A 56,460-nucleotide genomic window follows, 5' to 3' on the forward strand; every position below is an offset into this window, starting at 1 on the left:
GCTTTTCTTTACCAATAGCAAGAGGCTTTTTGCATGGCACTCATTACCCTGAGACAATTACTCGATCACGCCGCCGAAAACGGTTACGGCGTGCCGGCGTTCAACGTCAACAACATGGAACAGGTTCACGCCATCATGGAGGCGGCCGCCGAGGTGGACAGCCCCGTGATCATGCAGGCGTCCGCCGGGGCCCGCAAGTACGCCGGCGAGCCGTTCCTGCGTCACCTGATCCTGGCGGCGGTGGAGCAGTGGCCGGACATTCCCATCGTGCTGCACCAGGACCACGGGGCCGATCCGGGCGTGTGCGCCCGTTCGATCCAGTCCGGCTTCACCTCGGTGATGATGGACGGCTCCCTGATGCCGGATGCCAAGACGCCGGCCAGCTACGAGTACAACGTCGAGGTCACCTCCAAGGTGACCGAGATGGCCCATGCCTGCGGCGTGTCGGTGGAAGGCGAGCTGGGCTGCCTGGGCTCTCTGGAAACCATGGAAGCCGGTAAGGAAGACGGTGTCGGCGCCGAAGGCAAACTGACCAAGGAAATGCTGCTGACCGACCCGGACCAGGCGGCCGACTTCGTCAAGAAGACCAAGGTGGACGCCCTGGCCATCGCCATCGGTACCAGCCACGGCGCCTACAAATTCTCCAAGCCGCCCACAGGCGACATTCTCGCCATCGATCGGATCAAGGAGATCCACGCCCGCATTCCCGACACCCACTTGGTGATGCACGGTTCCTCCTCGGTGCCTCAGGAGTGGCTCGAGATCATCAACCAGTACGGCGGTGACATGGGCCAGACCTACGGGGTGCCGGTGGAAGAGATCGTTGAGGGCATCAAGTACGGGGTGCGCAAGGTCAACATCGACACCGACCTGCGTATGGCTTCCACCGGGGCGATGCGCAAGTTCCTGGCGGAAAATCCCAAGGAATTCGACCCGCGCAAGATCTTCAAGGTCGCCACCGCGGCCATGAAGGACATCTGCAAGGCCCGTTACGAGGCATTCGGTTGCGCCGGCCAGGCTTCCAAGATCAAGCCGATTTCCCTGGAAACGATGTACAAGCGCTACGAATCCGGCGAGCTGGACCCCAAGGTCGGCTGAATGGTTTCAAACCGGGATCGGGAAGGGGCGCCATCGGCGCCCCTTCTTTTTTAACCCGGTCTGCCGTCGATCCGGGGTTGCCATAGGATTGGGGCGTAAATCCACACGAAGCCGCCGTAGGCCAGGGCCCACAGCCCTCCGGCTAGATGGAACCAGAGCCAGGTCGCCTGCGGCCACAGCAACGGTCCGAGACCGCGCAGGACCGCTGCGGCCGACAGCGCGACGAAAAGGATGGTGATGCCGGCAGGCGGCAGATGGATGCTCCGGCCGGTATGTCCCAGGCTTACCCGGCAGATCATCCCCAGAATCATACCGCCCATGCCGCCGACGGTGAAAGCGTGCGATGCCAGGCGCACGTCCCAGGCGGACAGCAGAAATCCCACTACCAGCCAGGCATAGGCCAGATGCAGAATCCATAGCAGCGGCCGGCGCCAGATTCCGGGGGTGTACCAGCCACCCAGACGGATGGCATGGAGAATCGCGAGGGTCGCTGCCAGCAGCCGCTGGGGCCAGGCGCCCGGCCAGAGCAGGGTGGCGATGGCGAAGGCGGTGAACAGGGGCATGGCACTGCGGTCGATCCAGTCGAACTGGCGCAGGGTCACCGGATACCCGACCCCCCGTTCGGTGAAGAAGGGGATCACCCGCCGGCCGATGATGAGAATCAGCCCAAGAATCGCGTATAACCCGCTCCAGATACCGAGTTGAGCGATGGCCGGATCGCTTGTGAGGATGCCGGCAAGATGCCCGGTCTGTCCCGCAGCCAGAACGGCCACGCAGGTCATTACCCCCCACTGGCGCCATTGACGCACCTGCCAGATGGGGCGTGCGATCGAGGCCAGCAGGCCGAGCAGGAACAGCAGATCCAGGATCGCTGCGGTAAGAGCTATCTTCCCGCCGAGGCTCAGCAGCCGTGCGCCCAGCCACAGGGCGAACAGGACGGCCAGCGGCCCGCCTTCCACCGTGGCGCGCCCGGTCCAGTTACGCACCGCGGTCAGCAGGAAGCCGGCGACGATGGCGGCGGCGAAACCATAGACCATTTCGTGGGCATGCCAGGCCAGCCTTGCTGGAAAGTGGGGTCCGAGCCACAACGCCAGGGCCAGCAGGGAGAAGCCGGCGCCGAACAGGAAGAAGGGGCGAAAGCCGAGATTGAAGAGAGCGGTTTGCATGGTCAGGTTTTTTCCGGTTCAGGTGGAGAAATGTGACCGGCCGCGCACTCCGGCGATGACGGGTGCGATGGCGGTCACAGAAGCGATTTTACCCCCTCAAGGAGCGTTACGGGTGGCCGTTGCAGCAGGTGAACGAAAAACAACGATTCAGGGAGATCACCATGCCGCGATTCAATCTGCAACATACCAAATTGGTTCTGTCCCAGTGTTTTCTGCGCAGGCTGCCTTCCCACTGGTCGGTGACCATGGACGACTTCAAGCGTAACGCGGTGTTCTACTTCGGAGTTTTCTGGCTCATCCAGATTCTACTGATCGGCGATCCGGCGGAAGCCTTCGTCGCCGCCGTCAGTGAACTGGCGCTGAGTCTGGCCTTCGTGTTCGCGGTTCTGGGGCTCAACGGTCGCCGGGAGGCGTTTCTGCCCACCGCCACCCTGATCATGGGAGCGATGGGCTGGATCGGGCTGGCGGCGCTCCCGGTGCTCGTGTGGCTGCGGGTGGCCGAGGATCTTCAGCTGATCGTCGCCTTCTATGTCAGTTGGGGGTTCGTCGCCTGGGGTATCGTGGTGCTGGGCCACATCTTCCGCCAGGCGCTGGCACGGGCGCCTTCGTTCGGATTCGGCCTGGCCTGTGCCTATGCGGTGGAGACCTACCTGGGCACCCTCGTGCTGCTGGTGCTATGAACCGGCGACGGTCATTTGCTTCAGCCAGATGGAGCCGGTGCGGATGTTTCCGCGTCGGTCCACATCGCAGCCGATGGCCTCGATCTGGCGGAACATGTCCCGGAGGTTGCCGGCGATGGTGATTTCCTCCACCGGGTATTGGATTTCCCCGTTTTCCACCCAGAAACCGGCCGCTCCCCGGGAATAGTCGCCGGTGACCAGATTGATCCCGTGGCCCATCAGCTCGGTGACCAGCAGGCCGGTGCCCATCTCGCGCAGCAACGTGGTGCGGTCCAGGGAGCCTGAATCGACGATGACGTTGTGCACCCCGCCGGCGTTGCCGGTGCTTTTGAGGCCCAGTTTGCGGGCCGAATAACTGTCGAGGATATAGGAAGCCACAACACCCTCGCGGATCAGATCGTGGGCGTAGGTCGCCACGCCTTCATTGTCGTAGGGCGCGCTGCCGATGCCCTTGGGGATGTGGGGTTCCTCGTGGATGTGGACGAAGTCCGGAAACACCGGTTTTCCCAGACTGTCCACCAGGAACGAGGCTTTGCGGTAGAGATTGCCGCCGCGGATGGCGGCCAGGAAGTGGCCGATCAGGCCGGTGGCCACCTCGGCGGCATAGACGACCGGGCACTGGCGGGTGGACAGGGGGCGGGCGCCGAGGCGGGTGACGGTGCGCTCGGCGGCCTTGTGGCCCACCGCCTCGGCGCCTTCCAGATCGGCCGGATCGCGGGCGACCGTGTACCAGTAATCGCGCTGCATCTGCTCACCGCGTTTGCCCACCACGGCGCAGCTGAGGCTGTGGCGGGAGGCCGGATAGCCGTGCAGGAACCCCAGGGTGTTGCCGAGCACGCGGATACCCCGATGGGTGTGCAGGCTGGCGCCCTCGGAATTGACGATCTCCGCATGGCTTTCCAGCGCCGCCCGTTCGCAGGCGACGGTCAGTTCGATGGCCTCGTCGGCGGTGATAGGCCAGGGATGGTCCAGGTCCAGGTCGGGAATGTCGCGGGCGAGCCATTCCGGGTCGGGCAGGCCGGCGTAAGGGTCCTCGCTGGCGTGGCGGGCGATGGCGCAGGCGGCCTCGACGGTTTCCTGCAACGAGGCCGGGCTGAGATCCGAGGTGGCGGCCGAGCCCTTGCGCCGGCCGAAGTAGACCGTCACCCCCAGGCTTTGGTCGCGGTGGTGTTCCACCGTTTCCACCTCGCCCATGCGGGCGCTGACCGCCAGCCCCTGGCTCAGGCCCGCCCCGGCTTCGGCGCCGCTGGCGCCCAGACGGCGGGCCAGCTCCAGAACCTGGGCGACGGTGTCCTGCAGGGGCGTCAGCTGTGCTTCCAATGTTTCCATGATCTTTCAGGCTCCTGGATTCGGTTGGGTGCCGCCGACGGTGAGACCGTCCACCCGCAGGGTCGGTTGTCCCACACCCACCGGCACGCTCTGGCCGTCCTTGCCGCAGGTGCCGACGCCGGGATCCAATTCGAGATCGTCGCCCACCATCGTGACCCGAGTGAGGACGTCGGGACCGTTGCCGATCAGGGTCGCCCCCTTGACCGGGCGGGTCAGTTTGCCGTTTTCGATCAGATAGGCTTCGGAGGCGGAAAACACGAACTTGCCCGAGGTGATGTCCACCTGACCGCCGCCGAAGTTCTTGGCGTAGAGGCCGTGTTTCACCGAGGCGATGATCTCCTCGGGAGAATGTTCTCCTGCCAGCATGTAGGTGTTGGTCATGCGCGGCAGCGGGGTGTAGGCATAGGATTCGCGGCGGCCGTTGCCGGTGGGCGCCGTTCCCATCAGGCGGGCGTTGAGGCGGTCCTGGAGATAGCCTTTGAGAATGCCCTGTTCGATCAGGACGGTGTGCCGGGTCGGGGTGCCCTCGTCGTCGAGGTTGAGGGAACCGCGCCGTCCCGGTAGGGTACCGTCGTCCACCACGGTGCACAGAGAAGAAGCCACCCGCTCCCCCACGCGGCCGCTGAAGGCCGAGGTGCCTTTGCGGTTGAAGTCCCCTTCGAGACCGTGACCGACCGCCTCGTGCAGCAGGACGCCGGGCCAGCCGTGGCCGAGGACCACCGTCATGGTGCCCGCCGGGGCATCGATGGCCTCCAGGTTGACCTGGGCCTGGCGGATTGCTTCGGCCACGTAGCCTTCGGCCCGTTCCTCCTCGAGGAAATAGCGGTAATCGGTGCGGCCGCCGCCGCCGGCCGAACCTTGTTCCCGGCGGCCGTTCTGTTCCAGGATCACGTTGACTCCCAGGCGGACCAGCGGGCGCACGTCGGCGTGGAAGGCGCCTTCCTGAGTGGCGATGAGGACCACCTCGTAGGTGCCGGCCAGGCTGACGATGACCTGGTCCACCCGCGGGTCGCTGCGCCGCGCCAGGTCGTCGAGACGCTGGAGCAGGGCGATCTTGTCCTCGGCGGTGAGGGAATGGAGGGGATCGACCGCCGGATACAGGTTCTGCGGCCCGCCGCCGGCGGTGATCGCCTGGCGGGCGTCGGCCGGAAAGCGGGCGACGGCGCGGGCGTTGCGGGCGGCTTCCTCCAGGGCGTCGAGGGCGATGACGTCGCTGTAGGCGAAGCCGGTCTTGTCGCCGCAGACGGCGCGGATGCCGAAGCCCTGGTCGATGCTGTGATGCCCTTCCTTGACGATACCGTCCTCCAGCACCCAGGATTCGGAGCGGGCGAACTGCAGATAGATGTCGGCCAGATCCACCGGCGAAGACAGCAGGATCCCCATCACCTTTTCCAGGTGTGGCAGGTCCAGACCGGCCGGCTCGAGCAGCGTCTGGCGGGCGAGGGTGAAGTGAACGTCGGTCATGGGCTTCCTTCAGAAACGGCGGTGATGCAGGACGGGGAAGGCGCGGCGGACCCGTTCCAGATGGTCGGGATCGAGGCGGGCGCAACAGACGCCCGGTTCTTCCCCCAGGCGGTCGAGTACCTTTCCCCAGGGATCGATGATCATGCTGTGGCCGTAGGTGTGGCGGTCGCCGGGGTGGTGGCCGGTCTGATCGGCGGCCACCACGTAACACTGGTTCTCGATGGCCCGGGCGCGCAGCAGGATCTCCCAGTGGGCGGTGCCGGTGGTGGCGGTGAAGGCCGCCGGGACCAGCAGGATTTCCATCCCCTGTTCACTGAGGCGGCGGAGGTATTCCGGGAAGCGGATGTCGTAACAGATGGCGATGCCCACCTTGCCGAAGGGCGTGTTGACCAGCCCCAGCGGTTGGCCGGAGGCGATGGTGTCCGACTCGCGGTAGCTTTCGTGGCTGTCGGGCAGATCGACGTCGAACAGGTGGATCTTGTCGTAGCGGTAATAGCGTTGGCCCGAGGGGCTGTAGATCAGGCATGCGGCCCGTACCTTGCCCGGATCCTCGCAGCTTAGGGGGACGCTGCCGCCCACCAGCCACAGATTGTGACGGTAGGCGGTTTCGGCCAGGAAGTCCTGAATCGGACCGACGCCCTCGTCCTCCATGATCGCCAGTTTGTCGGTATCCGTCCGCCCCATGAAGGCGAAATTCTCCGGCAGCAATACCAGCCGCGCTCCCCGGGCGGCCGCCTCGGCGACCCAGCGGCCGGCCTGGCATAGATTGGCGCGAAGGTCGTCGTTACTGTTCATCTGGACGGCGGCGGCGGTGATTTCCTGCATAAGCGTTCTTACTTGCGTGGTTTCTTCCAGAGGGATTCGGGCAGATTGCGCCGGATACGTACGATGGTGGGATCGTCCCAGGGACCGGTTATAGCGTATTGGCTTTGGGTCAGGCTGTCCAGTGGCGCATTGAAAAGCCGCTGCAGGCGGGCGGCCAGGCCGGAGGCTTGGGGGAACACGCCTAAGGTGAACGGTGTATTCGGCCGCACGGTGACGATTTCGTCGACGGTTCGGTGGTGCAGATCGGCGCTGCCGCTCAAAGTGATGCGCGCCGGGACGGCGTCGACGAGGAAATCGTCGGTCACGGCCTTGCCCTGGCGCAGGTGAATGTGCCCCTCGATGCGCTCGTAGGCCAGCCCCTTGGCGAACAGATCGCTAAAATCCAGCCGCAGCCGCCGTTGCAGGGTGCCCAGATAGAGGAGCCCGAGCAATCTGCCGGCGCCAGGCTCGATGGCGGGTAGGCGGCCGGGCCCGGTACGCAGGTGCAGTTCGCCATCGAGCCGGGCGGGCGTGAAGGCGTAAGGGGCGCCGGGCCAGTGCAGGTGGAAATCGAGCCGGGTCGGGGTGTCGGCCAGAAGGGTCGGGTGTTCGATGCGCCGCAGGAATCGCCCCAGGTCCGGACTGTAGAAACGGCCTTCCAGATCCATGTACCCCGGAAAGGCCGGAATCCAGTGGCCGCGGGCCTTGAGCCGGTGCGTCGCCGCCCGCAGCTTCAGTTGGAAGCCGAAGGGGGACGGGTCCGGCGTCAGGCTCAGCTGCAAATGGCCCAGGTCGATCCGGTCCCAAAGCAGACGACGGCAGTGCAGTCGTATTCCGGCCAGCCCGGAAAGGGTGTCGGTGTCGGTTGGAACCGGGGCGGCGTTCAGCAGGCGGTGCAGCCGGGCCAGATCGAGGAATTCGAGATCGATGTCGATGTGCCCGGCGTCGAAGCGGGCCCGCCCCTGGGTGTAGTCGCTGTCGATGCGGGTGGACCAGCCGGTTTCGTTCTTCGTCAGCTGCAGCCGGTGCCGGCCCAGGTCCTGCCCGCGCCACTGCAGGTGGCGAACTTTCAGATCGAGCCCCTGCAGCAGGGAACAGGCGGGCAGGGCGGTGGCGTGCGCTTCGTCCAGCCAGGGGGCGAGGGGGAGGTGCGCCAGGTGGCCCTGGACGACGATGCCGGCGGGATTGACGCCGGGAGGCGGCGGGGGCTGGTTGACGCCGATGCGGCCGCTGAGCCGGCCCTGCTTCGGGTGCCAGATCAGGGCGGCATCGAGCGGTGGATACTCGACATCGAGGGGAATGGCGGCGTTTTCCCGCAGCCAGGCCCTGAGGGTGAAGGGACGCCGCTGCCGGGCGGGTTTCCCCAGCGGCGGGGGGCGGTCGATCGCCAGCCCCTGAAGGTCGGATGCCAGCTGCAGGACGGCGGCCTTGTCCTCCCGGTGGGGAATGCGCAGCTCGCCATCGAGGGCGGCCGAACCGTGGATGCCATCCACGGCGCTCAGTTCTGGGAAGGCGTCCGTGTCGATCCGGGTATGGAAAAGAATGCGGGTGTCCTGGGAGCCGCTGCTGATCTCGAAGGTGGCGGGCTGGTTCCGGCAGCGGCCTTCGATGTTGGCCTGGAAGCTGGCTTGGTCGAAATCGAAACGGGCTTGGTAGGGGTGCAGCGTCAGCGGATAGGGTTTCAGCGCCAGTTCGGTGCCGTGTATCTGGGCGTGGCCCTGCAGCTGGAACGTCTCAGGATGTTGCAAGGGGACCTGGATATCGAGCGCGACTCTGCCCCGGCCGCGGGCTTGGAGCCAGGGGTCGATGTGGTGGATCGCCGCCTGCAACGGAGAACGGAGCAATAACCGTCTGGCCTGGGCGAGGGTCGCGCGGGTTTCGCCGTGCAGCTGCAGGGGAAGCGTCGGGTCGGACAGGTCCAGCTGCGCCGTCAGTCTGCGGATGGAGGTGGCGGCGATGCGGCCGGCGCGCAGGCGCCCGTCCAGACGGGCATCGTTCAGCCGGATGTCGACAGCGGCATCGGTGATGGCGGGCCAGTGCTTATGGAAGCGGATCTGAATCTCAGAGCCGGTCAATCGGGCTTCCATATGGCCCCGGTGGTTGGGGAAGGGCCAGCCGTCGAGCGGGCCGTGCCAGAGCAGATCCCCTTCGAGCCGCCCCTTGAGGTTCCGCCGCAGCCAGGCGGCCGCCTGCATCGCGGCTTGGGGCAGATAGGCGTGGAGGCGTGCCAGATTCAGGTAGCCGAGGTGGCCGCGCAGGTCGAGATAGGGCGTGGCGTTCCGGCCGCCGCGCAGGGTGAAGCGGGTCTGGAGCAGGGCATCGGCGTTGGCGAGCGCCAGATGGTCGCTGTGCAACCGCCACCGGTCCTTTCCCCAGTCGAAACGGAGCGTACCGTCGGCGCGGGCGATGGCGAGCGGTTGTTCCAGCGATGGGAGCCGGCCGCGCATTCCGTGGAGCGCGAGGCGGGCCTGCAGCTGTCCCTCCCGGCCCTGCCAGTGGCCCCAGAGGGCGAGATCCCCCCGGATCTGAAGCGGTCGGGGCAGCACCGCCGAGGCCAGGTCGTCCAATTGCAGGTTTTGCCCCTCGGCGATGAAGCGGCCTTGCCACGGCAGCGTGCCTGCAGGGCGCTGGAAATCGACCGTCGCCCGCAGGATTCCTGACGCCGTGGGATACACCCCTTGCAGCCGGTGACGATCGTCACGGTTTTGCAGGCGCAGGCTGACGTCTCGCAGAACCAGGGGAGGGCGGTCGGCATGGTGATGCCAGATCAGGGTGGTCCGGATCAGCTCGAAGCGGCCGTCGCTGAGGAGCCAGGCCGGCACGCCTGCTTCGCCCGTGGGCAGGCCGACGATCTTCCAGCCGCCGCCGGGGGTGCGTTGGATTTCCAGCCGGGCGCCGACGAGGCGGAAATGCTGCAGGCGCAGCCGCCGCTCCAGCAGGCTGGCGGCGAGATCGGGAACCAGCTGCAGTTCCGCGATCCTAAGGGGGTGGCGGTGGCCGACGCGCACCTCCAGCAGCCGCAGTTTGGGGGTCAGGTGGTGGATGTCGGCGCGCAGCCCGGCGATGCTGACCGGCTGGTTGAGGCGGTGGCTGATCTCTACTTCCAGGCGGTGGCGCAGGGTGTCGATTTGGGGCAGCAGCCAGAAACGCAGCAGGGAAAGTCCCAGGGCGAGAAGGGCCAGGGCCGTCAGCAGCAGCCTTCGGGTTAGCCGCAGGGTGTGGTGGAACAGCCGCACTCAGAGCAGGACGACGTCGTATTGTTCTTGGTTGTAGTGGGGTTCGGCGCGGAAACGGATGCGGACCTTGAGAAACTTCTCCAGTTCCGCCAGCATGTCGGCCTCCTCGTCCAGGAGGCGTTCGACCACTTCGTTGGAGGCCAGCACCAGCAGCGAGCGGGCGTCGTACTGGCGCACCTCGCGGATGATCTCGCGGAAAATTTCCAGGCAGGTGGTTTCGGCGGTTTTGAGCATGCCGCGGCCGCCGCAGGCCGGGCACGGTTCGCACAGCACGTGTTCCAGGCTCTCGCGGGTGCGTTTGCGGGTCATCTGCACCAGTCCCAGGGCGGAGACCTCGCTGATGGTGTTCTTGGCGTGATCCTTTTCCAGGCTTTTCTCCAGCGCCCGCAGCACCTGCCGGCGGTGCTCCTCGTCCTGCATGTCGATGAAGTCGATGATGATGATGCCGCCGATGTTGCGCAGGCGCAGCTGGCGGGCGATGGTCTGGGCCGCCTCCAGGTTGGTCTTGAAGATAGTTTCTTCCAAGTTGCGGCTGCCGACGAAGCCGCCGGTGTTGACGTCGATGGTGGTCATCGCTTCGGTCTGGTCGAACACCAGGTGGCCGCCGGACTTGAGCTGCACCTTGCGTTGCAGGGCCTTCTGGATCTCGTCCTCGACGCTGTAGATGTCGAACAAGGGGCGCTCGCCCTGGTATAGCTCGATCAGGGGGGCAACCTCGGGGATGAATTCGTCGGCGAACTGCACCAGGCGCTGATAGACCTCGTGGGAATCGACCCGGATTTTCTCCACCTTGCCGCGGTACAGATCGCGCAGGGCCCGTACCGCCAGGGGCAGGTCCTCGTGCACCAGGCTACGCAGCGGCGCCTGGGCGTAGCGCTCTTGGATCGCCTTCCACAGCTTGAGCAAAAACAGCATGTCGGCGCGGAGGACGAATTCGTCCACCCCTTCGGCGGCGGTGCGGGCGATGTAGCCGCCGCTGTCGTATTCCTGCCGGAAACCGTCGATACAGGCCCTGAGGCGCTCGCGCTCGGCATCACACTCGATTCGCTGCGACACCCCGGAAAATTTCGAGAACGGCATGTACACCTGATAGCGGGAAGGAATGGTGATTTCGGTGGTCAGCCGCGCGCCCTTGGTGCCGATGGGATCCTTACTGACCTGGACCATCAGTTCCTGGCCTTCGTGCAGCAGGCTCTCGATGGTGCCGTTGTCGCTGGCTTCCTGATGATGGGCGGTGAGGTCGGAAAAGTGCAGGAAGGCGGCCCGTTCCAGGCCGATGTCTACGAAAGCCGCCTGCATTCCGGGCAGCACCCGGCAGACCTGACCTTTGTAAATGTTGCCCACCAGCCCACGGCGGCGGGTGCGTTCGATGAAGATTTCCTGGAGGATGCCGTTTTCGACCACGGCCACTCGGGTTTCCGGCGGGGTGACGTTGATCAGGATTTCGTCGCTCATAGAACCTCGATGCCGGCCTGTCGCAGCAGTTCGGCGGTTTCGTACAGCGGCAAGCCCATGACTCCGGAGAAGCTGCCCTCAAGGTGTTCGACGAAGATGGCGCCCCGTCCCTGGATGGCGTAGGCCCCGGCCTTGTCGCAGGGCTCACCGGTTTCCCAGTAGGCGATTATTTCACGTTCCCTCAAGGGGCGAAAGCGGACGCGGCTGACGCTGACCGCCTCCAGAACCCGGCCGTCGGCCAGCGCCAGGCACACCGCGCTCAGAACCTGATGGCTTTTGCCCGAAAGGCGCCGCAGCATCTCCAGGCCGTGGACGCGGTCGCGGGGTTTTCCCAGGATGTCCCCTTCCAGCACCACGATGGTGTCCGCCCCCAGCACCGGGATTGCGGGCCGCAGCCGTGTGTGGACCGCCTGCGCCTTCTCCCGTGCCAGCCGCTGGACATGGGCCAGCGGGGATTCGGCCGTCAGGCCCGTCTCGTCGATGTCGGCCACCGCCACCTCATAATCGACTCCGATCTGATCGAGGAGTTCGCGGCGGCGGGGGGAGGCGGAGGCGAGAATCAGAGCAGGCATGGTCAGCGGTGGTAGGGATGGCCCCGGAGCAGGCTCCAGGCGCGGTACAGTTGTTCGACCACGATGATGCGGACCAGGGGATGGGGAAACGTCAGCTTCGACAGGCTCCAGCAGGTTTCGGCCTGCTGCCTGCAGGCGGGCGCCAGACCTTCGGGGCCGCCGATCAGGAAAGCCAGGTCCCGGCCTGCCTGTTGCCAGTCCGCGAGGCGCTGGGCCAAGGCTTCGGTGCTCCACTGCTGTCCGCGGTTGTCGAGGGCGACAAGGTGCGCGCCCTGCGGACAGGCCGAGAGCATCTGCGCCCCTTCGGTCTCGATCAGGCGCGTCGTCTCACCCGCCTTGCCGCGGCGCCGCAGCGGGATTTCGTGAAGCTGCAAGCGCCATTCCCGGGGCAGGCGCTTGCGGTAATCGTCGAAACCGGCTTCGACCCATGCCGGCATCCGGGTACCGACGGCGATGAGGTGGACGTGCATCAGTTGGGTGGGAACAGGCGGAAGCAGGCGTTCTGGATCGAATGGCGCGCCAGGGGTTCCTTCGTGGTTTTCAGGTATCTTGCCAGACAGCCCGAAAAGTTTTTGGGGCCAAGCAGCCCCTTCCCCAGTCGGTAACGGGTCGGATCGGGAAAGCGCTTTTTGCACTGGGTGATCTTCTCCATTGCTCCACCGTAGGTGAGGGTGTCGGGCATCTCGTCCAGCAGGCATTCCCAGTAGTTGTCCGGCCCGAACAGCCGGTCCCAGAGGCCGGCCTGGGCGACGTTCAGGCTCAGGGCCGCCGTCAGGGCGAGGATCGATCGCAGTGTGGTCATGGCAGGATGCGGTAATGGGCTCCTTTTGAGTATGGTGGCAAAGCAGGGCAGCGTCAAACCAGGGTCGCCAGCGCCAGGGCCAGGGCGAGCCCGATCAGCCAGGGCCGCAGCGGTAGGGCGGTGGGCCGGATCTCGGCGGTTTCGGGACGGTTCAGGGCTTCGGTCAGCGCTTGCGGGGTGGTGAGGCGGTGATAGCGGAGTCCGGTCAATCCGGCCAGTTGCCGCAGCTCGTCCTCGTGCAGGCGGGACAGCAACAGCCCTTCGCGTTCCCGGCGGATCTGGCGCACGAAACGGGGCGATTGCACCGAACGGGGCAGATCGGCGCGGCGCCAGTAGCCGGTCAGGCGTCCTTCCAGGTCCAGCTTGGGGATGGGCGCCGGTACCAGGCCGCCGACGCCCACGATCCAGCCCTTCACCTGGCCGGGCTTGCCCCGGAACGGCGGTTGCCGGGCGGTGGCGGGGACGGGATCGCCGTCGGTGAAGAAGATCACCCCGCTTTTCAAGGCCCTGGCGGTGCGTACCGCATCGAACAGGCCGTAGGCGATGTAGCTGTCGGCGGCCCAGGCGCTGCGCCAGTCGATGGCGCGCAGGGCATCCCGCAGGGCGGCGCCGTGGGCGCAGATCTCCAGCGGCGTCAGCAATACGTGGGCGTTCTTGTGGGTGAAGATCGCCAGTCCCAGTTCCGTGCCGCAGGGCAGCGCCATCAGGGCCTGCTCCAGGGACACCTTGACGAAACCGATGCGGTCGTTGGGCAGACCGGGCCGGTGATAGTCGCGGGTGTTCATGCTCTGGGTGATGTCGACCACGGCGAGGTAGCGGTGCACCGGCCGCGGCAGGGTCCAGCGGGGGTCGAAAGCGGCGGTCGCCAGCGATGCCAGGGCGGCCAGCCACAGCCAGAAGCGCCAGCCCGGCCGCCTCATGGTCCCCCCTTGGGCATCCCCGGCAGGGTGGCGAACACGCTCTGTTTGTGGCCGCGCCATTTGGATGGCTGGCGTTCCCGCGGCGGCGGCTGGATGCGCAGCGCGTATTCCAGATTGTAGGCGGCGTCGAGATCGTCCGGCGCGAGGCGGACCGCGGCCCGCAGGTGTTCCCGCGCCAATCCCAGCAGAGTGACGACATGGGAATAGTCCCACACCCCGGCGCGGTGCCAGCGTGCCGCCGCCTGCTGCAGGTACAGGGTGCCGAGATTGTAGTGGAGCCGGGCTTGCAACGGGGGCTCTGCCGCCGGTAGCAGGCGGGTGTAGATCCGTACCGCCTGCTGCCACTTTCCCTGTGCCGCCAGACGGTTGGCTTTGGCGGCGAGCAGGCGGGGATCGCTGAGCCGCCCGGTATCGAGTTGTTCCAGCCGGGGCAACAGGTGGTCGTATCGCCAGTCCCGGTACAGCCGCCAGCCCTCCCAGCCGATGGCCGTCACGGTCGCGGTCAGGGCCAGTCCCAGCAGGACGGTCAGGATCTCGGTTCGAGCCATCGGTCGATCTCCAGTGCGTGCCACAGCAGCAGCGGCAGTCCCAGTATCAATGCCAGGACGATGGCCCAGGGGGTCAGGTCGCGCCGGGGCAGGATCTCAAAATAACGCAGCGGGCGGTTCTCCAGCCGTCCTACGGTTTCGATGGCCTGGGCCAGGGCGGCCGGGTTGTCGGCCTCGAACACCTGATAGGGAACGCCGAGAGTCTGGAAGAACTGGTGGATGAAATATTCCGGGGTCGAGGTCTCCGACAGATTGCGTTTGGGGGGATGCAGGACGCTGATGCTGCGGGGATTGCGCAGATAGATCCAGTACAGGCGGACGCCCAGATCCTGAAACGCCCGCCGCAGTCGTTCCTGGGTGTCGGCCTCGATGTGGGTGCCGCCGTCGGACACCAGCAGAATCACCCGGGCTCCCGTGGCCGGCTGGCGGCCGAATTCCAAAAGCGCCATCATCAGCCCGGGGGCGATGTTGGTGACCCCCCGCCCCCGGGTTCCCAGCGCCTCGATCGCCGCTTCGACGGCGCGCCGGTCCTGGGTCAGGGACAGGACGTGGACCGGGGCGGTGCTGAAGGCGACCAGGGCGAACAGGTCCTGGGGACGATGGCGGACGAATTCCCGCAGCAGCCGGCGGGCGGCGGCGCTCTTGCTGCCCTGGGCGTCACCGCTCAGGTAATGGCCGGAGAAATCCTCGTTCATGCTGCTGCTGCGGTCGATGGTGAGGACGATGTGCGCCCCCCGGCCCAGACGCGGCACCTTTTGGGCCTTGAGATAAGGTCCGGCCAGGGCGATGGCCAGGGTGGCCACAAAGGCTGCCGTCAGCAGGCGGCGCACACCGGCCAGGTACGAGAAGCGTTCTTCCCGGGGCATCCAGGCCAGGGCCGGATAGGGGATGGGATGGCGACCGCCATAAACCGAAGGAATCAACGCCAGTGCCAGGGCGGCCAGCCACAGGGGATGGGAGAAGCCTAGGAGCGACATCGTTTCTCCGCTTGCAAGCAGGCCAGGTAAAGGGCCTCGATCCGGGCCGGATCGGGCCTGTGGGACGTGGCGGCGAAGAAGATCCGCCGGGACAGGCGGAAGAAGTCCTGCAACGCCTGTCGCTGTGCCGCGAATGCCGGTTGCCTGCGGCAGAAGTCGTCCAACTGGTGGGCGAACAGGGCGTGGCCGGCGCTTTCATCCAGCGCCCGGTGGAACAGCTGCAAAGCGGTGACGGTGTCCCCCGCGCCGAGGGCGCGACGGAATTTGCGCCAGCGGCGTGCGAACGGCGGTCGTTGCCATGGCAGCCAACGCCGGTGCCAGGCCAGGATCAGAAGCAGCGTCGTCAGCAGCAGGCCCAGCCCGGCCAGCCGCCAGTGGTGGGGGGAAAGCGGTGCGGGCGGCGGTTGCCACGGCGGGCGCAGGGCGACCTGGTTTTCCGGCTGGGTGATATCGGTGAGGGCGGCCACCGTGAACGGCCACACGGGTGCGGTGACGGTCTGGATCGTTCGATCTTCGGGGCCCTGGAAGCGCAGCGTCAGCGGCGGCAGCGCCCAGTGTAGGGATTCTTTGGGGTTGGGAAAGATCTGGTAGGTGATGTCGATCTGGTAGCGGCGGCCGCCATCGACCTTGCGGGTCTGCCAAGCGATGTGGCGGATTTCGAGCCAGTCGCCGAGGAGGGTGGTGGGCGGCAGCGAGGCCGGGTCCAGATGCCAGGGAGCCGGGGCGAAGAGGTCGAGGTGTTGCGTCAGCAGCGAGCCGACCCGGTGACCGAACGGCGGCGGCGTCCGGCGTTCCAGCAGGATCTGGGGGACAGCGGCGGCCAGAACGCCGGGCACGAGCAGGAGGAAGAACAGGATCAGGCGCATGTTTCCAGAAAGTAGCGACTGAAGGATTGGGGACAAAAGGCATCCGTAACGAAAAAAGGTGGTCTTCCGTGGCGGCGGCAGACGCCGGTCAGCTGGCGGCGGCGGTGCTCGAAAGCCTGCTGCAGCCGGATACCGCTGCGGGGATGAAGCAGCCGGCCCTGGCGCTGGCCGCTTTCCGGCTCCCGCAGCTTGGCCCAGCCCCAGCGGACAGGCGGCGTCCATTCCTGACTGAGCCACAACACGACCGGTACGACATCGTGGGGCCGGAGGTGTTCCAGCAGGGATTCGAGGGTTTTCAGCGGGAAATGGAAATCGCTCAGAAGAAAGACCAGCGCCTTGTGGCTGCCGGCCAATGCAGTCAGCCTTGGGGCGGCCGCCAGGCCGGGCCCCTCGAAGCGGGTCTGTCGTAGTTGCCGGGGCAGGTCCAGCGCCAGGCCACGGTGGCGCCGCGGCGGATGATGGATGGCGGGACGGCCGGCGCCGCTCAGGCCGATGAAGCCGAACGGATCGCCGGTGCGGTAGGCGGAATAGGCAATGGCGGCACCGATCCGAGTCAGCAGTCGCGGTTTGTGTCCCACGCGCATCGAGGCCGACAGGTCGGCGATGGCGACTACCGGAATCAGGCTGGTTTGCAGGAACTGACGCACCTTGAACTCCCCGAAGGGATCGCACAGGCTGGCGCGGATGTCCAGATGGCGCGGGTCGGCGCCGCTGTGCAGAGGGGTGTGGCCGTGGAATTCGTAACCGCCACCGGGAGCGCGGCTGTGGTGGTGGCCCGGATGGGCGCTGCCGGCACGCCAGGGAATGCGGTAGTGGAACTCGTCCATCAGGGAGCGGCGATCTGGGCGAGAATGGCCTGGGTCAGCCGGGGAACGAGCTGCTCCCGCTGGAGTTCGTACACCGGCGTCAGGAAGATGCGGTGGCCGATGACTTCGTGAAACAGCGCCTGGATGTCCTCCGGGATGAGGTAATCGCGGTCGTCGAGCCAGGCGTGGACCCGGGCCGCCCGCAGCAGCATGCTCATGCCCCGGGCGCTGGCGCCGGCCAGAACCAGCTCGTCCATGTCCACGCCGTCCAGCCGGACGCCGTAATCCTGCGGGCGCCGGGTCGCCTGCCACAGTTCCAGGGCATAGGTCTGGAGTGCCGGGCTGGCCTGGATGGAAGTCTGGATCTGCGGCGCCAGTGTGGCGATTTCCCGATAAGGCACCACCGCCTCGGGCAGCTGCGCGATCAGCGCGTCCACCTGGTGGAAGCGGGGGTCGAACATCAGCGCCATACGCAGTTCGGGATCTTCAGGCAGTTCGATGCGCAGCTCCATCAGAAAGCGGTCGCGGGCGGCGGAGGGCATTTCGAAGGTTTCCTCCTTTTCCACCCGGTTGCGGTCGGCGAACACCTGCAAATAGGGAAAGGCATAGGTGCGATTGAAGGCGGAAACGCTGCGCTCGGCCATCACCCGCAATAATAGGGAATGGACCTGGGGGCGGGCGCGATTGACCTCGTTGAAGAAGAAGATCGACAGTGCCTCGCCATGCTTGAGCAGCGGGCCGGGATCGACCCGGGGCTTGCCGTCCTCCCCGATGTAGGTATGGTAGATGAGGTCGTTGGGCATCAGGTCGATGGTTCCCTCGATGCGCTCGTAGGCCCCGCCCAGCGTCCGGGCGACGGCGCGCAACAGCGTGGTCTTGCCCACACCCACGTCGCCCTCGAGCATCACATGGCCGCGGGCGAACAGGGCGACGGTGATCTTTGCGACAGGATCTTCCTGGCCGATGACCGCCTGGTTGATCGCATTCTGAAGCTGCAAGGCCCGCTGACGCCAATCGGCAAGCAATTCGGCTGAGGTCATGATGTCCATCCAGGTGGCTCGAACGCGCGCCATTAAGCGGCATCCGGCAGGCCTCTGTCAACCTGAAAGAAATTGCGGGCAGGTGTTGACTGCCGGAGCATTTGTTTTTAGAATGGCCAGCTCGTTCGGGACAGGGAGTTCCGCAAGGATTAAAAACCGCTTGACGTTTTGTTCACAGGGATGTAAGATGCTTGGCTCTTCTGGCGGGATGGCTGGGAGGTATTTTCAGGGAAGGGAACTTGTTGGCTGAGTGGGAGTCTCAGCCGTTGCGCCTCGGGAGGAGGTGGCTTGGAGAAGGGATTTGGGTCCGGGTGTTGACACAGGGAGTGGGTGTGATAGAATTGTCTTTCTCGCTTCGGCGGGCAGTTCTTTAAAAAACAGATCGAATCATCCGTGTGGGTCCTTGATCGAGTCGTCCGGGCGGAAGAGAAAATTTCTGCTTTGGATGAAGAGTTTGATCATGGCTCAGATTGAACGCTGGCGGCAGGCCTAACACATGCAAGTCGAGCGGTAACAGGCCCTTCGGGGTGCTGACGAGCGGCGAACGGGTGAGTAACGCGTGGGAACCTACCCCTCGGTGGGGGATAACCCGGGGAAACCCGGGCTAATACCGCATACGCTCTACGGAGGAAAGCGGGGGACCTCTTCGGAGGCCTCGCGCCGAGGGATGGGCCCGCGTCCTATCAGCTAGTTGGTGAGGTAACGGCTCACCAAGGCGACGACGGGTAGCTGGCCTGAGAGGGTGGCCAGCCACACTGGGACTGAGACACGGCCCAGACTCCTACGGGAGGCAGCAGTGGGGAATCTTGGACAATGGGCGCAAGCCTGATCCAGCCATGCCGCGTGAGGGAAGAAGGCCTGCGGGTTGTAAACCTCTTTCGGCAGGGACGAAGGGCCCTGGGGTTAATACCCTCGGGGTTTGACGTTACCTGCAGAAGAAGCACCGGCTAACTCCGTGCCAGCAGCCGCGGTAATACGGAGGGTGCTAGCGTTAATCGGAATTACTGGGCGTAAAGCGTCCGTAGGCGGTCTGCTCAGTCTGATGTGAAAGCCCCGGGCTTAACCTGGGAATTGCATTGGATACTGGCAGACTAGAGTCTGGTAGAGGGTGGTGGAATTCCCGGTGTAGCGGTGAAATGCGTAGATATCGGGAGGAACACCAGTGGCGAAGGCGGCCACCTGGACCAAGACTGACGCTGAGGGACGAAAGCGTGGGGAGCAAACAGGATTAGATACCCTGGTAGTCCACGCCCTAAACGATGTCGACTAGCCGTTGGGTCCGATTGGGGCTTAGTGGCGCAGCTAACGCGATAAGTCGACCGCCTGGGGAGTACGGCCGCAAGGTTAAAACTCAAATGAATTGACGGGGGCCCGCACAAGCGGTGGAGCATGTGGTTTAATTCGATGCAACGCGAAGAACCTTACCTGCCCTTGACATCCCCGGAACCCTGCCGAGAGGCGGGGGTGCCTTCGGGAACCGGGTGACAGGTGCTGCATGGCTGTCGTCAGCTCGTGTCGTGAGATGTTGGGTTAAGTCCCGTAACGAGCGCAACCCCTGTCCTTAGTTGCCAGCGGTTCGGCCGGGCACTCTAAGGAGACTGCCGGCGATAAGCCGGAGGAAGGCGGGGATGACGTCAAGTCATCATGGCCCTTATGGGCAGGGCTACACACGTGCTACAATGGCCGGTACAGAGGGCAGCGAAGGGGCGACCCGGAGCGAATCCCAGAAAGCCGGTCGTAGTCCGGATTGCAGTCTGCAACTCGACTGCATGAAGCTGGAATCGCTAGTAATCGCGGATCAGCAATGCCGCGGTGAATACGTTCCCGGGCCTTGTACACACCGCCCGTCACACCATGGGAGTCGGCTGCACCAGAAGCCGGTAGCCTAACCCTTCGGGGAGGGCGCCGTCCACGGTGTGGTCGATGACTGGGGTGAAGTCGTAACAAGGTAGCCGTACCGGAAGGTGCGGCTGGATCACCTCCTTACTATTTTGCCCGGGCGGCTCGGTCTAGGGCCCACACGGATGATTCGACAAAGTCTGTCGGTGGTGCCAGGAGGCAGGAAATTCCAGGACGGAAAGGGCGACAGACCGAAGTTTATGGGTCTGTAGCTCAGTTGGTTAGAGCGCACCCCTGATAAGGGTGAGGTCGGTGGTTCAAATCCACCCAGACCCACCAGGATTGGGGCCATAGCTCAGCTGGGAGAGCGCCTGCCTTGCACGCAGGAGGTCGGGAGTTCGATCCTCCCTGGCTCCACCAAGGATAGATCTTTAACAATTTGGGTAAAACTGTACACTGTATCGATGTTCCTAGACCCTTTTGGGTTATAGGGTCAAGCGACTAAGCGCATACGGTGGATGCCTAGGCGGTAGGAGGCGATGAAGGACGTGGTAGCCTGCGATAAGCCTCGGGGAGCTGGCAAACAAGCTTCGATCCGGGGATTTCCGAATGGGGAAACCCGGCCCTCTATAGAGGGTCATCCCGGCTTCGGCCGGGAGGCGAACCCAGGGAACTGAAACATCTAAGTACCTGGAGGAAAAGAAATCAACCGAGATTCCCTCAGTAGCGGCGAGCGAACGGGGAACAGCCTGGCACGATTTAGCCAACGCCCTAGTGGAACGGTCTGGAAAGTCCGACCTAAGAGGGTGATAGTCCCGTACACGAAAGGGCGTTGGTGGAACTAAGCGTGCGAACAAGTAGGGCGGGACACGTGTTATCCTGTCCGAAGATGGGGGGCCCACCCTCCAAGGCTAAATACTCCCTACCGACCGATAGTGAACCAGTACCGTGAGGGAAAGGCGAAAAGAACCCCGGAGAGGGGAGTGAAATAGAACCTGAAACCGTATGCGTACAAGCAGTCGGAGCCCGCTTCGGCGGGTGACGGCGTACCTTTTGTATAATGGGTCAGCGAGTTACTCTCAGTGGCAAGGTTAACCGTCGTAGGGGAGCCGTAGGGAAACCGAGTCTGATAAGGGCGCCAAGTCGCTGGGAGTAGACCCGAAACCGGGCGATCTACCCATGGCCAGGGTGAAGGTGGGGTAAAACCCACTGGAGGCCCGAACCGGTTGGTGTTGCAAAACCATCGGATGAGCTGTGGGTAGGAGTGAAAGGCTAAACAAGCTCGGAGATAGCTGGTTCTCCCCGAAAACTATTGAGGTAGTGCCTCGTGTGGACACTTCCGGGGGTAGAGCACTGTTTCGGTTGGGGGCCCCATCTAGGGGTACCCCGCCGAGGCAAACTCCGAATACCGGAAAGTGATGCACGGGAGACAGACGGCGGGTGATAAGGTCCGTCGTCGAGAGGGAAACAGCCCAGACCGCCAGCTAAGGTCCCTAAATCACCGCTAAGTGGGAAACGATGTGGGAAGGCCCAGACAGCCAGGAGGTTGGCTTAGAAGCAGCCACCCTTTAAAGAAAGCGTAATAGCTCACTGGTCGAGTCGGCCCGCGCGGAAGATGTAACGGGGCTCAAGCGGTGTACCGAAGCTGCGGATCTGCCCTTCGGGGCAGGTGGTAGGGGAGCGTTCCGTAAGCCTGCGAAGGTGTGTCGAAAGGCATGCTGGAGGTATCGGAAGTGCGAATGCTGACATGAGTAACGTTAAAGGGGGTGAAAAACCCCCTCGCCGAAAGCCCAAGGTTTCCTGCGCAACGCTAATCGGCGCAGGGTTAGTCGGCACCTAAGGCGAGGCCGAAAGGCGTAGTCGATGGAAAACCGGTTAATATTCCGGTACCTGCCGTGACTGCGATGGGGTGACGGAGAAGGCTAGGCGCAGCCGGGTGACGGACGTCCCGGTCCAAGCGTGTAGGGGGTGGCTCCAGGCAAATCCGGAGCCACGTCAACCCCGAGACGTGATGGGGAGCCCCTTTAGGGGCGAACTGGCCGATGCCATGCTTCCAAGAAAACCCTCTAAGCTTCAGGTCACGGGAGGCCGTACCGCAAACCGACACTGGTGGGCGGGGCGAGAAGCCCAAGGCGCTTGAGAGAACCCGGGTGAAGGAACTAGGCAAAATGGCACCGTAACTTCGGGAGAAGGTGTGCCCGCGTCAGGTGTAGGCCCTCGCGGCCGAAGCCGAGGCGGGTTGCAGTGACCAGGGGGCTGCGACTGTTTACCAAAAACACAGCACTCTGCAAACGCGCAAGCGGACGTATAGGGTGTGACGCCTGCCCGGTGCCGGAAGGTTAAGGGATCCGGTCATCCTTCGGGAGAAGCCGGTGAACGAAGCCCCGGTAAACGGCGGCCGTAACTATAACGGTCCTAAGGTAGCGAAATTCCTTGTCGGGTAAGTTCCGACCTGCACGAATGGCGTAACGATGGCCCCACTGTCTCCACCCGGGACTCAGTGAAGTTGAAATCGCTGTGAAGATGCAGTGTACCCGCAGCAAGACGGAAAGACCCCGTGAACCTTTACTACAGCTTTACGCTGGATGCTGGGCTTGCCTGTGTAGGATAGGTGGGAGGCTGTGAAGCCAGGGCGCCAGCCCTGGTGGAGCCGCCCTTGAAATACCACCCTGGCAAGTCTGGTGTTCTAACCCAGGGAAGTCATCCTTCCCGGGGACAGCGTATGGCGGGTAGTTTGACTGGGGCGGTCTCCTCCTAAAGGGTAACGGAGGAGCACGAAGGTACCCTCAGCGCGGTCGGAAATCGCGCGGTGAGTGCAAGGGCACAAGGGTGCTTGACTGCGAGACCGACGGGTCGAGCAGGTGCGAAAGCAGGTCCTAGTGATCCGGTGGTTCTTCGTGGAAGGGCCATCGCTCAACGGATAAAAGGTACTCCGGGGATAACAGGCTGATACCACCCAAGAGTTCATATCGACGGTGGTGTTTGGCACCTCGATGTCGGCTCATCTCATCCTGGGGCTGAAGCCGGTCCCAAGGGTATGGCTGTTCGCCATTTAAAGAGGTACGCGAGCTGGGTTCAGAACGTCGTGAGACAGTTCGGTCCCTATCTGCTGTGGGCGTTGGAGACTTGAGGGGAGCTGCTCCTAGTACGAGAGGACCGGAGTGGACGGACCTCTGGTGGTCCGGTTGTCACGCCAGTGGCACAGCCGGGTAGCTAAGTCCGGACGGGATAACCGCTGAAAGCATCTAAGCGGGAAGCCTCCCCCAAGATGAGGTCTCCCAGGACCCTTTGAGGTCCCTGAAGGGCCGTTCAAGACCAGGACGTTGATAGGCCGGGTGTGGAAGCCCAGCAATGGGTGAAGCTGACCGGTACTAATTGCCCGTGAGGCTTGACCCTATAACACCAAAGGGGTCTGGGACGTCGATCCAAAACACGTGTACAGTTTTGCCAACCCGTTTTGCCTGGCGGCCATAGAGCGCTGGAACCACCCGATCCCATCCCGAACTCGGCAGTGAAACAGCGCTTCGCCGATGATAGTGGAGCAACCGCTCCGTGAAAGTAGGACACCGCCAGGCCCCAAACACCAAAAACCCCCATCCAATACCCTGGATGGGGGTTTTGTTTACTGTGAAAGCCGACGGTAAGAAAAAAGCCCGCTACAGCGGGCTGTTGTTATTCTTATTGTTGATGTCTTCGATCGCCTGACGCGATAGCATGACAGTTGTTATTGTTATTATCGGCTCAGGGCTCCTCCTCTTTGACGCATCGGGTGCGCTCGTTCCCTGAAGCACGGGAAAAGTCTACCGGAAACACAGGGCCAAGTCTAAGCGAACCCTGGTTTTTTTTCCGGGACATTTAGATAAAAAATAAATAACAATATAATCCTGGAGACGAATGGGATGGTGGAACTTTTTCAAGTTGTCAGACGATGGTGGGAACGCGACCCCCAAAAGGCGTTTTACGCCCGATTTTGTCCGGATACGCTTGCTGAAGTGGAAATCCGTCCCATGAAAAAGCGGGACCTGAAGGCTGTAGCCGCGATAGAGGCATCGGCTTATCAGTTCCCCTGGTCGTCGAACATCTTCAAGAACTGCTTGAAGACGGGCTATTCCTGCTGGGTCGCCGAGGCTTACGGAGAGATCGTCGGCTATGGCATCCTTTCCCTGGGTGTCGGCGAGGCGCACGTCATGAACTTGTGTGTCGCCCCTGACAAGCAGGGACAGGGGTATGGGCGGAAACTGCTGGAACATTTGATCGTGGTGGCCGAGAAGGAGGCGGAGATGATATTTTTGGAAGTGCGCCCGAGCAACGAGCCCGCGATCCGTTTGTATCATCGCCTGGGTTTCAACGAGGTCGGCCGGCGCAAAGACTACTATCCCGCTGGGGATGGCAAGCGGGAAGATGCGCTCATATTGGCACGCTCGTTGATTCCTTCCCAATCCAAAAATGCCCCTGAAGGAGGGAGGTAAGGCTCAAGCCCCTGATTTTGTCCCTGGAGAGGCCGGTGATCTTCATCAGGTAAGCGGCCCTTGTTGGGTGGCATACCGGAAACGGTACAGCCTGTCGGAGATCCAGCCATGGATCAGGTATCTTCTTCAGGCTCATGTGTCATTGGAAGAGGCCGGCGTTTAACCTTCCTGGGGGATGATGCTACAATCCACCGACATTCTACCGTCGCCGCTTCCGCGCACCTATGACCACAGATACCCATGCCCATCAGCCCGCCGTGGAGATCAAGGGGACGGCGGTCACGCTTCCCGTACTGTCCCTGCGCAGTGGCGACATGGCAGCCGTGATGGCCCAGTTGCAACAGCATCTGGCCAAAGCGCCGGAGTTTTTCTGCAGGGCCCCGGTGGTCGTCGACGTCAGCCGGCTGCCGGCAGGCGAGTCTCTCGATCTGGCCCAGCTTGTCACCCAGCTGCGGGCGTTGGCGCTGATCCCCGTGGTGCTGCGTGGTGGGGAAGCATCACTGCAAGCGCAGGCAATTTCCTGCCAGATGGCGGTGCTGCCTTCCGGCCCGATTCCGGAAACCAGCACTGAGCCTGCTCCCAGGGCCAAACCGGCGCCTGCCGAACCCCCTTCCCTGCACCGGGCCATGTGGGTGGAGCAACCGGTCCGTTCCGGCCAGCGTATCTACGCCCGGGGCACCGATCTGATCGTGACCGCTTCGGTGGGGTATGGGGCGGAAATCATGGCCGACGGCCATATCCATGTCTACGGGACGCTGCGGGGTCGGGCGCTGGCCGGAGTGCAGGGGGATACCGAGTGCGCCATCTTCTGTCGGGATCTGCAGGCGGAGTTGGTGTCCATTGCCGGCCATTACCAAGTCAGTGAACAGCTGGATGAGGTGCGTGGCAAATCGGTGCGAATCCGACTCCAGGGGACATCCCTGATCGTCGAACCTTTTTGAGTTTTGAACCAGACGGGCAGATCGCTTCAGGAGGATACCTAACGTGGCAAGAATCATCGTGGTCACTTCGGGCAAGGGTGGGGTCGGCAAGACCACCACGTCCGCTTCTCTGGCCATGGGGCTGGCCTTGCGCGGACATCGCACGGCGGTGATCGACTTCGATGTCGGCCTGCGCAACCTGGACCTGATCATGGGTTGCGAGCGCCGGGTCGTCTATGACTTCGTCAACGTCATCAACGGCGAGGCTAGCCTGCGCCAGGCGCTGATCCGCGACAAACGCTGCGACAATCTTTACATCCTGCCGGCCTCCCAGACCCGGGACAAGGAGGCGCTGACCAAGGAGGGTGTCGGCCAGGTGCTGGAGGAGATGGCGGAAGAATTCGACTATGTGATCTGCGATTCCCCCGCCGGGATCGAGAAGGGCGCCTATCTGGCGATGTATTACGCCGACGACGCCATCGTGGTGAGCAATCCGGAGGTTTCCTCGGTCCGCGACGCCGACCGCATGGTCGGCATTCTGGCGAGCAAATCGCGCCGTGCCGAACTGGGCGAGGAACCGATCAAGGAGCATCTGCTCCTGACCCGCTACGATCCCCGCCGGGTCGAGAAGGGGGAAATGCTCAGCGTCGACGATGTCCTGGAGATTCTGGCGCTGCCGCTGCTGGGCGTCGTCCCCGACTCCAAGGCGGTGCTCAATGCCTCTAACGAAGGAGTGCCGGTGATTCTCCATGAGGACAGCGACGCCGGTCAGGCCTACCGTGATGCGGTGGCCCGCTATCTGGGGGAGGAAGTGCCACACCGCTTCATCCGTCCGGAGAAGAAGGGGCTGTTGGGCCGCCTGTTTAGGGGAGGGTAAGATCATGGGCTTGTTGAATTATTTCCGCTCGTCGCGCCCCAAGAGCGCTCAGGTGGCCAAGGAGCGTCTGCAGATTCTGGTCGCCCATGAGCGCAAACTGCGCGATGCCCCCAGTTACCTGCCGCAGATGCAGCAGGAGATCCTGGCGGTCATCCGCAAATACGTCGCCGTGGACGACGATGCCATCTCCATTCAGATGGAGCAGGACGCCGAACACGAAATTCTCGAAGTCAACATCGTCCTGCCGGAAGACGGGACCGGTGGCAAGGTTCATTCACAGCCGTTGAGGTGAGCAGTATGGCGAAGCTGAAACAGTCCCGGGGGGAGGAAATCGGTCTGGCGGCCGGCGAGATCTGGCGTTACCTGAACCAGTATGGTGAGGCCAGTCCGTCCAAACTGGCATCGGCCACCGGCCTGAGCGCCAAGGAAGTGCAGCGGGCCATCGGCTGGCTGGCGCGGGAAGGGAAGCTTATCATAGAGACGGACGGCCGGACGGAGATTTTCCGCCTGGCCTGAGTCCCGACAAAAACAGAGAGGAGGAGTGTTATGCGCAAGACATTGTTAAGCTTGGTCATCGCCGCGTCGATGACGGGAACGGCCGCCTGGGCCGCGGAAGACAGCGTGGACGCCGGTGGCGTGCGCCTGAAGATCCGCCCCCAGACCCAGGGGCAGCAGGCTCCCGTGCAGGGTGGTATGAACATGCAGCAGGGAGGTGGCATGGGTATGCAGGGCGGCGGTATGATGGGCGGCAACATGATGGGGATGATGCGGCAGTTCCATCAGAAAGTGCTGGCTCGCCTGGAGGCGATCGAGAAGAAAATCGACCACCTGGGTGAGGAAATGGATCACACCCAGGAGGAAATCGATCATATCTTCAAGGAGCGGGAGAAGGAATCCCATCAGCAGCTCAAGGAGATTGAGGAAAAACTCAAGCATATGAGCAAAGAGATCGACCACATCCTTGCTGAGCGGGAAAAGGAATCCCACAAACAGCTTGCGGCCATCGCCGAAAAACTGGACCACATGGGCAAGGAGATCGACCACATTCTCAAGGAGCGGGAGAAGGAATCCCATCAGCGTCTCGAAGCCATCGAGAACAAGTTGGAGCACATCTTGCGGGAGGAGGAACGGGAAGTGCACCCCGGCCGCTGAATTTTCCCAGTATCGAATTCGCACCCGGCGCCCCGCTTTTGCGGGGCGTTTTTGTTACCATCGAATTGGAGATCGTCTATTGGTAAGGAGGATTTGCCATCGGCCGTGCCTTCTTGCGTCAGCTGCTTGCCAGCGCCTTCGATTTGGCGCCGGTACTGCTCGTCATCCTCCTGTTCCAAGTGGGGGTGGTGCGTCAGCCCCTGCCGGATCTGGCCGGTTTGCTCGCCGGCATCGGCCTGACCGTGACGGGACTGACCTGTTTCGTGCTCGGTCTGGAACAGGCCCTGTTTCCCCTGGGGGAATCGATGGCCTATGCCTTCGCCCGCAAGGGTAGCCTGTTCTGGCTCTGCGTCTTCGCCTTTTGTCTCGGTTTTGCCACCACGGTTGCGGAACCGGCGCTGATCGCCGTGGCCGGGCAGGCGGCGGAAATTGCCACCGCCGGCGGGTTGATCGCTGCTTCCCCGGCGGCGCAGGCCGGTTACGCCCTCGGTTTGCGGCTGGCGGTGGCGCTGGCGGTGGGTGTGGCGCTGGTGATCGGGGTGTTGCGCATCGTTTACGGCTGGTCGCTGGCGCGGCTGATGATCCTGGGATATCTGGCGGTGATGGCGGTGACCGGCCTGGCCCCGGCGGAGATCATCGGCATCGCCTACGATTCCGGCGGTGTGACCACCTCCACCATTACCGTGCCGCTGGTGACGGCTCTGGGCGTGGGGCTGGCCCATTCGATCCGGGGGCGCAATCCCCTGGTGGACGGTTTCGGTCTGATCGCCTTCGCCTCCCTGACGCCGATGATCTTCGTCATGCTTTACGGGATCGGAATGCGATGGCTTGGTTGAAGGATCTGCTGGGGGCGATGACCGACCTCATGCCGATTGCGGTCACCATCGGGGTGTTCCAGCTTGGGGTCATTCACCGCCCGCTGCCCCAGTGGCGCCGGCTGCTGGGCGGTTTGGCGCTGGTGGTGGTCGGCATGGCCTTGTTTCTACGCGGGCTGGAGTCGGCCCTGTTTCCGCTGGGTGAATTGATGGCCCGCCAGCTCACCGGTTCTGGCTTCATTGAACCGGCGAGGGGGGCGCTGGCCTACGATTGGGTGTATGCGTTTGCCTTTTGCCTGGGTTTCGCCACCACCCTGGCGGAACCGGCCCTCATCGCCGTGGCCCTCAAAGCCCAGGAAATCTCCGGTGGCGCCATCCATGCCTGGGGGTTGCGCCTGGCGGTGTCGCTGGGGGTGGCCATCGGGCTGGTGCTGGGGGCTTACCGCATCGTCAGCGGCGCCAGCCTGTTCGTCTTCATCGTCGGCGGTTATGCGGTGGTGGTGCTGCAGACCGTATTCGCGCCCCGGTCGATCGTCGGTCTGGCCTACGATTCCGGGGGCGTGACCACCTCGACGGTGACCGTGCCGCTGGTCACGGCCCTGGGGCTGGGGTTGGCCCGGGCGGTGCCGGGGCGGGACGTGCTGGTGGACGGTTTCGGCCTGATCGCCTTCGCCAGCCTGTTTCCGATCATGACCGTGCTGGGGTATGCTCAACTGGCCGAATGGTCGGCACGACGAGGACATTGATCCATGCGTTTCAAACTGATCGTAGTGTTCGTGGAGGACGACAAGACCGAGCTGGTGCTCGAAACCGCACGGGAGTATGGCGCCACCGGGGCTACCGTCATTACCAACGCCCGCGGCGAGGGAACGGTGCGTCCGCGCACCTTCCTGGGATTGAGTCTGGAAAGCCAGCGCGACGTGGTGCTGATGCTGGTGGAGCAGCACCTGAGCCGCACCATCCTGGAGGCGGTCGCACGGGCGGCGGAGTTCGACGACACGCCGGGAACCGGCATCGCTTTTCAGATCGACGTGGAAGATGCCGTGGGTGTGCGCCATCAGGTGGAGAAGCTGGTGCCCCTGATCGAAGGAGAGATCTGAATGAACGAGATCCGAACCATCATCCGGGTGCGCGACATCATGCGCACCGACTTCGGCACAATCGACGGCATCGCCACCGTGGACGAGGCTCTGCGGACCATGAAACGGCTCAAGACCTCAGTGTTGCTGGTGAACAGGCGCCATGAGGACGACGAGTACGGCCTCATCACCTCCGCCGACATCGCCCGTCACGTGCTCGCCCGGGATCGCTCTCCCGAACGGGTCAACGTCTACGAGGTGATGGAGAAGCCGGTGATCACAATCCACCCGGACATGGACATCCGCTACTGTTCGCGCTTGTTCGCCCGCTACAGTCTGGTGCGCGCCCCGGTGATCGAGAACCGGGTGGCGATCGGCATGGTGAGCCCCAATTCCCTGGTGCTCGACGGCCTGTATCAGCTGCTGAAATAGACTCAGTCCTCCTTCAGCCGCACTGCCAGCACGTCGCACTTGGCGTGGTGGATGACGCTGGAGGCGGTCGAACCCAGCAGGATTCCCAGCCCCCGGCGGCTGTGGGAGCCGACCACGATCAGATCGACACCTTCCTCTTCGGCGACGCGGACGATTTCCACCCTGGGACTGCCGACTTCGACCCAGCGCCGCTTCGGCGGTACCCCCAGGGTTTCGCCCATCTTGTCGAGCTTTTCCTTGGAGGCGGCGATCAGTTGTTCGGTGATGTCGGTGTCGAAAGGAATGATGGGGCCGTAGATGGAGTCGGTTACCGGTAGATTGTCCACCACGTGGAGGAGACTGAGCTTTGCCTGGTAGCGCTCGGCCAGGTCCCGGGCGCGTTCGGCGACCAGTTCCCCATGTTCGGAAAAGTCGGCGGCGATGAGAATGTGCTGATACGGCTGCATGGAGCTTCCTCCTCGAGGGTTTCGGGATGGGGAAATCATAACAGAGCGGTCGTCCCGGCGTCAGGCCAGGGTCCGGCGGGCCTGTTCCAGCTTTTCCTCCGCTGCCAACCAGGCCGCTTCGGCCTCGGTCAGCCGCCTGTCGATCTCCCCCTTGCGCTTGAGCAGGGTTTGCAGCCGTTCCCGGGCGTCTTCCTGGTATAGACCCGGATCGGCCAGCTGCGCTTCCAGCTCGGCCTGTTCGGCGCTGAGGCGTTCATAATCGGCCTCGGCCTTTTCCAGGGCCTGTTTGAGGGGCTGAAGCTGTTGGCGGCGGCGGGCTTCCTCACGGCGCAGGTCCCTACGGGAGGGTGCGGTGCGCTGGGGTTTGGGGGCGTCGCTCAGGCTGCGCTGCTGCAGCAGCCAGCGGCGGTAGTCTTCCAGATCACCGTCGTAGGGGCGTACCCGGCCGTCGGCCACCAGCCAGAAGCGGTCGGTGGTGGTGCGCAGCAGATGGCGGTCGTGGGATACCAGCACCAAAGCCCCTTCGTAGTCCTGCAAACTTAAGGTGAGGGCGTGACGCATCTCCAGGTCGAGGTGATTGGTGGGTTCGTCCAGCAGCAACAGGTTGGGGCGTTGATAGACGATCAGTCCCAGGGCGAGTCGGGCCTTCTCGCCACCGGAGAAAGTCGCCACTGGGGTGGTGGCGCGCTCGCCGCTGAAGCCGAAGCCGCCCAGAAAGGCGCGCAGCCGCTGTTCCTCGGCACTGCGGTCGAGGCGCTGCAGGTGTTCCAGGGCGGTACGATCCGGGTCGAGTTGCTCCAGCTGGTGCTGGGCGAAGTAGCCGATCTTCAGGTGCTCGGCGGTTTCCAGTTCGCCCGCTAGGGGCGCCAGTCGGCCCGCCAGGGTCTTGATCAGGGTGGACTTGCCGGCGCCGTTGGGACCGAGCAGGCCGATGCGATCGCCGGGGTCGAGATGGAAGTCCACCTCGCGCAGGATGGTACGCTCGGGATAACCGGCGCGCACCCGCTCCAGCCGCAGCAGGGGGAAGGGCAGGTATTCGGGACGCCGGAGGCGGAACCGGAAAGGGGAGTCCACGTGGGCCGGGGCGATTTCTTCCAGGCGTTCGAGCATCTTGATCCGGCTCTGGGCCTGGCGGGCCTTGGTGGCCTTGGCGCGGAAACGGTTGACGAACTGCTGCAGGCGCTGGCGTTCCTGTTGCTGGCGTCGCCAGGCGGCCTGCTGCTGGGCCAGGGTCTGGGCACGCAGTTTTTCGAAGGCGGAATAGTTGCCGCTGTAGTGGCGTACCTGACCGTGGTCGATGTGGAGGATGTGGTCGCAAGTCTCGTCGAGGAAGTCACGGTCGTGGGAAATCAGCAGCAGGGTGCCGGGATAACGGTTGAGCCATTCCTGCAGCCAGATCACCGCATCCAGGTCCAGGTGGTTGGTGGGTTCGTCCAGCAGCAACAGGTCGGAACGGCACATCAGGGTCTGGGCCAGGTTCAGGCGCATGCGCCAGCCGCCGGAAAATTCCGCCACCGGCCGCGACAAATCGTTCTGGGAGAAGCCGAAGCCGGCGAGCAGGCGGGCGGCCCGGGCTTTGGCCTGATAGCCGCCGATGGCTTCGAGGCGGGCGTGAAGCTCGGCCTGGCGCAGCCCGTCGCCGTCCGCCTCCGCTCGGCGCAGGTCGGTTTCCAGGCGGCGCAGCTCGCGGTCGCCGTCGAGGACGAATTCCAGCGCCGGACGCTCGAGGGCGGTGATTTCCTGGGACACGGCGGCGATCACCAGGTCGGGCGGCATCCGGATGTGGCCTCTGTCAGGCGTCAGTTCGCCGCAGATCAGGCCCAGCAGGCTGGACTTGCCGGCGCCGTTGGTCCCCACCAGGCCGGTCTTGTCGCCGCGCTGGACGGTGAAATCGGCGTGCTCGAACAGCAGCCGGGGGCCGCGGCGTAGGGAGACGTCATGGAAGCTGAGCATTTAGCTGGTCAGATAGCGGTTTTTCAGTTCCACGTAGTGGTCGGCGGAATAGCGCAGGAATTGCCGTTCCTGGTCGGTCAGGGGCCGCTGCGGGCGGGCCGGGCTGCCGACATAGACCTGGCCGGAAGTCAAGCGTTTCCCCGGCGGCACCAGGGCGCCGGCGCCGAGAATGACCTCTTCCTCCAGCACCGCCCCGTCCATGACGATGGCGCCGATGCCGATCAGGCAGCGGTCGCCGACGGTACAGCCGTGCAGCACGGCCCGGTGGCCGACGGTCACCTGCTGGCCGATCCGCAGCGCAAAGCCGCCGGGGCTGTAGGGGCTGTCGTGGGTGACGTGGAGGACGCAGGCGTCCTGGATGTTGCTGGCCCGGCCCACGTGGATGTGGTGGATGTCGCCGCGCAGCACCGCCTGGGGCCAGACGGAGACGTCATCGTCGAGATGGACGTCGCCGATGACCAGGGCGGTGTCGGCCACGTACACCCGCTGTCCGAAGTGGGGAACCTTGTCTTCGAAAGTCTGACGCTTCAAGGCGATCTCCTTGGGGCTATACTCGATATGAAGATCAACGATCATCGGGGAGCGTGCCATGCTCGTGTTTCTCGCCGTCCTGGCGGCGGCCATCATTATCGTGCTTGTTTACGGGATTGTCATTTACAACCGCCTGGTCGATCTCAAACACGCCGTCTCCCAGGCCTGGTCGAACATTCAGGTGCTGCTCAAACAGCGCCACGACGAACTGCCGAAACTGGTCGAGGTCTGCAAACGTTACATGAAGTTCGAGCAGGCCACCCTGGAAAAGGTGATGCAGGCACGCAACCGCGTGTTCCAGGCCCAGCGGCAGGGGGACCTGGAGCGGCTGGGGGCGGCCGAGGGCCAGCTGCGTCAGGGGCTGATGAACCTGTTCGCGGTGGCGGAGAACTACCCCGAGCTCAAGGCCGACCGCGCCTTCCGGCACCTGGAGAGCCGCATCACCGAGCTGGAGAACGCCATCGCCGACCGGCGGGAATTCTACAATGCCGCCGTCAACGCCAACAACGTTCGCATCGAGCAGTTTCCCGACGTGATTTTGGCTCGCTGGTTCAACTTCAAGCCCTTCGAACTGCTGCGTTTCGAGGCCGGCGAGATCCGCGACGTCGAGTTGAGCTCCCTGTTCGGCTGATGGCCGCCTTCGCCGCCTGGCTGCGGACTCTGCCGGCCTGGCAATTCTGGATTCTGATCATAGCCGCGGCCGTGGTGACGCTGGTCGCATTGTGGCTGGGCATTCGGAAGCTGCGTCTGGCGCGCCTGATCGAGGACACGCCGACCGCCCGCATTCGTTCCGCTCCCCAGGGATTCGTAGAACTGGTGGGGCGGGCGGTGATGCTCGAGGGGGAACCGGTCATCGCCCCGCTCAGCGGCAGATACTGCGTCTGGTACCGCTACCGGGTGGAGGCATGGCGTCAGGGATTCGGGCAGCGGGGCCGCTGGCGCGTAGTCGAAGAAGGCGAGAGCGAAGCGCTGTTCGCCCTGGAGGACGGCAGCGGCCGCTGCATCGTCGATCCGGCCGGGGCGCAGGTGGTAACGCACCACGAGAACACTTGGCGCAGCGACGAGCGGCTGCCGCCGGGTCACCACGATCCCTTCGGGGCCTATCGCTATCAGGAATGCCGGCTCGAAGCGGACGACCCGCTGTACGCTCTGGGCTGGTTTCAGACCCTCCGTGGGTCGGGGGAGGACAGCCTGAAGGCGGAAACCGCTAGCCTGCTGCGACGCTGGAAGGCCGACCGGGCGGCGCTGTTGCAGCGTTTCGACATCAACCGCGACGGCGAGATCGATCCGAAGGAATGGCGGCTGGTGCGCAAACAGGCGGAACGGACGGTGCTGCGCCAGCGCCTGCAGCGGCAGGCCCCGGCCGCGGTGAACCTCCTGCAGCGGCCCCCGCGGCGCGGTCAGCCTTATGTGCTTTCAAGTTATCCCCAGGCGTATTTGAGCCGGCGTTACCGCTGGCAGGGGTGGGGCGGGCTGCTGGTGTTCGTCCTGTTCGTCGCCTTCATTGCTTGGTGCCTGCCGCAGCGTCCAGTTTGACGCCCTCCAGGGTGAACAGATCGTAGGCCGTCGAGCCCTCAAGCCGCTGGCGCAGGTTGAAGGTAGCCTTGCGGTGGCGGGTGTAATAGATGTCCACCCACTGGCCGCGGCGCCAGGTCTGGGCTGGCGCCAACAGGCAGGTGTCGCGTTCGATGGCCGGTTGGGCCGGCGTCAGGACCGCCCAGCGGTATTGGGGTTCGGTTCCGTCCTCACCGATATCGGGAACGAAGCGGCTTGCAACCACCAGCTGGGCGTTGAAGCTCAGCAGCTCCACGCCCAGGGTGAGCGGGTGCTCGGGCTGTTGGTGGAGCCAGCGAATGGTGGCGATTTCCGGTTCCCTGTCCTCACGCAGGAGACTGAGAATTTCCCCTGGGCGCAGGTGGGGACAGGCCGAACCGTGCCAATACAGCCGGTAACCGCGAGCCGAGACGTCCACCACTTGGGCGGAAAATTCCGTGACGTCTTTCTGGGGGGTTATCACGGAATTTCCCCAGATGTCTTCCGGGCGGATCTGGGGTTTGTCTGCGTTCAGGCTGTGGAGTGCAGCCACTTCGGAATAACGCCTCTCATCGTCTTTTTCTCCGATGTCTAGAGGGGATTCCAGGGAGAAACCGGGTTCCGGTTCCAGCGTGACCGGCGTCCTCCGCATCAGTGCCTCGAGATCGGTGTCATGGTGTTTGCGGAGAAAGGCCACGAGATCATCCAGCCCGACGATGGTCTGACAGTTGCGCTGCTGGCGGCGCCGGAGCCAGCGGCGTTGTTTCGGGGCGCCTAGGGAATGGGCCAGTTGCAGGGCGAGCCGGCGGGACTGACCGAACGGCAGGGTTTCGACCCCACTGGGCTTCTCCGTTTTTACGTAATCCAACAGCTGCCGCGTCACCGGCTGGGTGAAAAGGAAACGGCGGTCTGCCCGGGGACGCTTGAGATCCGGCAGACGCTTGCAGGGGCGTGGCGGGGCTGGGTCGAGACAATCGAAGGCGAAACCGGCGCTCTGGTCCCGGTGGAGAGGGTCTGGGCGAATGATCAGGGAACGCCCGAACCGGCGCAGCAGGCGGTCGATCTGGCGCAGTTCCCGGGGGCGGAAGCGCGGTGGGTTGCAGATGGCGAAAAGGAACAGGACGTGCAGCGGTTCGCGGACCGGCTCGGCAGCAGGATGGAGCAGGAGTTCGTGGCGCTCGATCAGTTGAAAGAGATGATAGACCTTCTTCCAGAAGGCGGCGCCGGGCGGCGCATAGCTCTGGGCTCGGTGAAGACCGAGGCGGGCCAGCCAGTCTAGGGCGTGGTGCAGGATGGGCAGAACCGCCTCCGCCGAAGTGGGTGCGAGGGCCCAGGTATCGGCGAGCAGGGCGTAATTGCGGGCCATCAGTTCGCACAGATCCAACAGCAGTTGCGCTTTTTCCGCCTGGGTCGGGGGCAGGGGCAGGGGGGCATCGAACAGCTTTTCTTCAAGCGTGGCAGCGAGCGTCAGTAGATGCGGTTGATAGCATTGCAGCAGAAGCGCCCGTTGGTGCGGTACGAGAGGCTGTTCCACCAATTGGCATAGCTGTTCCCGCAGGCAGCGGGCCACCCGTGATGGATCCACCCAGGGTAAATCCTGAAGCCAGGTTTGCAGGGTTTGCGGTTCGAGCAGGGAAGACTCCGCCGGTATGGGCACGATGCGTTCCTCGGTGAAAGTTGTCACGTCTCAAGGAACAAGTGTAGTTCAGGCGGAGGAAGGGGAGAGCCGGCCTGTAAGCCGGGTTCTGTCGGGGGCAATCATTCGTCTAGGACGCCTGTCGCCAGGCGCCTCCAGCGATCTACCCGGGAGCGGCGTGCGGGCCACACGCATGGTGCTCCCCTATTTGATCTTGCTCCGGGTGGGGTTTGCCGTGCCGCGGTCGGTTGCCCGCCGCGCGGTGCGCTCTTACCGCACCGTTTCACCCTTGCCTGTGCCCGAAACGGGCCATCGGCGGTCTGTTCTCTGTGGCACTTTCCGTCGCCTCGCGGCGCCCAGGCGTTACCTGGCACCCTGCCCTGTGGAGCCCGGACTTTCCTCTCCCGCTCGAAGGCGGCAGCGATTGCCCGGCCGGCTCTCCAAGTATCATTAGACCAGAAAACGCCGTTAGGTTTCCGGCTTTTGCCGTTCCAGCGCCGTCTGGTAGAGCAATTTTTTCCGCGCGCCGGTGATTTTCTCCGCCAGGGAGACGGCAATTTTGAGGGAGCATTCTTCCAGCAGCAGATCCAGCACGCGGCGCTGCTCCGCCGACAGGCTGGCCTTGTCCCGGGGGGCGCCCTCCAGAACCAGGACGAATTCCCCTTTCCGCCAGTCGGGGTGATCCCGGAAGTGCAGTGCCGCCTCGGCGATCTCGGTGATGATGAGGCGCTCGTGCACCTTGGTCAGTTCCTTGGCGATGACCAGGCGGCGCTGCGGCGGAAAGGTGGCGGCCAGGTCTTCCAGGCAGGGCAGGATGCGGTGGCAGGATTCGTAGAACACCAGCGTACGCGGCTCGTCGCGCAGAGCCTCGAAGAAGCGGCGGCGGGCGCTCGAAGTCCGGGGCGGAAAGCCCTCGAAAGCGAAGCGGTCGGTGGGCAGCCCGGCGGCGGAGAGGGCGGCGATGGCGGCACAGGGGCCCGGAACGGGACTGACCCGGATGCCGGCTTCGTGAGCGGCCCGGACCAGCAGAAAGCCTGGATCGTTGATGAGCGGCGTGCCGGCGTCGGAAACCAGCGCCACATCGCTGCCGGCCCGGAGACGGTCTAGAATGTCGTCGATCCGGGTGCGTTCGTTATGGTCGTGCAGAGCCGTGACCGGCGTGGAAATCCCGTAGCGGCTCAGCAGCTGTTGGCTGTGGCGGGTATCCTCGGAGGCGATCAGGTCGGCCTGGCGCAGCGTCGCCAGCGCCCGCTCGCTGATGTCGCCAAGATTGCCGATGGGCGTGGCGACCACATACAGCGTGCCGCTCATTCAATCGCGGAAACCGGCTTGCGGCTGCCCAGGCGGGCCAGCCGGCGGTAGGCGAGATAACCCCATTGGCGCAGAACCAGCCAGTAGATACCCAGCAGCAGTCTGGCGATGGTGAAATAACCGGAAATGCGTTTCATGGCAGCTTTCCTGTAGAGCAAAGGATTCAGAAACATAAAAGCAAACCTTGAGCCAGTTGATGAAAAACAAGGAATTGGAACTGCCAGGCACAGGCGCTGTTCAATTTTTCGACACAGGATTGTCTGGCAGCCCATCAGGGCTGTCAATGTAACCGCGCCAGGTGACCGTTTGATGAAGCGGAACTTCCTCCTGTGACCGGGCATGGTTTACCATGGTTCCGGTATGTGCGATTGCAAAGGGGGAGTTTGATCGTGACCACGCCGACCGCCTTGCCTGCCTGGAATGCGTTGCAGGCGCACCGGCAGGAAATTGCCGGCCAGCATCTGCGCGACTGGTTCGCCGCCGACCCGCAGCGTTTCCAACGTTTCTCCCTGCGCTGGGGAGACATCCTGTTCGACTATTCCAAGCACCGGATCACTGACAAGACCCTCGGGCTACTGCTGCAACTGGCCGAGCAGAGCGGCCTGGCAGCCAGGATCGAGGCGATGTTCAGCGGCGAGAAGATCAACGTCACCGAAGACCGGGCCGTGCTGCATGTGGCCCTGCGCAACTGCAGCGATCGCCCCATCTACGTCGATGGCGAGGATGTGATGCCGGCGGTGTGGCGGGTGCTGACTCAGATGCGCCGTTTCAGCGAGCAGGTGCGCGGCGGTCAGTGGCGGGGCTTTACCGGGCGGCCGATCACCGACGTGGTCAATATCGGCATCGGCGGTTCGGATCTGGGGCCGCGCATGGTCACCACCGCGCTGACGCCCTATCACAAGGAAGACCTGCGGGTGCATTACGTCGCCAACGTGGATGAGGCGGACCTGATCGAAACCCTCAAGGGGCTGGATCAGGAAACCACCTTGTTCCTGGTGGTCTCCAAAACCTTCACCACCCAGGAAACCATGACCAACGCCCGCTCGGCGCGGGACTGGCTCCTGACCGCCGCGGGGGGTGACGAGACCGCCATCGCCCGCCATTTCGTCGCCGTCTCCACCAACCGTCATGCGGTGCAGGCCTTCGGCATCGACCCTGAGAACATGTTCGAGTTCTGGGACTGGGTCGGGGGGCGTTATTCGCTGTGGTCGGCGGTGGGCCTTTCCATCGCTCTGGCAGTGGGCATGGACCGCTTCGAGGAACTGCTGCAGGGCGCCTTCGAGATGGACGAGCATTTCCGCACCACGCCGTTCTCCCGCAACCTTCCCGTGCTCATGGGGCTGCTGGGCATCTGGTACGCCGATTTCTTCGGCGCCGAATCCCACGCGGTGCTGCCTTACGATCAGTATCTGCGCCATTTCCCCGACCACCTCCAGCAGCTCGACATGGAGAGCAACGGCAAGCGCGTCGATCTGGAGGGCCGGGCGGTCGATTACGCCACCGGCCCGATCGTCTGGGGGCAGCCCGGCACCAACGGCCAGCATTCCTTTTTCCAACTGCTGCACCAGGGCACCCACCTGGTACCGTGCGATTTCCTGGTGGCGGCCCGCAGCCATCACGAACTCGGCGACCATCACCGTATCCTGGTGGCCAACTGCCTGGCCCAGGCCGAGGCCCTGATGCGGGGGCGTACCTTCGAGGAGGCCCGGGCCGAGCTGGAAGCCGAAGGGGTGCCGGAAGACCGTCTGGATCTGCTCGCGGCGGCCAAGATCTTCCCCGGCAACCGCCCCTCGAGCCTGTTCCTGTATCCCAAGCTGACGCCCAGGATTCTGGGGAGCCTGATCGCCTGCTACGAACACAAGGTCTTCGTCCAAGGAGCGATCTGGAACGTCAATTCCTTCGACCAGATGGGGGTGGAACTGGGCAAGCAGCTCGCCAGGCGAATCCTGCCCGAGCTGGAGGGTGGCCAGATCGGCGAGCACGACGCCTCGACCCGGGCCCTGATCGAGGTCTATCGCCACTGGCAGACCCGGCCGTGAACCGGGAACGCCGGATTTTCCCCGATCCCGAAGCGGCCTGCGAGGCGCTGGCGCAGGATTTCATCACCACGGTGGAGCGCGCCCTGGAAAAGGCGGGGCGTTTCACCGTGGCGCTGGCTGGCGGTTCGACCCCGGCCCGTTTCTATCGGCTGCTGGCCCGGTCCCCTTACCGGGAGCGGCTCGCCTGGGAAAAGCTGCACGTGTTTTTCGGCGACGAGCGCTTCGTGCCCCCGGATCATCCTGACAGCAATTACCGCATGGCCCGCGAAGCCCTGCTCGACCACGTACCGATCCCGGCGGCCAACGTGCATCCCATGCCGACCCTGGGACTGACATTGCCGGCTGCCGCCCGGCGGTACGAAACCCATCTGCTCGAATGCTTCGCCGGCTCGCCGCAACTGGACTGGGTGCTGCTGGGGCTGGGGGAGGACGGCCACACCGCTTCGCTGTTTCCCGGTTTCGAGCCCCCACCGGAGGCCTGGGTGGCCGCAGTCGCATCCGCTCCCAAACCGCCTCCCCGGCGTCTGACCCTGACCTACCGGACCTTCAATCACGCCCGCCAGGCCGTCTTTCTGGCGACCGGGGCCGGCAAGGCCGGGATCGTCGCCCGGGTCTTCACCCGGCCGGAGCTGAATCTGCCGGCCCAGCGGATCGCCCCCCGGGAGCGGCTGTCATGGTATCTGGACGAGGCGGCCTCGGCGGGTCTGGTCACTTGATCTGCCGCAAAAGAATGGGGCACGGTCTCTTGCGCATTCGAGCCAGGACTGGTAAGTTGCCAATAAGCATATTCTAAATTAGAACGGCGAGTTGGAGAGGTGCGATCATGAGCGAAAAAATCGATCTGAAACGGCGGCGGTTGTTGCAGGCGGCAAGCGCAGGGATGGCGCTGGCGGCGGCAGGGCCGGCATTCCCCATCATCCTGAAACGGCAGTCCTTCGGCCGTCCGAAGCGGGAGGCGACGGCGACGTTCTTCCCGGACGTGGAAATCGAGCTGGTCGCCGCGCCCGGTAAAGTTCAGATCCTGCCGGGGCCGGCCACCCGGGTATGGCGCTATACAGCCCGGGTGGTGAAGGGCGATCCGGATGCGGTGATTCCCATTCCCGATACCTATCTGGGTCCGATCCTCAAATTCCGCAAGGGGCAACGGGTCCGCATCACCCTGCACAACCGTCTGCCGGCGAAATTCATCACCCACTGGCACGGCATGCACGTCCCCTTCGAGGCCGATGGGCATCCCAGCTACGCCATCGATCCGGAAGAAACCTACGTTTACGAATTTACCGTCGAGAACCGGGCCGGAACCTACTGGTATCACCCCCATACCAACATGGTGACCGGCGCCCAGGCCTATTCCGGACTGGCAGGACTGATCCTCGTCGAGGACGACGAAGAAAATGAGGTGCCGCTGCCGCGGGGAGAATACGATCTGCCTCTGGTGCTGCAGGACCGCACCTTCGATGAAACCAATCAGCTGCTTTACGACCGCCGTGGTCCCATCGCCATGTTGGGTTTCCTCGGGGAGAAGATCCTGGTAAACGGCCATCCGGATTTCACTCTGAATGTAGCTTCCCGTTCCTACCGCTTCCGGGTGCTCAACGGTTCCAATTCCCGCATCTACAAGCTGGCCTGGAGCGATGGTGACTCCATCACCGTCATCGGCACCGACGGCGGTCTGCTGGAGCGTCCCGTCACCCGGCCCTATCTGATGATCGGCCCGGGGGAGCGTTACGAGTTATGGCGTGACTTCTCCAAATCCAAGGGGAAGGAGGTCAGGCTGGAAAGCCAAGAATATCACGGCATCATGCCGCCGCTTTACGAACGTTTCCGCCGTAGCGGCGGCAGCATGATGGGCATGGGCGGTATGATGGGAGGTGGCATGGGCCGCGGTGGCCGCATGGGCAGTATGGGACAGCGCGGTGGCATGGGCGGCATGATGGGAACCCAGACCATCAGCGGCCCGGAAGGCATGATGGGCACCATCGGTCCGATGATGCTCATGGCCCGTCACATTCCCCAGGGAAGTCATTTCACCATCGCCCGTTTCCGGGTGACGGAAAAGCCCAGGACTCTGGACAACCAGGAATTGCCGGCCAAGCTGCGTCCCCTGCCGCAGCTCAGCCTGGATGACGTGGTCAACCCTGACAAGCCACGTCCCATCGCTATCGGCAATCACGGCCGTCAGTTCACCCTCAACGGTCAGGCGTTTTCGATGACCGGCGCGCTGCCGATCGAGACCTTCCCGGTCAATACCATCCACCTGATGGAAATCTTCCACGAACACGGCGGTATGGAAATGGAAGGGGAACACGGGGGCGAAAGCGAACACGGCAGCCGCCAATCCATGCAGGGCATGGGGGGCGGCATGAGCATGGCGATGATGATGGCCATGGTCCATCCGATTCATCTTCACGGGCATTACTTCCAGATCGTCCGCCGCACCCCGCCGGAAGCCGGCGGCATGCACGGCAGCAGCGAAGGTTATGAAACCGTCAAGGACGGCCTGGTGGACGAAGGCTATCAGGATACGGTGCTGGCGATGGCCGGCGAGCGCATCCAGCTCATCAAGCCCTTCGACAAGTACAAGGGGCTGTTCCTGTATCACTGCCACAACCTCGAGCACGAGGATGGCGAGATGATGCGTAACTTCAAGGTAGTCTGAGGCAGGTTCCCTGACGATGACGAAAAGGCCCCGCTCCGGCGGGGCCCTTTTCGTTAACCTTCCCGATCGTCTTCGTGGCTTGGTTGTTTTTTGCCATCATGGCTTCAGGTGAGGCTGGCATGCAGTCTTCGCTTTTGATCTGCATTTTTGCATGTCGCCTCGCAATGATGCGATCATTTTATACTTGGAAAAGCAACCTCAAAAACTCGGAGCTGCCATGTCCCTGGCTCAGGAAGACCTGGATCAAATCCGCCGCCTGATTCGTGAGGAAGTCGATGCCCGGCTTTCCTCCGGGTTGGTGCGTTATGACCTGGAATTGCGTGAGCGCATCGTCCGGGTGGAGGAAGAGCTCAGGCACCAGCGGGAGCTGATGGACCAGGGTTTCCAGCTGATGGACAAGCGCATCGAAGCGCTGCGCGAGGAGATGAACGAGCGCTTCGAGCAAGTGGACAAGCGTTTCGAACAGGTTGACAAGCGCTTCGAGCAGGTTGATAAGCGCTTCGAGCAGATGGACCTGCGTTTTGAGCGCCTGACGGGGCGTATCGATCGTTTCATGCGCTGGTCCTTCGCCCTCACGCTTACCGTTGGCGGCCTGATCGTGGCTGCGATCAAATATCTTCCCTGACGACATCCCTTCATTGCCACCCTGTCGTCACCGCAGTGGCAGAGAAATGCCACTTCGTCTCCGAGATTGAGCCAATTTGTTGATTTTTCAATCTCTATATTGTGGCATTAATATTGCTTGAGATCTGGTGATCAATCATTTCACCGGCGAATTTCGGAGGGAAAGCCATGCCACAAGTGATCAACACCAATATGATGGCGCTGACTGCCCAGCGTAATCTCAACAAGACCGAAGGGATGCTGAGTCAGGCGATGGAGCGGCTGTCGTCTGGGCTGCGGGTCAACAGCGCCAAGGACGACTCGGCGGGTCTGGCCATCGCCACCCGTTTCGACACTCAGACCCGCGGCATGACCGTGGCCATGCGCAATGCCGGCGACGGTATCTCCATGGCCCAGACTGCCGAGGGGGCGCTGGGGAGCATGACCGACAACCTGCAGCGTTTGCGCGAGCTGGCGGTGCAGGCGGCCAACGCCACCAACTCGGACTCCGACCGGGCGTCTTTGAATGCCGAGGCCCAGCAGCTGATCGACGAGATTCAGCGGGTGGCCGAGCAGACCAACTTCAACGGCACCAAGTTGCTGGACGGCAGTTTCGGCAAGCAGGTGTTTCAGATTGGCGCCAACAAGGGGGAGACCTTCGAGTTTTCCATTGGCAAGATGACCACCGACAAGCTGGGCACCAGCACCACCGCCGGGGTGGCCGCGACCAACAACGGTCAGGCGTTGACCAATGGCGATCTGATCATCAACGGGGTGGCGATCGCCGCCTCCAGCGCTTTGGATGATACCGCTTCGACGGATAACGCTGCAGCCAGCGCCATTGCCAAGGCGGCGGCGATCAACAAGGTGTCGGACCAGACCGGCGTGGTGGCCGAAGTGGCGGCCAACGTGGCGGCTGGAACCAAGATGGTCCCGGCTTCGACCAGCGGTAGCGTGACCATCAATGGCGTCACGATTTCCGTGGCCACAGGCGGTGTCGATGCAACTGCCGACCGGGTAGCGGTGGTCAAGGCCATCAATGCCGTCAGTGACCAGACGGGGGTGGTCGCTGTCGATACCGGAGCGGCGGAAACAGGGGTTCGCCTGGAGGCTGCGGATGGACGTAACATCGAGCTAAGCTTCGGCGGTACGGTGACGAAGGAAGCGACGGGTTTGGCGGCTGCGGGGACTTATACGGGCGGTTACACGCTGCGGGCGACCAACAACCAGCCGATCAAGATCGAGTCTGGCACCAATGGGGATGTTGGACTTCGCAACGCCGGTTTGATGGCTGGCACCTACGAGAATCAGGTGGCGACGGTATCGACTCAGGACGGCAAGCAAGCAGCGGCTGCGGCCGCGGCCCTGACGGCAACCGATGGCGGTACGGGTGAGCAGCTTGCTTTGAACACCGGCGATCTGGTGATCAACGGCGTTCAGATCGACGCGGCCAATGCGGCCGACGATACCGCCTCCGACACCAGCGCCAACTCCAGCATCAAGGAGGCCAGTGCCATTGCCATCGCGGCGGCGATCAACAAGGCCAGCGACGCCACCGGGGTGACGGCGACAGCCGATGCCAACGTGGTGGAAGGCACGAGTGGGTCGACGGCTGGCGCGGCCGGGACGGATACTATCCAAATTTTCATCAATGGAAAGCAAACCGCAACCATTACCTCCGTGGGAGATTTGGGCAAGGACCGGGTGGCTGTGGTCAATGCCATCAATGATATAGCCGGTCAGACGGGCGTTCGGGCTGAAGACACCGGCAAAGGTGTCCGCCTGGTCGCCGACGATGGGCGCAATATCAGTATCGTTGCCAAAACGGTGGCGGCAGGTGACGTAGCCAAGTTTGGCTTGGACGGGATTGCCGAGACGACTGCAGCGGTGACGTTTGCCACTGATGCCGAGACTTACTACTCCACCGTCACCCTGCAGTCGGCCGGCGAAATCACAGTCGAGGCCGGAACCAATGGTCCCCAGGAATTGCAAAATCTCAAGTTCAAGGCGGGTTCCCACGGTGGCGCCTCCACCGGTCAATTTCTCAAGGACGTGGATTTGAGCACGGTGGAGGGGGCGACCAAGGCGTTGGAGGCGATCGACAATGCCTTGGAGACCATCAACAGCGCCCGTGGTGATCTTGGGGCGGTGCAGAACCGTCTGGAATCGACGATCGAGAACATCCAGGTGACCCGTGACAACCTGACCGCTTCCAAGTCGCGGATCATGGACGCCGATTTTGCCGCCGAGACCGCCGAGCTGGCCAAGGCCCAGGTGTTGCAGCAGGCGGGGATGGCCATGCTGGCCCAGGCCAAGCAGCAGCCCCAGCAGGTGCTGTCGTTGTTGAAGTGATGCAGGCTAAAGTTTCTTCTATGGGTGCCGCTATCTGAAATGAACGCGGAACTTACCCCATCCGGATACAGGAGGACGGAACATGCCAAGCATCATCAATACCAACATCATGGCGCTGACTGCCCAGCGTAATCTCAACAAGACCGAAGGGATGCTGAGTCAGGCGATGGAGCGGCTGTCGTCTGGGCTGCGGGTCAACAGCGCCAAGGACGACTCGGCGGGTCTGGCCATCGCCACCCGTTTCGACACTCAGACCCGCGGCATGACTGTGGCCATGCGCAATGCCGGCGACGGCATCTCCATGGCCCAGACTGCCGAGGGGGCGCTGGGGAGCATGACCGACAACCTGCAGCGTTTGCGCGAGCTGGCGGTGCAGGCGGCCAACGCCACCAACTCGGACTCCGACCGGGCGTCTTTGAATGCCGAGGCCCAGCAGCTGATCGACGAGATTCAGCGGGTGGCCGAGCAGACCAACTTCAACGGCACCAAGTTGCTGGACGGCAGTTTCGGCAAGCAGGTGTTTCAGATTGGCGCCAACAAGGGGGAGACCTTCGAGTTTTCCATTGGCAAGATGACCACCGACAAGCTGGGCACCAGCACCACCGCCGGGGTGGCCGCGACCAACAATGGTCAGGCGTTGACCAATGGCGATCTGATCATCAATGGGGTGGCGATCGCCGCCTCCAGTGCTCTGGATGATACCGCTTCGACGGATAACGCTGCAGCCAGCGCCATTGCCAAGGCGGCGGCGATCAACAAGGTGTCGGACCAGACCGGTGTGGTGGCCGAAGTGGCGACTAACGTTGTTGCCGGTTCGTCCATGAGTGCGTTGGACACCACCGGTAAGATTACCCTTAACGGAGTCGATATCAATATTGCAACTGGCGGAGTGGATACCTCAGCTGACCGGGCAGCGGTGGTCAAGGCCATCAATGCCGTCAGTGACCAGACGGGGGTGGTCGCTGTGGATACGGGTACGGATGAAAATGGTGTCCGCCTGGAGGCGGCCGATGGCCGCAATATTCAACTGGATTTGTCTGGACTAACCCGTTCGGATGGTTCAACTGCAATCACCGCAGCACAGGCAAGTGCGGCCACCGGGTTGGCAGCAGTGGATTCGGCAACGGAAAAACAGACGTTCACGGGCGGCTATACGCTGCGGGCGACCAACAACCAGCCGATCAAGATCGAGTCTGGCACCAATGGGGATGTTGGACTTCGCAACGCCGGTTTGATGGCTGGCACCTACGAGAATCAGGTGGCGACGGTATCGACCCAGGACGGCAAGCGAGCTGCGGCTGCGGCCGCGGCGCTGACGGCAACCGATGGCGGCACGGGTGAGCAGCTTGCTTTGAACACCGGCGATCTGGTGATCAACGGCGTTCAGATCGACGCGGCCAATGCGGCCGACGATACCGCCTCCGACACCAGCGCCAACTCCAGCATCAAGGAGGCCAGTGCCATTGCCATCGCGGCGGCGATCAACAAGGCCAGCGACGCCACCGGGGTGACGGCGACAGCCGATGCCAACGTGGTGGAAGGCACGAGTGGGTCGACGGCTGGCGCGGCCGGGACGGATACTATCCAAATTTTCATCAATGGAAAGCAAACCGCAACCATTACCTCCGTGGGAGATTTGGGCAAGGACCGGGTGGCTGTGGTCAATGCCATCAATGATATAGCCGGTCAGACGGGCGTTCGGGCTGAAGACACCGGCAAAGGTGTCCGCCTGGTCGCCGACGATGGGCGCAATATCAGTATCGTTGCCAAAACGGTGGCGGCAGGTGACGTAGCCAAGTTTGGCTTGGACGGGATTGCCGAGACGACTGCAGCGGTGACGTTTGCCACTGATGCCGAGACTTACTACTCCACCGTCACCCTGCAGTCGGCCGGCGAAATCACAGTCGAGGCCGGAACCAACGGCACCACGGCGCTGGAAAACATCAAGTTCAAAGCAGGCTCCTACGGCGGCGCCTCCACCGGTCAGTTTCTCAAGGACGTGGACTTGAGCACGGTGGAGGGGGCGACCAAGGCGTTGGAGGCGATCGACAATGCCTTGGAGACCATCAACAGCGCCCGTGGTGATCTTGGGGCGGTGCAGAACCGTCTGGAATCGACGATCGAGAACATCCAGGTGACCCGTGACAACCTGACCGCTTCCAAGTCGCGGATCATGGACGCCGATTTTGCCGCCGAGACCACCGAGCTGGCCAAGGCGCAGGTGTTGCAGCAGGCGGGGATGGCCATGCTGGCCCAGGCCAAGCAGGCCCCACAACAGGTGTTGTCGTTGTTGCGGTAAGACCGCATCCACCTTTCACCTAGCCCAGGGACGGGCCCGTTTCGGGTCCGTCCCCTTGCCGTTTGAGGAAACGCCATGGCGACCATCACATCGACGGGGCTCGGCTCCGGCCTCGACATTCAGAACATCGTCACCAGCCTGGTGGCAGCCGAGCGCAAGCCGACCGAAGCCCGCATCCAGCGCCAGCAGGAACAGATCCAGGCCCAGCTGTCGGCCTTCGGCCAGCTCAAGAGCGACCTGGAGGAAATGGATGCAGCGCTTGGCAAACTCAAATCGCCGGTTTTCTGGCGGCGGCACCAGACCAGTTCCAGCAACGAGGCGGTGGTCACCGCCACCGCCGGCGCCGTGGCCCGCGAAGGGCAGTATCAGGTGACGGTGAACCAGACCGCCCAGGCCCACGCGGTGGCTTCGTCCACCTTTTCCTCGGTAGACGACGTGGTAGGGTCCGGAACGCTCACCATCCGCTTCGGCGCTTGGAGTTACGATGCCGGTGGCAATCCCACCACGTTCACCGCCGACGCGGACAGCGCCGCCCAGTCCCTGACCATCGATACCACCAACAACACCCTGTCGGGGTTGCGTGATGCCATCAATGACGCCGGCATCGGCGTGCGGGCCTCCATCGTCAACGACGGCAGCGGCTTCCGCCTGGTGCTGACTTCGGAACGGACTGGCGCCGGCAACGCCCTGGAAGTCAGCGTCAGCGACAGCGATGGCAACGACACCGACGCCGCCGGCCTGTCGCGGCTGGCGTTCAACGCCTCGGCCCGCAACCTGACCCAGACCCTGGCCGGGCGCGACGCCGAGCTGGAGGTGGACGGCATCGCCGTCACCTCGCCCACCAATCTGGTCACCGGCGTCATCGACGGGGTGACCCTCAATCTCAAGAGCGCCGCCCCTGGTTCTGCCGTGACCGTGGGCGTTTCCCTCGACGACGAGGCGATCACCGAGGCGATGCAGGGCTTCGTGGATGCCTACAACCAGTTCCGCGGCCACGTGGCCGCGGCCACCGCTTTCGACAAGGAGCAGAACGTGGCCGCCCCCTTGCTGGGTGACAGCACCGTCCGTGCGGTGAACGCCCAGCTGCGGCGCCTGATCGGCCAGGTGGTGCCCGGGTTGGAGGAGGCTGGCATCCGCTCCCTGGCGGATGTGGGGTTGAGCACTGACAAGGACACCGGACAATTGTCTCTGGACACATCCAAATTCAAGGCCATGCTCCACGACCATCCCAAGGAGATGCAGGCCCTGTTCGCCACCCGCGGCGACACCAGCGACGCCCAGATTCGTTATTTCGGCGCTACCCCCAAGACCCAGGCCGGCACCTATGCGGTCGAGGTGACCGCCCTGGCGACCCAGGGGCGTTTCGACGGCGCTTCGGTGTTGCCGGCGGATTTCGCCGCCACGCCCCTGGTGATCGACGCCGACAACGACGAATTCACCATCGAAGTGGACGGCGTCCGCTCCGGCCCCATCCAGCTGACCCAGGGCAGCTACGCCTCCGGCGACGATCTGGCGCGCGAGATCCAGGCCCGCATCAACGAGGATGCCGCCCTGAAGGCCGCCGCCCGCCACGTGGAGGTCAGCTATGACAGCGCCAACACCCGTTTCGTGCTGACTTCCTCGACTTATGGCAGCAGTTCTCAGGTTTCCTTCGTCGCGGTCGATAACAACAGTGGAAGCACCCTGGGCTTCTCGGTGGCATCAGGCACCGCCGGCACCGATGTGGTGGGGAAGATCAACGGCGTGGCGGCCGAGGGCAGGGGGCAGTTCCTCGTCGGCGCCGAAGGGGACGCCAGCGAGGGGCTGCAGGTCAAGGTGCTGGGTGGGGCTGTGGGAGAACGCGGCAACGTGACTTTGATCCGCGGAGTGGCCGACCGCCTTGACGACCTGCTCAAGCAACTGACCGGCAGCGGCGGTTCCCTGGCCGACAAGATGGAGGGGCTCACCAGCCGTCTCGACAAGCTCAGCCTGGAACAGCAGAAGCTCGACGACCGCATGCAGCGGTTGGAGGCGATGTACCTGAGAAGATTCAACGCGATGGACGCCCTGGTGGCCCAGTTCAAGAGCACCGGGGATTTTCTCACCCAGCAGCTCAAGGCGTTGGAACCGAAGAGTGACAATTGACGAAATCGAGGAGAAATGACATGTACGCAACGGCAGGCAACGCAGCCCTGAAACAGTATCAGCAGGTGGGCACCGAAGGCCAGGTGGCCGACGCCGACGGCCACCGCCTGGTGATGCTGTTGTTCGAAGGTGCCCTGGAACGTATCAACGCCGCCCGTGCCGCCCTGGAGGCCGGCAACCTGGCGCGCAAGGGGGAGTTGATCGGCAAGGCGGTGACCATTCTCGGTGGTCTGCGGGAGACCCTGGACTTCGAGGCCGGCGGCGAGCTGGCCGAAAACCTGGATCTGCTCTACGGCTACATGCAGCGCCGGTTGCTGGAGGCCCATGTCAAGAACCAGCCTGAACTGATGCAGGAGGTGGTCGGGCTGCTGCGTCCGCTGGCCGAAGCCTGGGCGGCGATACCCGAGGAGGCCCGGCGGGTTCCTCTGGAGACGGCGGCCGGAGCATGACCGCAATGTGGAGGATCGAGCGATGAAAGTCGAAGCCGTTATCAACCAATATCAATCCCAGGTGCCGGCCGATCCGGTCCGGGCCGCGCGGCCGGTGGGAAAAGGGGGGGAAGACGCCCGCGCCGACGGGACTCCCCCCCGGAAAGTGGACCCGCCCCAGCCGGAGCAGGTAGCGCAGGCGGTCAAACAGATCAACGACTATCTGCAGACGGTGCAGCGCAATCTGGAATTTTCCATCGACCGGGATACCCGTCAGGTGGTGGTCAAAGTGCTGGATGCCGAAAGCGGGGAAGTGGTGCGTCAGATCCCGCCCGAATCGGTCCTGAAACTGGCCAAGGCCATGAAGGAAAGTAAGGAAGAAGGGCTGTTGTTCGCGCAGCGGGCTTGAGGTGCCGGAATGAGCATGCTGGAGGAAGCGTTGCGGCTGACGGCTGCGATGGCGGAAAAAGCGGAAACGGCGGACTTCGAGTCCCTGGAGGCGTTCAAATCCCGCCGGGACGCCGTGTTGCGTCAGGCGCTGGCGGGGGAGGAGGGGCCCCGCCGGGAGCGGTATGCGGTACTGTGCCGGATCCGGGAGCTGGACGCACAGATCGTCGCCGTCCTGGAACGGGAGCGGGATCAGGCCGCCGCCGCCCTGCGCCGGCTGCGCAGCGGGCATCAGGCGGTTTCCCAGTATCTTGCGAGTGGGGCGTGAAGCCGATGGTAGCCGCCGATCCGTCCCGCCTGGAGCATCTCAACCGTCAGTTGCTCGATTGCGCCGCCGCCGGCCGCTGGGACGAGCTGCGGCAGCTGGCGCGCGAACGGCAGGCGTTGTTGCAGGCCCTGTTGCGCCGCACCGAAGGGCGGGAAGCCGCCGTCTGGATCCAGCGCGCCGTAGCGGTGGACCGGACGATCATCCGCCTGGGACTTCGCCGCCGTCACCGCCGGCCACCAGCCGACTTCACACACGTTGCAGGATGATTTCCAGCGCCAGTTTGCTGCCGAAGTAAGCCAGAAGCAGCGCCGCGAATCCCCCCAACGTCCAACGGATCGCGGTCTTGCCGCGCCAGCCGTGGCGCCAGCGTCCCCACAACAACAGCCCGAACACCCCCCACGACAGGATCGACAGCACCGTCTTGTGCACCAGGTGCTGGGCGAACAGATCCTCCACGAACATCAGCCCCGTCAGCAGCGAAGCGCTGAGCAGCACGAACCCCGCCCCGATGAGCTGAAACAGAAACGTTTCCATCGCCTGCAGCGGCGGCAGGGAACGCACAAAACGCCCCGGATGCCTGTGGCGCAGCTGCCAGTCCTGCCAGGCCAGCAGAACGGCCTGGAAGGCGGCGACGTTGAGCAGGCTGAAGGCCAGAATCGACACCAGGATGTGCAGCTGCATTCCCGGCGACAGCGCGGCAAGGGGGTGCACTTCGGCGGGGAACGCCAGTCTAAGCAGTAACGTGAGCGCCGCCAGCGGCAGAACCGCCAGTCCCAGCTTGTCGAGGGGCTTGCCCAGGGCAGCGGTGAGGAACAGCAGCACGATCATCCAGCTGATCAGGGCGGCGGTGCTGAAGAAGCTGAGATCGAGCCCCGCGGGCGTCAGCAGGATGTCTTTCAGGGCGATGCCGTGCAGCACCGCGCCGACGGCGGTGGCCGCCAGCACCGTCTGGCGGCCGGCGGCCGGGCGCAGCAGGCGCCAGAATCCGGTTCCGTAGGCGGCGATTGCGCCACCGGCAACGATGATGGTCCAATTCGCCAATGGTTTCCTCCTTACTCACTCTGGCATAATACCCAACATTCTATTGCAGGTGACAGTACGCCATGTTTGACAATCTGACCGAACGCCTCACCAAGACCCTCAAAACCATCCGCGGCCAGGGCCGCCTGACCGAGGACAACATCAAGGACACCCTGCGCGAGGTGCGCATGGCCCTGCTGGAGGCCGACGTCGCCCTGCCGGTGGTCAAGGCCTTCATCGACCGGGTGCGTGAGCGCGCTCTGGGGCAGGAGGTTCAGACCAGCCTGACGCCGGGACAGGCATTCGTCAAGATCGTCAACCAGGAACTGGTGGACGTCATGGGCGGGGCCAGCGAAGGCCTCGATCTGGCCACCCAGCCGCCGGCGGTGATCCTGATGGCCGGCCTGCAGGGGGCGGGCAAGACCACCACCGTGGCCAAGCTGGCGCGCTGGCTCAAGGACCATCAGAAGAAGAAGGTCGCGGTGGTCAGCGCCGACGTCTATCGCCCGGCCGCCATCGAGCAGCTGAAAACCCTGGCCGAAGACGTCGGCGTCGAGTTCATCCCCTCGTCGCCGGACGAGGTGCCGGTGGAGATCGCCAGAAAGGCCGTCGAACACGCCCGCAGGAAACTGCTGGATGCGGTCATCATCGACACCGCCGGCCGTCTCCACATCGACGCGGACATGATGCGCGAGATCCAGGCCATCCATGCGGCCGTCGATCCGGTCGAGACCCTGTTCGTGGTGGACAGCATGACCGGCCAGGACGCGGCCAACACCGCCAAGGCCTTCCACGACGCCCTGCCGCTCACCGGCGTGGTGCTGACCAAGGCCGACGGCGACGCCCGCGGCGGGGCGGCGCTGTCGATCCGCCACATCACCGGCAAGCCGATCAAGTTTATCGGCACCGGCGAGAAGGCCGACGCCCTCGAGCTGTTCCACCCGGACCGCATCGCTTCGCGCATCCTCGGCATGGGCGACGTCCTCAGCCTGATCGAGGAAGTGGAACGCAAGATCGACAAGGGCAAGGCGGAGAAATTCGTCAACAAGCTCCAGAAGGGCAAGGGCTTCGATCTGGAGGACATGCGCGAGCAGCTCATGCAGCTCAACAAGATGGGCGGCGTCTCCAAGCTCCTCGACAAGCTGCCGGGCATGGGAGAGCTGCCAAAGAACGTCAAGCAGAACATCGACGACCGCGACATCGACCGCCAGATCGCCATCATCAACTCCATGACCCCCCACGAGCGCCGCTTCCCTGCGGTCATCAACACCTCGCGCAAGCGCCGCATCGCCCGGGGCGCGGGGATGCAGGTGCAGGACGTCAACCGCCTGCTGAAGCAGTACAACCAGATGCAGAAGATGATGAAGAAGATGAAAAAGATGAAGGGCTTCGGCAAGGGCGGCTTTCCGGGGCTGCCCGGCGGCGGGATGCCGAAGCTGCCGTTTTAAGCCATGCTCATCGACCGCTTCGGCCGCCGCATCACCTACCTGCGCCTGTCGGTCACCGACCGCTGCGATCTGCGCTGCCGCTACTGCATGGCCGAGAACATGGCTTTTCTGCCCCGGGCCCAGATCCTCACGCTGGAGGAGCTTTACGCCCTGGCCCGGGTGTTCGTAGGTCTGGGGGTGGAGAAGATCCGCGTCACCGGCGGCGAGCCGCTGGTGCGGCGCGGGGTGCTGGATCTGATCGACGATCTGGGCAGGCTGCCGCTGCGGGAACTGACCCTGACCACCAACGCCATGCGTCTGGCCGAGTGCGCCGGACGGCTGGCGGCGGCCGGCGTCCGGCGCATCAACGTCAGTCTCGACAGCCTCGATCCGCAGCGTTTCCGCCGCATCACCCGGGTCGGTGAGCTGGAGCGGGTGCTGGCCGGGATCGAGGCGGCGCGCCGGGCCGGTTTCCGGCGCATCAAGCTCAACACGGTGGTGCTCAGGGGCGTCAACCACGACGAGACCGCCGATCTGGTCCGCTTCGCCGTCGACCGCGGTCTGGACATCAGCTTCATCGAGGAGATGCCCCTGGGGGTGATCGGCGACCACGATCGTGCCGCGGCCTTCTACGCTTCCGATCAGGTGCGGGCCGATCTGGCAAGGCATTTCGAGCTGCTTCCCACCACCGAGCGCACCGGCGGGCCGTCGCGCTACTGGTGGGTGGCCGGCAGCGACACCCGCGTCGGTTTCATCTCCCCCCACAGCCACAATTTCTGCGGCGACTGCAACCGGGTGCGTCTGACCGCGGAAGGCCGCCTGCTGCTGTGTCTGGGCAACGATCATTCCCTGGACCTGCGCCGGATCCTGCGGCGCTGGCCCGGCGATGAGGACCGGCTGCGCCGGGCCATCCTCGAAGCGATCGGGCGCAAGCCGGAGCGTCATCATTTCGATCTGCGCGAGCAGCCGGTGATTCTGCGTCATATGAATCACACCGGGGGTTGAGAGATTGCAATTGGATTTGGATTTGTTGGCAAGCGTATTGGAGGACCTGTGACTGAGATGAATTTGGACCCCCGCGGCCTTTCCGGGGCGCGACTGATCCAGGACGACGATCCCCAGGAAACCCGCGAGTGGCTCGATGCGTTGGAGGCGGTGATCCGCCATGCCGGTCCCGGCCGGGCTCACTATCTGATCGAACGTTTGATCGACCAGGCCCGCCAGGCCGGGATCACCATCCCCTACTCCGCCACCACGCCCTACATCAACACCATCCCCGCAGAGCTGGAGCCGAGCTATCCGGGCGATCTGGATCTGGAGCGGCGCATTCGCTCCTTCGTGCGTTGGAACGCCATGGCCATGGTGGTGCGGGCCAACCGCCGTTCCACCGAATACGGCGGCCACATCGCCAGCTACGCCTCGGCGGCGACTCTGTACGAGGTGGGTTTCAACCACTTTTTCCGCGCTCCTAACGAGAACTTCGGCGGCGATCTGGTGTTCTTCCAGGGCCACGCTTCGCCGGGGATGTACGCCCGCGCCTTTCTGGAAGGGCGCTTGACCGAGGAACAACTGGCCAACTTCCGCAGCGAGGTCGAAGGCAACGGGTTGTCTTCCTATCCCCATCCGTGGTTGATGCCCGATTTCTGGCAGTTTCCCACCGTCTCCATGGGGTTGGGGCCGCTGATGGCCATCTATCAGGCCCGCTTCATGCGCTACCTCCACGACCGCGAGCTGGCCGACACCACGGGCCGCAAGGTCTGGTGTTTCTGCGGCGACGGCGAGATGGACGAGCCGGAGTCGGTCGGCGCCCTGTCCCTGGCCGGGCGCGAGCGCCTCGACAATCTGATCTTCGTCGTCAATTGCAACCTTCAGCGCCTCGACGGCCCGGTGCGCGGCGACGGCAAGATCATCCAGGAGCTGGAAAGCCTGTTCCGCGGCGCCGGCTGGAACGTCATCAAGGTGATCTGGGGCTCGCGCTGGGATCCGCTCCTGGCCCGCGACACCCACGGTCTTTTGAAAAAGCGCATGGAGGAGGTGGTCGACGGCGAATACCAGACCTACAAGGCCAAGGATGGGGCCTATGTGCGCGAGCATTTCTTCGGCAGGTATCCGGAGCTGCTGGAGATGGTCAAGGACATGTCCGACGAGCAGATCTTCCGTCTCGACCGCGGCGGCCACGATCCCAGGAAGGTCTATGCCGCCTACGAGCGGGCGGTGAAGCACAGCGGTCAGCCGACGGTGATCCTGGCCAAGACCATCAAGGGTTACGGCATGGGCGAGGCCGGCGAGGGCCGCATGGGCGCCCACCAGCAGAAGAAACTGGAGGAGAAAGCCCTGCGTCAGTTCCGCGACCGCTTCGAAATCCCCATCCCCGACGACAAGCTGCTGGAGACGCCCTTCTACAAACCCTCCGAAGACAGCGAGGTGATGCGCTACCTGCACGAGCGCCGCCGTGCCCTGGGAGGATACCTGCCCCAGCGCCGGCGTCAGTCGTCGGTGTTCCTCTCCCTGCCCGACGACAAGCCCTACGATTTCGCCTTCCAGGGCACCGGCGAGCGGGAGATGTCCACCACCATGATCTTCGTGCGCCTGCTGGCGGCGTTCATGCGCGATCGCCGCTTCGGCAGGCACGTGGTGCCCATCGTTCCCGACGAGGCCCGCACCTTCGGCATGGAAGGGCTGTTCCGCCAATACGGCATCTACTCCCACGTGGGACAGTTGTTCGAGCCGGAGGACGCCGGGCAGATCAACTACTACCGCGAGGACAAGAAGGGGCAGGTGCTGGAGGAGGGCATCTGCGAAGCCGGCGCCATGGCCGACTGGATCGCCGCCGCCACCGCCTACAGCAACCACGACCTGCCCATGGTGCCGTTCTACATCTATTATTCGATGTTCGGCTACCAGCGCGTCGGCGATCTGTGCTGGGCCGCCGGCGACATGCAGGCGCGCGGTTTCCTGGTGGGCGGTACCGCCGGGCGCACCACCCTGGCCGGGGAAGGGTTGCAGCACCAGGACGGTCACAACCTGCACTTCTTCTCCGCCGTCCCCAACTGTATCGCCTACGATCCCTGCTTCGGCTACGAGCTGGCGGTCATCATCCGCGACGGGCTCAAACGCATGATCGGTAACGGCGAGAACGTCTATTACTACCTGACGGTAATGAACGAGAATTACCCCCATCCGCCGATGCCGGAGGGGGTGGAAGCGGGCATCCTCAAGGGCATGTACCGCATCGCCGGCGGCGATCAGGCCCAAGTGCAACTCCTGGGTAGCGGCACCATCCTGCGCGAGGTGATCGCCGCCGCCGAGTTGCTGCGGCAGGATTTCGGCATCGCCGCCGACGTCTGGAGCGTCACCAGCTTCTCCGAGCTGCACCGCGACGGCGTCCAGGCCGAGCGCTGGAATCAGCGTCATCCTGCCGAGGCGCCGAAAAAGCCCTACGTCACCGAATGCCTGGAGAAGGCATCGGGACCGGTGGTGGCGGCGACCGACTACATCCGCAGCCACGCCGAGCAGATCCGCGCCTTCGTCCCGCAGCGCTATGTCACCCTCGGAACCGACGGCTACGGCCGCAGCGACACCCGCAAGGCTCTGCGTTACTTCTTCGAGGTGGACCGCTACGCGGTGGCGCTGGCCGCTCTCAAGGCGTTGGCCGACGAGGGCAAGGTCGAGGCCGACGTGGTGCGTCAGGCCATTGACCGCTACGGCATCGATCCGGAAAAACCGTTCCCGCCGACGGTGTGAAAGGGTAAAGTGAGCGCATAATAACCACAAGATCATCGAAACTAAGGGGTAACGAGTGAGCCAGATCAAGGAAATCAGCGTCCCACCGTTGGGGGATGTGGACGCCGTCGATGTCATCGAAGTGCTGGTCCAGCCCGGCGACACCGTGGCCAAGGACGATCCGCTGATCACGCTGGAGAGCGACAAGGCCACCATGGAGGTGCCCTCGCCGGAAGCCGGGGTGGTCAAGGAAGTCCTGGTCAAGGTGGGGGACAAGGTCAAGGAAGGCGATTCCATCGTCCGTCTGGAAGCGAG

51 protein-coding genes, 2 tRNA genes, 3 rRNA genes and 1 other RNA gene (1 of these 57 running past the window's edge) are annotated in these 56,460 nt (G+C 63.9%); 34 read left to right on the forward strand and 23 right to left on the reverse strand.

Annotated features, from left to right (window positions below; all coding sequences use genetic code 11):
* Positions 1 to 33 precede the first annotated feature (33 nt).
* Positions 34 to 1,098 carry a class II fructose-bisphosphate aldolase gene (fba, locus tag MIN45_RS07320; RefSeq protein WP_286291303.1) on the forward strand — a complete coding sequence of 355 codons (1,065 nt, stop codon included), beginning with the start codon at positions 34 to 36 and terminating at the stop codon, positions 1,096 to 1,098.
* A 50-nt stretch (positions 1,099 to 1,148) separates the two neighbouring features.
* Here the strand turns inward: fba and MIN45_RS07325 are convergent, their stop codons facing one another.
* Entirely contained in the window at positions 1,149 to 2,264 is a 1,116-nt protein-coding gene (locus MIN45_RS07325) for an NnrS family protein (RefSeq protein WP_286291304.1), read from the reverse strand.
* 161 nt (positions 2,265 to 2,425) lie between these two features.
* Here MIN45_RS07325 and MIN45_RS07330 point away from each other — a divergent pair, with 161 nt between their 5' ends.
* Complete coding sequence (locus MIN45_RS07330; protein ID WP_286291305.1) at positions 2,426 to 2,944, forward strand: hypothetical protein; 519 nt, start codon at positions 2,426 to 2,428, stop codon at positions 2,942 to 2,944.
* Here the strand turns inward: MIN45_RS07330 and pmbA are convergent.
* From pmbA to MIN45_RS07400, 14 genes are read right to left on the reverse strand one after another with little or no spacing between them, the layout of a single operon-like run.
* The gene (gene pmbA / locus MIN45_RS07335) at positions 2,939 to 4,273 is read right to left on the reverse strand and encodes a metalloprotease PmbA (RefSeq protein WP_286291306.1); all 1,335 of its coding nucleotides are present in this window, start codon (positions 4,271 to 4,273) and stop codon (positions 2,939 to 2,941) included. The two genes, MIN45_RS07330 and pmbA, sit on opposite strands and share 6 nt — an antisense overlap.
* A gap of 6 nt (positions 4,274 to 4,279) precedes the next feature.
* The gene (gene tldD / locus MIN45_RS07340; protein ID WP_286291307.1) at positions 4,280 to 5,737 is read right to left on the reverse strand and encodes a metalloprotease TldD; all 1,458 of its coding nucleotides are present in this window, start codon (positions 5,735 to 5,737) and stop codon (positions 4,280 to 4,282) included.
* Between the two features lie 9 nt (positions 5,738 to 5,746).
* A complete protein-coding gene (locus MIN45_RS07345; RefSeq protein WP_286291309.1) occupies positions 5,747 to 6,562 on the reverse strand; it encodes a carbon-nitrogen hydrolase family protein in 816 nt (271 codons plus the stop codon).
* Between the two features lie 8 nt (positions 6,563 to 6,570).
* Positions 6,571 to 9,777, reverse strand: coding sequence for a YhdP family phospholipid transporter (locus tag MIN45_RS07350; protein WP_286291310.1), 3,207 nt, complete (start codon positions 9,775 to 9,777; stop codon positions 6,571 to 6,573).
* Entirely contained in the window at positions 9,778 to 11,232 is a 1,455-nt protein-coding gene (gene rng / locus MIN45_RS07355) for a ribonuclease G (protein ID WP_286291311.1), read from the reverse strand. It abuts the gene before it with no gap.
* Positions 11,229 to 11,804 (reverse strand): Maf family protein, encoded by a 576-nt coding sequence (locus MIN45_RS07360; RefSeq protein WP_286291312.1) that lies wholly within the window; start codon positions 11,802 to 11,804, stop codon positions 11,229 to 11,231. Before MIN45_RS07360 ends, rng begins: the two co-directional genes overlap by 4 nt.
* A gap of 2 nt (positions 11,805 to 11,806) precedes the next feature.
* Entirely contained in the window at positions 11,807 to 12,274 is a 468-nt protein-coding gene (rlmH, locus tag MIN45_RS07365; RefSeq protein WP_286291313.1) for a 23S rRNA (pseudouridine(1915)-N(3))-methyltransferase RlmH, read from the reverse strand.
* Positions 12,274 to 12,606, reverse strand: a complete 333-nt coding sequence (locus MIN45_RS07370) for a hypothetical protein (RefSeq protein ID WP_286291314.1) — start codon at positions 12,604 to 12,606, stop codon at positions 12,274 to 12,276. Before MIN45_RS07370 ends, rlmH begins: the two co-directional genes overlap by 1 nt.
* A gap of 53 nt (positions 12,607 to 12,659) precedes the next feature.
* Entirely contained in the window at positions 12,660 to 13,526 is an 867-nt protein-coding gene (locus MIN45_RS07375) for a vWA domain-containing protein (protein WP_286291315.1), read from the reverse strand.
* Positions 13,523 to 14,074, reverse strand: coding sequence for an MxaK protein (locus tag MIN45_RS07380; protein ID WP_286291316.1), 552 nt, complete (start codon positions 14,072 to 14,074; stop codon positions 13,523 to 13,525). Before MIN45_RS07380 ends, MIN45_RS07375 begins: the two co-directional genes overlap by 4 nt.
* Positions 14,053 to 15,051, reverse strand: a complete 999-nt coding sequence (locus tag MIN45_RS07385; protein ID WP_286291318.1) for a vWA domain-containing protein — start codon at positions 15,049 to 15,051, stop codon at positions 14,053 to 14,055. The genes MIN45_RS07380 and MIN45_RS07385 overlap by 22 nt, the downstream gene beginning before the upstream one ends.
* Positions 15,039 to 15,917, reverse strand: a complete 879-nt coding sequence (locus MIN45_RS07390) for a hypothetical protein (RefSeq protein ID WP_286291319.1) — start codon at positions 15,915 to 15,917, stop codon at positions 15,039 to 15,041. The genes MIN45_RS07385 and MIN45_RS07390 overlap by 13 nt, the downstream gene beginning before the upstream one ends.
* On the reverse strand, positions 15,908 to 16,744 hold the full coding sequence (locus MIN45_RS07395) for a DUF58 domain-containing protein (protein ID WP_286291320.1): 837 nt from the start codon (positions 16,742 to 16,744) through the stop codon (positions 15,908 to 15,910). The genes MIN45_RS07390 and MIN45_RS07395 overlap by 10 nt, the downstream gene beginning before the upstream one ends.
* Positions 16,744 to 17,763 (reverse strand): AAA family ATPase, encoded by a 1,020-nt coding sequence (locus MIN45_RS07400; protein ID WP_286291321.1) that lies wholly within the window; start codon positions 17,761 to 17,763, stop codon positions 16,744 to 16,746. The genes MIN45_RS07395 and MIN45_RS07400 overlap by 1 nt, the downstream gene beginning before the upstream one ends.
* Positions 17,764 to 18,205: 442 nt before the next feature.
* On the opposite strand from MIN45_RS07400, the gene MIN45_RS07405 reads away from it, so the two are divergent.
* The 15 genes from MIN45_RS07405 to MIN45_RS07475 all read left to right on the forward strand — a co-directional run bounded on the left by MIN45_RS07405 (position 18,206) and on the right by MIN45_RS07475 (position 29,346).
* A 16S ribosomal RNA gene (locus MIN45_RS07405) occupies positions 18,206 to 19,749 on the forward strand.
* Positions 19,750 to 19,864: 115 nt separating this feature from the next.
* A tRNA-Ile gene (locus tag MIN45_RS07410) sits at positions 19,865 to 19,941 on the forward strand.
* Positions 19,942 to 19,946: 5 nt separating this feature from the next.
* Positions 19,947 to 20,022, forward strand: a tRNA-Ala gene (locus MIN45_RS07415).
* Between the two features lie 71 nt (positions 20,023 to 20,093).
* Positions 20,094 to 22,998 (forward strand): 23S ribosomal RNA (locus tag MIN45_RS07420).
* A gap of 64 nt (positions 22,999 to 23,062) precedes the next feature.
* Positions 23,063 to 23,177, forward strand: a 5S ribosomal RNA gene (rrf, locus tag MIN45_RS07425).
* Together the 16S, 23S and 5S rRNA genes with 2 tRNA genes alongside form the textbook arrangement of a ribosomal RNA operon.
* Positions 23,178 to 23,501: 324 nt before the next feature.
* On the forward strand, positions 23,502 to 24,071 hold the full coding sequence (gene rimI, locus MIN45_RS07430; RefSeq protein ID WP_286291322.1) for a ribosomal protein S18-alanine N-acetyltransferase: 570 nt from the start codon (positions 23,502 to 23,504) through the stop codon (positions 24,069 to 24,071).
* Between the two features lie 224 nt (positions 24,072 to 24,295).
* Positions 24,296 to 25,012, forward strand: coding sequence for a septum site-determining protein MinC (gene minC / locus MIN45_RS07435; RefSeq protein ID WP_286291323.1), 717 nt, complete (start codon positions 24,296 to 24,298; stop codon positions 25,010 to 25,012).
* A gap of 43 nt (positions 25,013 to 25,055) precedes the next feature.
* Complete coding sequence (gene minD, locus MIN45_RS07440) at positions 25,056 to 25,868, forward strand: septum site-determining protein MinD (RefSeq protein ID WP_286291324.1); 813 nt, start codon at positions 25,056 to 25,058, stop codon at positions 25,866 to 25,868.
* Between the two features lie 4 nt (positions 25,869 to 25,872).
* Positions 25,873 to 26,160, forward strand: a complete 288-nt coding sequence (gene minE / locus MIN45_RS07445; protein WP_286291325.1) for a cell division topological specificity factor MinE — start codon at positions 25,873 to 25,875, stop codon at positions 26,158 to 26,160.
* A 5-nt stretch (positions 26,161 to 26,165) separates the two neighbouring features.
* A complete protein-coding gene (locus MIN45_RS07450; protein WP_286291327.1) occupies positions 26,166 to 26,384 on the forward strand; it encodes a winged helix-turn-helix domain-containing protein in 219 nt (72 codons plus the stop codon).
* A gap of 30 nt (positions 26,385 to 26,414) precedes the next feature.
* On the forward strand, positions 26,415 to 27,020 hold the full coding sequence (locus MIN45_RS07455) for a hypothetical protein (protein WP_286291328.1): 606 nt from the start codon (positions 26,415 to 26,417) through the stop codon (positions 27,018 to 27,020).
* Positions 27,021 to 27,133: 113 nt separating this feature from the next.
* Positions 27,134 to 27,856: a DUF1538 domain-containing protein gene (locus tag MIN45_RS07460; RefSeq protein WP_286291329.1), complete on the forward strand. Its 723-nt coding sequence runs from the start codon at positions 27,134 to 27,136 to the stop codon at positions 27,854 to 27,856.
* Positions 27,844 to 28,581: a DUF1538 domain-containing protein gene (locus MIN45_RS07465; RefSeq protein WP_286291330.1), complete on the forward strand. Its 738-nt coding sequence runs from the start codon at positions 27,844 to 27,846 to the stop codon at positions 28,579 to 28,581. The genes MIN45_RS07460 and MIN45_RS07465 overlap by 13 nt, the downstream gene beginning before the upstream one ends.
* 3 nt (positions 28,582 to 28,584) lie before the next feature.
* Positions 28,585 to 28,935, forward strand: a complete 351-nt coding sequence (locus tag MIN45_RS07470; RefSeq protein ID WP_286291331.1) for a P-II family nitrogen regulator — start codon at positions 28,585 to 28,587, stop codon at positions 28,933 to 28,935.
* Positions 28,936 to 29,346, forward strand: coding sequence for a CBS domain-containing protein (locus MIN45_RS07475; protein WP_286291332.1), 411 nt, complete (start codon positions 28,936 to 28,938; stop codon positions 29,344 to 29,346).
* A 2-nt stretch (positions 29,347 to 29,348) separates the two neighbouring features.
* On the opposite strand, the gene MIN45_RS07480 is transcribed toward MIN45_RS07475, so the two are convergent.
* From MIN45_RS07480 to MIN45_RS07490, 3 genes are read right to left on the reverse strand one after another with little or no spacing between them, the layout of a single operon-like run.
* The gene (locus tag MIN45_RS07480; protein WP_286291333.1) at positions 29,349 to 29,792 is read right to left on the reverse strand and encodes a universal stress protein; all 444 of its coding nucleotides are present in this window, start codon (positions 29,790 to 29,792) and stop codon (positions 29,349 to 29,351) included.
* 60 nt (positions 29,793 to 29,852) lie between these two features.
* Entirely contained in the window at positions 29,853 to 31,745 is a 1,893-nt protein-coding gene (locus tag MIN45_RS07485; protein WP_286291335.1) for an ATP-binding cassette domain-containing protein, read from the reverse strand.
* Positions 31,746 to 32,276, reverse strand: a complete 531-nt coding sequence (locus MIN45_RS07490; RefSeq protein ID WP_286291337.1) for a gamma carbonic anhydrase family protein — start codon at positions 32,274 to 32,276, stop codon at positions 31,746 to 31,748.
* Positions 32,277 to 32,334: 58 nt separating this feature from the next.
* Here MIN45_RS07490 and MIN45_RS07495 point away from each other — a divergent pair, with 58 nt between their 5' ends.
* Entirely contained in the window at positions 32,335 to 32,907 is a 573-nt protein-coding gene (locus tag MIN45_RS07495; RefSeq protein WP_286291338.1) for a LemA family protein, read from the forward strand.
* Positions 32,907 to 33,812, forward strand: a complete 906-nt coding sequence (locus tag MIN45_RS07500) for a GIDE domain-containing protein (RefSeq protein ID WP_286291339.1) — start codon at positions 32,907 to 32,909, stop codon at positions 33,810 to 33,812. Before MIN45_RS07495 ends, MIN45_RS07500 begins: the two co-directional genes overlap by 1 nt.
* On the opposite strand, the gene MIN45_RS07505 is transcribed toward MIN45_RS07500, so the two are convergent.
* The 4 genes from MIN45_RS07505 to MIN45_RS07520 all read right to left on the reverse strand — a co-directional run bounded on the left by MIN45_RS07505 (position 33,778) and on the right by MIN45_RS07520 (position 36,893).
* Positions 33,778 to 35,466 carry a hypothetical protein gene (locus MIN45_RS07505; RefSeq protein WP_286291340.1) on the reverse strand — a complete coding sequence of 563 codons (1,689 nt, stop codon included), beginning with the start codon at positions 35,464 to 35,466 and terminating at the stop codon, positions 33,778 to 33,780. The genes MIN45_RS07500 and MIN45_RS07505 overlap by 35 nt on opposite strands.
* 61 nt (positions 35,467 to 35,527) lie before the next feature.
* Positions 35,528 to 35,885: RNase P RNA component class A (gene rnpB, locus MIN45_RS07510), an RNA gene on the reverse strand.
* A gap of 28 nt (positions 35,886 to 35,913) precedes the next feature.
* Positions 35,914 to 36,756, reverse strand: a complete 843-nt coding sequence (rsmI, locus tag MIN45_RS07515; RefSeq protein ID WP_286291341.1) for a 16S rRNA (cytidine(1402)-2'-O)-methyltransferase — start codon at positions 36,754 to 36,756, stop codon at positions 35,914 to 35,916.
* Positions 36,753 to 36,893, reverse strand: coding sequence for a hypothetical protein (locus MIN45_RS07520; RefSeq protein ID WP_286291342.1), 141 nt, complete (start codon positions 36,891 to 36,893; stop codon positions 36,753 to 36,755). The genes rsmI and MIN45_RS07520 overlap by 4 nt, the downstream gene beginning before the upstream one ends.
* Before the next feature lie 252 nt (positions 36,894 to 37,145).
* Between MIN45_RS07520 and pgi the strand changes: the two genes are divergently transcribed.
* The 11 genes from pgi to fliT (MIN45_RS07575) all read left to right on the forward strand — a co-directional run bounded on the left by pgi (position 37,146) and on the right by fliT (MIN45_RS07575) (position 50,241).
* Positions 37,146 to 38,795 (forward strand): glucose-6-phosphate isomerase, encoded by a 1,650-nt coding sequence (gene pgi / locus MIN45_RS07525; protein ID WP_286291343.1) that lies wholly within the window; start codon positions 37,146 to 37,148, stop codon positions 38,793 to 38,795.
* Positions 38,792 to 39,511 carry a 6-phosphogluconolactonase gene (pgl, locus tag MIN45_RS07530; protein WP_286291344.1) on the forward strand — a complete coding sequence of 240 codons (720 nt, stop codon included), beginning with the start codon at positions 38,792 to 38,794 and terminating at the stop codon, positions 39,509 to 39,511. Before pgi ends, pgl begins: the two co-directional genes overlap by 4 nt.
* 107 nt (positions 39,512 to 39,618) lie before the next feature.
* Positions 39,619 to 41,454, forward strand: a complete 1,836-nt coding sequence (locus MIN45_RS07535; protein ID WP_286291345.1) for a multicopper oxidase family protein — start codon at positions 39,619 to 39,621, stop codon at positions 41,452 to 41,454.
* Positions 41,455 to 41,671: 217 nt separating this feature from the next.
* Entirely contained in the window at positions 41,672 to 42,079 is a 408-nt protein-coding gene (locus MIN45_RS07540) for a hypothetical protein (RefSeq protein WP_286291347.1), read from the forward strand.
* 167 nt (positions 42,080 to 42,246) lie between these two features.
* Positions 42,247 to 44,409, forward strand: coding sequence for a flagellin N-terminal helical domain-containing protein (locus MIN45_RS07545; protein WP_286291348.1), 2,163 nt, complete (start codon positions 42,247 to 42,249; stop codon positions 44,407 to 44,409).
* 82 nt (positions 44,410 to 44,491) lie between these two features.
* The gene (locus tag MIN45_RS07550; RefSeq protein WP_286291349.1) at positions 44,492 to 46,708 is read left to right on the forward strand and encodes a flagellin N-terminal helical domain-containing protein; all 2,217 of its coding nucleotides are present in this window, start codon (positions 44,492 to 44,494) and stop codon (positions 46,706 to 46,708) included.
* Positions 46,709 to 46,783: 75 nt separating this feature from the next.
* Positions 46,784 to 48,832 (forward strand): flagellar filament capping protein FliD, encoded by a 2,049-nt coding sequence (fliD, locus tag MIN45_RS07555; RefSeq protein WP_286291350.1) that lies wholly within the window; start codon positions 46,784 to 46,786, stop codon positions 48,830 to 48,832.
* A gap of 20 nt (positions 48,833 to 48,852) precedes the next feature.
* On the forward strand, positions 48,853 to 49,281 hold the full coding sequence (gene fliS / locus MIN45_RS07560) for a flagellar export chaperone FliS (RefSeq protein ID WP_286291353.1): 429 nt from the start codon (positions 48,853 to 48,855) through the stop codon (positions 49,279 to 49,281).
* A gap of 22 nt (positions 49,282 to 49,303) precedes the next feature.
* Positions 49,304 to 49,669, forward strand: coding sequence for a flagellar protein FlaG (locus tag MIN45_RS07565; RefSeq protein ID WP_286291354.1), 366 nt, complete (start codon positions 49,304 to 49,306; stop codon positions 49,667 to 49,669).
* Positions 49,670 to 49,678: 9 nt separating this feature from the next.
* The gene (gene fliT, locus MIN45_RS07570; RefSeq protein WP_286291355.1) at positions 49,679 to 49,975 is read left to right on the forward strand and encodes a flagellar protein FliT; all 297 of its coding nucleotides are present in this window, start codon (positions 49,679 to 49,681) and stop codon (positions 49,973 to 49,975) included.
* Positions 49,972 to 50,241, forward strand: a complete 270-nt coding sequence (gene fliT / locus MIN45_RS07575) for a flagellar protein FliT (protein WP_286291356.1) — start codon at positions 49,972 to 49,974, stop codon at positions 50,239 to 50,241. Before fliT (MIN45_RS07570) ends, fliT (MIN45_RS07575) begins: the two co-directional genes overlap by 4 nt.
* Here fliT (MIN45_RS07575) and MIN45_RS07580 read toward each other — a convergent pair.
* Positions 50,222 to 51,016, reverse strand: coding sequence for a cytochrome C assembly family protein (locus tag MIN45_RS07580; protein WP_286291357.1), 795 nt, complete (start codon positions 51,014 to 51,016; stop codon positions 50,222 to 50,224). The two genes, fliT (MIN45_RS07575) and MIN45_RS07580, sit on opposite strands and share 20 nt — an antisense overlap.
* A gap of 62 nt (positions 51,017 to 51,078) precedes the next feature.
* Between MIN45_RS07580 and ffh the strand changes: the two genes are divergently transcribed.
* The 4 genes in view from ffh to aceF are tightly spaced (at most 57 nt apart) and all read left to right on the forward strand, a layout consistent with a single transcriptional unit that may run on beyond the window.
* Positions 51,079 to 52,443 (forward strand): signal recognition particle protein, encoded by a 1,365-nt coding sequence (ffh, locus tag MIN45_RS07585; RefSeq protein ID WP_286291358.1) that lies wholly within the window; start codon positions 51,079 to 51,081, stop codon positions 52,441 to 52,443.
* Positions 52,444 to 52,446: 3 nt separating this feature from the next.
* Complete coding sequence (gene moaA / locus MIN45_RS07590) at positions 52,447 to 53,427, forward strand: GTP 3',8-cyclase MoaA (protein WP_286291359.1); 981 nt, start codon at positions 52,447 to 52,449, stop codon at positions 53,425 to 53,427.
* Between the two features lie 57 nt (positions 53,428 to 53,484).
* The gene (gene aceE, locus MIN45_RS07595) at positions 53,485 to 56,166 is read left to right on the forward strand and encodes a pyruvate dehydrogenase (acetyl-transferring), homodimeric type (RefSeq protein WP_286291360.1); all 2,682 of its coding nucleotides are present in this window, start codon (positions 53,485 to 53,487) and stop codon (positions 56,164 to 56,166) included.
* Between the two features lie 55 nt (positions 56,167 to 56,221).
* A protein-coding gene (gene aceF / locus MIN45_RS07600; protein ID WP_286291361.1) for a dihydrolipoyllysine-residue acetyltransferase crosses the window boundary here: on the forward strand, positions 56,222 to 56,460 show its 5' end (the start). 1,054 nt of this gene lie beyond the right edge of the window; only the first 239 of its 1,293 coding nucleotides appear in the window; it begins with the start codon at positions 56,222 to 56,224; its stop codon lies beyond the right edge, outside the window.

Source organism: Methylomarinovum tepidoasis, assembly GCF_030294985.1.
Lineage (GTDB): Bacteria > Pseudomonadota > Gammaproteobacteria > Methylococcales > Methylothermaceae > Methylohalobius > Methylohalobius tepidoasis.

What these genes read in the sequence shown, in the direction of transcription:
- MIN45_RS07385 (WP_286291318.1), bottom strand. Translation starts at nt 15,051, where the DNA reads ATGTCGCTCCTAGGCTTCTCCCATCCCCTGTGGCTGGCCGCCCTGGCA.
- MIN45_RS07370 (WP_286291314.1), bottom strand. Translation starts at nt 12,606, where the DNA reads ATGACCACACTGCGATCGATCCTCGCCCTGACGGCGGCCCTGAGCCTG.
- pmbA (WP_286291306.1), bottom strand. Translation starts at nt 4,273, where the DNA reads ATGGAAACATTGGAAGCACAGCTGACGCCCCTGCAGGACACCGTCGCC.
- MIN45_RS07520 (WP_286291342.1), bottom strand. Translation starts at nt 36,893, where the DNA reads ATGAAACGCATTTCCGGTTATTTCACCATCGCCAGACTGCTGCTGGGT.
- MIN45_RS07500 (WP_286291339.1), top strand. Translation starts at nt 32,907, where the DNA reads ATGGCCGCCTTCGCCGCCTGGCTGCGGACTCTGCCGGCCTGGCAATTC.
- MIN45_RS07360 (WP_286291312.1), bottom strand. Translation starts at nt 11,804, where the DNA reads ATGCCTGCTCTGATTCTCGCCTCCGCCTCCCCCCGCCGCCGCGAACTC.
- MIN45_RS07545 (WP_286291348.1), top strand. Translation starts at nt 42,247, where the DNA reads ATGCCACAAGTGATCAACACCAATATGATGGCGCTGACTGCCCAGCGT.
- MIN45_RS07495 (WP_286291338.1), top strand. Translation starts at nt 32,335, where the DNA reads ATGCTCGTGTTTCTCGCCGTCCTGGCGGCGGCCATCATTATCGTGCTT.
- MIN45_RS07485 (WP_286291335.1), bottom strand. Translation starts at nt 31,745, where the DNA reads ATGCTCAGCTTCCATGACGTCTCCCTACGCCGCGGCCCCCGGCTGCTG.
- moaA (WP_286291359.1), top strand. Translation starts at nt 52,447, where the DNA reads ATGCTCATCGACCGCTTCGGCCGCCGCATCACCTACCTGCGCCTGTCG.
- MIN45_RS07455 (WP_286291328.1), top strand. Translation starts at nt 26,415, where the DNA reads ATGCGCAAGACATTGTTAAGCTTGGTCATCGCCGCGTCGATGACGGGA.
- MIN45_RS07480 (WP_286291333.1), bottom strand. Translation starts at nt 29,792, where the DNA reads ATGCAGCCGTATCAGCACATTCTCATCGCCGCCGACTTTTCCGAACAT.
- rimI (WP_286291322.1), top strand. Translation starts at nt 23,502, where the DNA reads ATGGTGGAACTTTTTCAAGTTGTCAGACGATGGTGGGAACGCGACCCC.
- MIN45_RS07565 (WP_286291354.1), top strand. Translation starts at nt 49,304, where the DNA reads ATGAAAGTCGAAGCCGTTATCAACCAATATCAATCCCAGGTGCCGGCC.
- fliD (WP_286291350.1), top strand. Translation starts at nt 46,784, where the DNA reads ATGGCGACCATCACATCGACGGGGCTCGGCTCCGGCCTCGACATTCAG.
- MIN45_RS07375 (WP_286291315.1), bottom strand. Translation starts at nt 13,526, where the DNA reads ATGAGGCGGCCGGGCTGGCGCTTCTGGCTGTGGCTGGCCGCCCTGGCA.
- aceE (WP_286291360.1), top strand. Translation starts at nt 53,485, where the DNA reads ATGAATTTGGACCCCCGCGGCCTTTCCGGGGCGCGACTGATCCAGGAC.
- MIN45_RS07390 (WP_286291319.1), bottom strand. Translation starts at nt 15,917, where the DNA reads ATGCGCCTGATCCTGTTCTTCCTCCTGCTCGTGCCCGGCGTTCTGGCC.
- fba (WP_286291303.1), top strand. Translation starts at nt 34, where the DNA reads ATGGCACTCATTACCCTGAGACAATTACTCGATCACGCCGCCGAAAAC.
- MIN45_RS07535 (WP_286291345.1), top strand. Translation starts at nt 39,619, where the DNA reads ATGAGCGAAAAAATCGATCTGAAACGGCGGCGGTTGTTGCAGGCGGCA.
- tldD (WP_286291307.1), bottom strand. Translation starts at nt 5,737, where the DNA reads ATGACCGACGTTCACTTCACCCTCGCCCGCCAGACGCTGCTCGAGCCG.
- MIN45_RS07465 (WP_286291330.1), top strand. Translation starts at nt 27,844, where the DNA reads ATGGCTTGGTTGAAGGATCTGCTGGGGGCGATGACCGACCTCATGCCG.
- MIN45_RS07475 (WP_286291332.1), top strand. Translation starts at nt 28,936, where the DNA reads ATGAACGAGATCCGAACCATCATCCGGGTGCGCGACATCATGCGCACC.
- minE (WP_286291325.1), top strand. Translation starts at nt 25,873, where the DNA reads ATGGGCTTGTTGAATTATTTCCGCTCGTCGCGCCCCAAGAGCGCTCAG.
- MIN45_RS07540 (WP_286291347.1), top strand. Translation starts at nt 41,672, where the DNA reads ATGTCCCTGGCTCAGGAAGACCTGGATCAAATCCGCCGCCTGATTCGT.
- rng (WP_286291311.1), bottom strand. Translation starts at nt 11,232, where the DNA reads ATGAGCGACGAAATCCTGATCAACGTCACCCCGCCGGAAACCCGAGTG.
- MIN45_RS07380 (WP_286291316.1), bottom strand. Translation starts at nt 14,074, where the DNA reads ATGGCTCGAACCGAGATCCTGACCGTCCTGCTGGGACTGGCCCTGACC.
- minC (WP_286291323.1), top strand. Translation starts at nt 24,296, where the DNA reads ATGACCACAGATACCCATGCCCATCAGCCCGCCGTGGAGATCAAGGGG.
- MIN45_RS07470 (WP_286291331.1), top strand. Translation starts at nt 28,585, where the DNA reads ATGCGTTTCAAACTGATCGTAGTGTTCGTGGAGGACGACAAGACCGAG.
- MIN45_RS07325 (WP_286291304.1), bottom strand. Translation starts at nt 2,264, where the DNA reads ATGCAAACCGCTCTCTTCAATCTCGGCTTTCGCCCCTTCTTCCTGTTC.
- rsmI (WP_286291341.1), bottom strand. Translation starts at nt 36,756, where the DNA reads ATGAGCGGCACGCTGTATGTGGTCGCCACGCCCATCGGCAATCTTGGC.
- fliT (WP_286291355.1), top strand. Translation starts at nt 49,679, where the DNA reads ATGAGCATGCTGGAGGAAGCGTTGCGGCTGACGGCTGCGATGGCGGAA.
- MIN45_RS07550 (WP_286291349.1), top strand. Translation starts at nt 44,492, where the DNA reads ATGCCAAGCATCATCAATACCAACATCATGGCGCTGACTGCCCAGCGT.
- MIN45_RS07395 (WP_286291320.1), bottom strand. Translation starts at nt 16,744, where the DNA reads ATGGACGAGTTCCACTACCGCATTCCCTGGCGTGCCGGCAGCGCCCAT.
- MIN45_RS07345 (WP_286291309.1), bottom strand. Translation starts at nt 6,562, where the DNA reads ATGCAGGAAATCACCGCCGCCGCCGTCCAGATGAACAGTAACGACGAC.
- MIN45_RS07330 (WP_286291305.1), top strand. Translation starts at nt 2,426, where the DNA reads ATGCCGCGATTCAATCTGCAACATACCAAATTGGTTCTGTCCCAGTGT.
- ffh (WP_286291358.1), top strand. Translation starts at nt 51,079, where the DNA reads ATGTTTGACAATCTGACCGAACGCCTCACCAAGACCCTCAAAACCATC.
- MIN45_RS07400 (WP_286291321.1), bottom strand. Translation starts at nt 17,763, where the DNA reads ATGACCTCAGCCGAATTGCTTGCCGATTGGCGTCAGCGGGCCTTGCAG.
- fliS (WP_286291353.1), top strand. Translation starts at nt 48,853, where the DNA reads ATGTACGCAACGGCAGGCAACGCAGCCCTGAAACAGTATCAGCAGGTG.
- rlmH (WP_286291313.1), bottom strand. Translation starts at nt 12,274, where the DNA reads ATGCACGTCCACCTCATCGCCGTCGGTACCCGGATGCCGGCATGGGTC.
- MIN45_RS07450 (WP_286291327.1), top strand. Translation starts at nt 26,166, where the DNA reads ATGGCGAAGCTGAAACAGTCCCGGGGGGAGGAAATCGGTCTGGCGGCC.